The 57,671-nt window shown below is 54.7% G+C and carries 42 protein-coding genes (2 of these 42 only partly in view); 9 read left to right on the forward strand and 33 right to left on the reverse strand.

What is annotated here, in order from left to right; translation table 11 throughout:
* From SD425_RS26325 to SD425_RS26350, 6 genes are all read right to left on the reverse strand, one after another.
* Positions 1-580, reverse strand: the 5' portion of a protein-coding gene (locus SD425_RS26325; protein WP_324673969.1) for a polyprenyl synthetase family protein. 392 nt of this gene lie to the left of the window's left edge; 580 of the gene's 972 nt are visible here — the first part of the coding sequence; its start codon is at positions 578-580; its stop codon lies off the left edge, out of view.
* Between the two features lie 192 nt (positions 581-772).
* Positions 773-3,262 carry a ribonuclease R gene (rnr, locus tag SD425_RS26330; RefSeq protein WP_324673971.1) on the reverse strand — a complete coding sequence of 830 codons (2,490 nt, stop codon included), beginning with the start codon at positions 3,260-3,262 and terminating at the stop codon, positions 773-775.
* Between the two features lie 326 nt (positions 3,263-3,588).
* Positions 3,589-5,622 carry an ABC transporter ATP-binding protein gene (locus SD425_RS26335; RefSeq protein WP_324673973.1) on the reverse strand — a complete coding sequence of 678 codons (2,034 nt, stop codon included), beginning with the start codon at positions 5,620-5,622 and terminating at the stop codon, positions 3,589-3,591.
* 198 nt (positions 5,623-5,820) lie between these two features.
* A complete protein-coding gene (locus tag SD425_RS26340) occupies positions 5,821-6,474 on the reverse strand; it encodes a lipoprotein signal peptidase (protein ID WP_324673975.1) in 654 nt (217 codons plus the stop codon).
* 262 nt (positions 6,475-6,736) lie between these two features.
* Entirely contained in the window at positions 6,737-10,129 is a 3,393-nt protein-coding gene (gene ileS, locus SD425_RS26345; RefSeq protein ID WP_324673977.1) for an isoleucine--tRNA ligase, read from the reverse strand.
* A 122-nt stretch (positions 10,130-10,251) separates the two neighbouring features.
* Complete coding sequence (locus SD425_RS26350) at positions 10,252-12,684, reverse strand: efflux RND transporter permease subunit (protein WP_324673979.1); 2,433 nt, start codon at positions 12,682-12,684, stop codon at positions 10,252-10,254.
* 235 nt (positions 12,685-12,919) lie between these two features.
* Between SD425_RS26350 and SD425_RS26355 the strand changes: the two genes are divergently transcribed.
* Complete coding sequence (locus SD425_RS26355; protein ID WP_324673981.1) at positions 12,920-13,321, forward strand: hypothetical protein; 402 nt, start codon at positions 12,920-12,922, stop codon at positions 13,319-13,321.
* A gap of 120 nt (positions 13,322-13,441) precedes the next feature.
* Here SD425_RS26355 and SD425_RS26360 read toward each other — a convergent pair whose 3' ends face one another.
* Positions 13,442-16,909 (reverse strand): PKD domain-containing protein, encoded by a 3,468-nt coding sequence (locus SD425_RS26360; RefSeq protein WP_324673983.1) that lies wholly within the window; start codon positions 16,907-16,909, stop codon positions 13,442-13,444.
* Positions 16,910-17,171: 262 nt separating this feature from the next.
* A complete protein-coding gene (locus SD425_RS26365; RefSeq protein WP_324673985.1) occupies positions 17,172-18,689 on the reverse strand; it encodes a glycine--tRNA ligase in 1,518 nt (505 codons plus the stop codon).
* 225 nt (positions 18,690-18,914) lie between these two features.
* On the opposite strand from SD425_RS26365, the gene SD425_RS26370 reads away from it, so the two are divergent.
* Positions 18,915-20,315 (forward strand): inorganic phosphate transporter, encoded by a 1,401-nt coding sequence (locus tag SD425_RS26370; RefSeq protein WP_324673987.1) that lies wholly within the window; start codon positions 18,915-18,917, stop codon positions 20,313-20,315.
* 202 nt (positions 20,316-20,517) lie between these two features.
* Here the strand turns inward: SD425_RS26370 and SD425_RS26375 are convergent, their stop codons facing one another.
* Positions 20,518-21,003, reverse strand: coding sequence for a hypothetical protein (locus SD425_RS26375; protein ID WP_324673989.1), 486 nt, complete (start codon positions 21,001-21,003; stop codon positions 20,518-20,520).
* 48 nt (positions 21,004-21,051) lie between these two features.
* Positions 21,052-21,543: a DUF4385 domain-containing protein gene (locus SD425_RS26380; protein ID WP_324673991.1), complete on the reverse strand. Its 492-nt coding sequence runs from the start codon at positions 21,541-21,543 to the stop codon at positions 21,052-21,054.
* A gap of 1,360 nt (positions 21,544-22,903) precedes the next feature.
* On the opposite strand from SD425_RS26380, the gene SD425_RS26385 reads away from it, so the two are divergent.
* On the forward strand, positions 22,904-23,764 hold the full coding sequence (locus SD425_RS26385; protein ID WP_324673993.1) for an aldo/keto reductase: 861 nt from the start codon (positions 22,904-22,906) through the stop codon (positions 23,762-23,764).
* 147 nt (positions 23,765-23,911) lie between these two features.
* On the forward strand, positions 23,912-24,871 hold the full coding sequence (locus SD425_RS26390; protein ID WP_324673995.1) for a helix-turn-helix domain-containing protein: 960 nt from the start codon (positions 23,912-23,914) through the stop codon (positions 24,869-24,871).
* Between the two features lie 83 nt (positions 24,872-24,954).
* On the opposite strand, the gene SD425_RS26395 is transcribed toward SD425_RS26390, so the two are convergent.
* From SD425_RS26395 to SD425_RS26440, 10 genes are all read right to left on the reverse strand, one after another.
* The gene (locus tag SD425_RS26395; RefSeq protein ID WP_324673997.1) at positions 24,955-26,565 is read right to left on the reverse strand and encodes an Ig-like domain-containing protein; all 1,611 of its coding nucleotides are present in this window, start codon (positions 26,563-26,565) and stop codon (positions 24,955-24,957) included.
* Positions 26,566-26,697: 132 nt separating this feature from the next.
* Positions 26,698-27,594, reverse strand: a complete 897-nt coding sequence (locus SD425_RS26400; protein ID WP_324673999.1) for a methyltransferase domain-containing protein — start codon at positions 27,592-27,594, stop codon at positions 26,698-26,700.
* A gap of 137 nt (positions 27,595-27,731) precedes the next feature.
* Entirely contained in the window at positions 27,732-29,600 is a 1,869-nt protein-coding gene (gene mnmG / locus SD425_RS26405; protein WP_324674001.1) for a tRNA uridine-5-carboxymethylaminomethyl(34) synthesis enzyme MnmG, read from the reverse strand.
* A gap of 333 nt (positions 29,601-29,933) precedes the next feature.
* The gene (locus SD425_RS26410) at positions 29,934-30,671 is read right to left on the reverse strand and encodes a GNAT family N-acetyltransferase (protein ID WP_324674004.1); all 738 of its coding nucleotides are present in this window, start codon (positions 30,669-30,671) and stop codon (positions 29,934-29,936) included.
* 313 nt (positions 30,672-30,984) lie between these two features.
* Entirely contained in the window at positions 30,985-31,476 is a 492-nt protein-coding gene (gene ybeY, locus SD425_RS26415) for an rRNA maturation RNase YbeY (protein ID WP_324674006.1), read from the reverse strand.
* A complete protein-coding gene (locus SD425_RS26420) occupies positions 31,473-31,943 on the reverse strand; it encodes an ATP-binding protein (protein ID WP_324674008.1) in 471 nt (156 codons plus the stop codon). Before SD425_RS26420 ends, ybeY begins: the two co-directional genes overlap by 4 nt.
* A gap of 41 nt (positions 31,944-31,984) precedes the next feature.
* Complete coding sequence (locus SD425_RS26425) at positions 31,985-35,566, reverse strand: DUF4175 family protein (RefSeq protein WP_324674010.1); 3,582 nt, start codon at positions 35,564-35,566, stop codon at positions 31,985-31,987.
* Positions 35,567-35,817: 251 nt separating this feature from the next.
* Complete coding sequence (locus SD425_RS26430; protein ID WP_324674012.1) at positions 35,818-36,579, reverse strand: exodeoxyribonuclease III; 762 nt, start codon at positions 36,577-36,579, stop codon at positions 35,818-35,820.
* A 97-nt stretch (positions 36,580-36,676) separates the two neighbouring features.
* Positions 36,677-37,039: a hypothetical protein gene (locus SD425_RS26435; RefSeq protein ID WP_324674014.1), complete on the reverse strand. Its 363-nt coding sequence runs from the start codon at positions 37,037-37,039 to the stop codon at positions 36,677-36,679.
* Positions 37,036-37,413, reverse strand: coding sequence for a carboxymuconolactone decarboxylase family protein (locus SD425_RS26440; protein ID WP_324674016.1), 378 nt, complete (start codon positions 37,411-37,413; stop codon positions 37,036-37,038). Before SD425_RS26440 ends, SD425_RS26435 begins: the two co-directional genes overlap by 4 nt.
* A gap of 183 nt (positions 37,414-37,596) precedes the next feature.
* On the opposite strand from SD425_RS26440, the gene SD425_RS26445 reads away from it, so the two are divergent.
* Positions 37,597-38,301: a ComF family protein gene (locus SD425_RS26445; RefSeq protein WP_324674018.1), complete on the forward strand. Its 705-nt coding sequence runs from the start codon at positions 37,597-37,599 to the stop codon at positions 38,299-38,301.
* Positions 38,302-38,317: 16 nt separating this feature from the next.
* On the opposite strand, the gene SD425_RS26450 is transcribed toward SD425_RS26445, so the two are convergent.
* The 3 genes from SD425_RS26450 to SD425_RS26460 all read right to left on the reverse strand — a co-directional run bounded on the left by SD425_RS26450 (position 38,318) and on the right by SD425_RS26460 (position 41,374).
* The gene (locus tag SD425_RS26450; protein WP_324674020.1) at positions 38,318-38,749 is read right to left on the reverse strand and encodes a hypothetical protein; all 432 of its coding nucleotides are present in this window, start codon (positions 38,747-38,749) and stop codon (positions 38,318-38,320) included.
* 227 nt (positions 38,750-38,976) lie between these two features.
* The gene (locus SD425_RS26455; RefSeq protein WP_324674022.1) at positions 38,977-40,239 is read right to left on the reverse strand and encodes an SUMF1/EgtB/PvdO family nonheme iron enzyme; all 1,263 of its coding nucleotides are present in this window, start codon (positions 40,237-40,239) and stop codon (positions 38,977-38,979) included.
* Between the two features lie 67 nt (positions 40,240-40,306).
* Entirely contained in the window at positions 40,307-41,374 is a 1,068-nt protein-coding gene (locus SD425_RS26460; protein ID WP_324674025.1) for a PorP/SprF family type IX secretion system membrane protein, read from the reverse strand.
* Positions 41,375-41,677: 303 nt separating this feature from the next.
* Between SD425_RS26460 and SD425_RS26465 the strand changes: the two genes are divergently transcribed.
* Together SD425_RS26465 and SD425_RS26470 are read left to right on the forward strand one after the other, a co-directional pair.
* A complete protein-coding gene (locus SD425_RS26465; protein ID WP_324674027.1) occupies positions 41,678-44,722 on the forward strand; it encodes an AsmA-like C-terminal region-containing protein in 3,045 nt (1,014 codons plus the stop codon).
* Positions 44,723-44,820: 98 nt separating this feature from the next.
* Positions 44,821-45,645, forward strand: a complete 825-nt coding sequence (locus SD425_RS26470; RefSeq protein ID WP_324674029.1) for a DUF4382 domain-containing protein — start codon at positions 44,821-44,823, stop codon at positions 45,643-45,645.
* Positions 45,646-45,728: 83 nt separating this feature from the next.
* On the opposite strand, the gene SD425_RS26475 is transcribed toward SD425_RS26470, so the two are convergent.
* The 7 genes from SD425_RS26475 to fumC form a co-directional block, all read right to left on the reverse strand.
* A complete protein-coding gene (locus SD425_RS26475) occupies positions 45,729-46,355 on the reverse strand; it encodes a thioredoxin family protein (protein ID WP_324674032.1) in 627 nt (208 codons plus the stop codon).
* A gap of 164 nt (positions 46,356-46,519) precedes the next feature.
* Positions 46,520-47,020, reverse strand: coding sequence for a DinB family protein (locus SD425_RS26480; protein ID WP_324674034.1), 501 nt, complete (start codon positions 47,018-47,020; stop codon positions 46,520-46,522).
* A gap of 90 nt (positions 47,021-47,110) precedes the next feature.
* A complete protein-coding gene (locus SD425_RS26485) occupies positions 47,111-47,581 on the reverse strand; it encodes a DUF6970 domain-containing protein (protein ID WP_324674036.1) in 471 nt (156 codons plus the stop codon).
* Positions 47,582-47,721: 140 nt separating this feature from the next.
* Complete coding sequence (locus SD425_RS26490; RefSeq protein WP_324674038.1) at positions 47,722-48,114, reverse strand: diacylglycerol kinase family protein; 393 nt, start codon at positions 48,112-48,114, stop codon at positions 47,722-47,724.
* On the reverse strand, positions 48,107-48,703 hold the full coding sequence (locus SD425_RS26495) for a GNAT family protein (RefSeq protein ID WP_324674040.1): 597 nt from the start codon (positions 48,701-48,703) through the stop codon (positions 48,107-48,109). Before SD425_RS26495 ends, SD425_RS26490 begins: the two co-directional genes overlap by 8 nt.
* Before the next feature lie 78 nt (positions 48,704-48,781).
* Positions 48,782-49,852 carry a DHH family phosphoesterase gene (locus tag SD425_RS26500; protein WP_324674042.1) on the reverse strand — a complete coding sequence of 357 codons (1,071 nt, stop codon included), beginning with the start codon at positions 49,850-49,852 and terminating at the stop codon, positions 48,782-48,784.
* A gap of 111 nt (positions 49,853-49,963) precedes the next feature.
* On the reverse strand, positions 49,964-51,367 hold the full coding sequence (gene fumC, locus SD425_RS26505) for a class II fumarate hydratase (RefSeq protein WP_324674044.1): 1,404 nt from the start codon (positions 51,365-51,367) through the stop codon (positions 49,964-49,966).
* Positions 51,368-51,643: 276 nt separating this feature from the next.
* Here fumC and SD425_RS26510 point away from each other — a divergent pair, with 276 nt between their 5' ends.
* On the forward strand, positions 51,644-52,024 hold the full coding sequence (locus SD425_RS26510; protein WP_324674047.1) for a dodecin family protein: 381 nt from the start codon (positions 51,644-51,646) through the stop codon (positions 52,022-52,024).
* A 195-nt stretch (positions 52,025-52,219) separates the two neighbouring features.
* On the opposite strand, the gene SD425_RS26515 is transcribed toward SD425_RS26510, so the two are convergent.
* From SD425_RS26515 to SD425_RS26525, 3 genes are all read right to left on the reverse strand, one after another.
* A complete protein-coding gene (locus tag SD425_RS26515) occupies positions 52,220-53,635 on the reverse strand; it encodes a TonB family protein (RefSeq protein ID WP_324674049.1) in 1,416 nt (471 codons plus the stop codon).
* Positions 53,622-54,239: a sigma-70 family RNA polymerase sigma factor gene (locus SD425_RS26520; RefSeq protein WP_324674051.1), complete on the reverse strand. Its 618-nt coding sequence runs from the start codon at positions 54,237-54,239 to the stop codon at positions 53,622-53,624. Before SD425_RS26520 ends, SD425_RS26515 begins: the two co-directional genes overlap by 14 nt.
* A 215-nt stretch (positions 54,240-54,454) precedes the next feature.
* Positions 54,455-55,681, reverse strand: a complete 1,227-nt coding sequence (locus SD425_RS26525) for a kelch repeat-containing protein (protein WP_324674054.1) — start codon at positions 55,679-55,681, stop codon at positions 54,455-54,457.
* Positions 55,682-55,930: 249 nt separating this feature from the next.
* On the opposite strand from SD425_RS26525, the gene SD425_RS26530 reads away from it, so the two are divergent.
* Positions 55,931-57,671, forward strand: partial view of a vWA domain-containing protein gene (locus SD425_RS26530; RefSeq protein ID WP_324674056.1) — the 5' portion only. It continues 278 nt past the right edge of the window; only the first 1,741 of its 2,019 coding nucleotides appear in the window; its start codon is at positions 55,931-55,933; the stop codon falls past the right edge of the window.

Raw genomic sequence — 57,671 nt, forward strand, 5'->3', positions numbered from 1 at the left:
GCATTCGATCTGCATCAGTGGCGGAGGCACCACCAAGCAGGGCACCTAGCTCCAGGCAGAAGCCGAGCAACACAGCTGTCTTCAAGCGAATCATGTCGAGATACTGCGGGATGCTGACCGTGGTTTCCGTCTCAAAGTTCATGTCCCACTGCTGGCCCTCACACACCTCTGCGGCCGTCTGGCTGAACTTGCGCAACACGGTGGGCAGAAGTTCGGCCTGCACATCGAAGAACAGCTCGTAGGCCCGCACCAGCATCACGTCGCCGCTCAAGATGGCTACGTTAGGGTTCCACTTTTCGTGCACCGTTTGTTGTCCCCGCCGCAGGGGCGCTTGGTCCATGAGGTCGTCGTGGAGCAGGGTGAAGTTGTGAAACACTTCGGTAGCCAGCGCAGGGCGCACGATGGTAGCTAGGTCGTCGGTAAACAAGTGGGCACCTAGCAAAGTCAGCAACGGACGAATGCGCTTACCCCCCAAGGCCATGATGTAGCGGATGGGTTCGTAGAGGGATTCGGGTTCGGCGCCGTAGCGTAGTTCAGCTAGGCCGGCGGTGATTTTTTGGGTGAAGAAAGAGAGGTCCACAGGGGGCAAGAAGGGGTTGAACGGGCAAGGTACGGAGGAAACGATTGGGGGTTTAATAGCAGGGAAGCAGGGTGGTTAGTTGCCACAAAAAGCCCCAACGTCGACAGACGTTGGGGCTGTGCTGTAGCGCAGACTATGTAGTCTGCGGTGCCTCACTATTACTCGCGAACTACAAAGTTCGCGTTACCTAGCTTAGCGTCGACGGTTGCCTTTGCTTCCGCGGGATTCGCGTTCCGGGCGGCTGCTACGACCGCCACGACCACCGCGGCTTTCGCGCTCATCCTGCTCGCGACGCTTCACCGAATCAGGTCGGTTATCTACTAGTTCGAAGTCGATGGTGCGGTCGAGCAAGTTAGCGGCTTTCACAACGACCTGCATCTCGTCGCCGAACTGGATAATGCGCTTGGTGCGCTGCCCCACGATACGATAGTTGTCTTTGTCGAGCTCGTAAAAGTCGCCGGGAATCTCGCTCAGGCGTATCATGCCTTCACACTTGTTCTCCTCGATTTCCACGAACATGCCCCACTCGGTAAGGCCCGACACGACACCTTTGAACGTCTCGCCAATCACGTTCGACATGAACTCGACTTGCTTATACTTGATGCTCGCGCGCTCAGCGTTGGCTGCTACTTTCTCGCGCTCTGAGGAGTGCTTGCAGTCTTCTTCGATCGGCTCAACCTCTACATTCTTGCCACCTTCCAGGTAGTGTTCCAGCAGGCGGTGCGCCATCATATCGGGGTAGCGACGGATGGGCGACGTGAAGTGTGAGTAATGGTCGAAGGCTAGGCCAAAGTGACCTAGGGGCTCAGTGGTATACTTCGCCTTGGCCATCGTCCGCACGGCTAGGGTCTGGAGAACGTTCTGCTCCGGCTTGCCTATTACCTCTTCCGACAAGTCATTCAACTCGTGGCTCAGCTTCTTCGGGTTGCTCAGATCCAGGGTATGACCAAACTTCTTCGCGAAGAGAGCAAAGTTTTCCAAGCGGTCTGGGTCGGGCGCATCGTGGGTGCGGTACACCATCGTGAAGCGGGGCTTGCGAGCCTTCAGGCGGAACACAAACTCGGCCACCTTGCGGTTGGCGAGCAGCATAAATTCCTCGATCAGCTTATGCGCATCCTTCCGCTCCTTCACATATACACCAAGCGGCTTGCCCTCTGCATCAAGACGGAATTTCACCTCCTGTGTTTCGAAGCTGATAGCACCCTTCTTGAAGCGAGCAGCACAGATCTTCTTGGCAATGTCGTTGAGCAGATTGATCTCGGCGGCGTAGTCTCCTTCTTTGGTTTCGATACGCTCCTGGGCTTCTTCGTAGGAGAAGCGGCGGTCGGAGTGAATGATGGTTTTGCCGAACCAAGAGTCGTACAGTTTACCGTTTTCGTCGAGTTCAAACACGGCCGAGAAGGTGAGCTTGTCTTCGTTTGGGCGCAGCGAGCAGACCCCATTCGAGAGGCGCTCTGGCAGCATCGGAATCACCCGGTCGACTAGGTAGACCGAGGTAGCACGATGCTTAGCTTCGTGCTCTAGCTCGGTGCCAGGGCGCACGTAATGGGTCACATCGGCGATGTGCACGCCAATTTCCCAGTGGCCGTTTTCGAGCTGCTGAATAGACAGCGCATCGTCGAAATCCTTCGCGTCGGCGGGGTCAATGGTAAAGGTCGTAATGGACCGGAAGTCGCGGCGACGGGAAATCTCTGCTTCGCCAATCACATCCGGAATAGCTTCTGACTCTTCCTCGACCGCTGCCGGAAATTCGAAAGGCAAGCCAAACTCCGCCATGATGGCGTTGATCTCTGCCTCGTTCTCACCGGCAGGTCCGAAGCTGCGCACCACCTCACCTACTGGCGAGCGGCCGTGGTCATTCGGAAACTCCGTGATGCGCACCAACACCTTTTCACCTTGCTTGGCGTCGTGCAGGTTTTCTTCAGGCACAAACACATCGAAGTAGAGCTTGCGGTTGTCAGGCTTCACGAAGCCGATGCCGCCCTGTACATACAGCCGCCCTACAATCTCGGTGCGCTGGCGCTTGAGCACCTCCACCACATCACCCACCGGGCGACCATCGCGGGAGCCGCGCAGGCGAAGCCGAACGGTATCGCCTTGCATAGCAAACTTCAGACGGTCGGTGAAAACACGCACGTCTGTTTCGCTCTCCTCACTTACGACGAAAGCATACTTGTCAGTAGCCAAGGACACAATACCCGTGATGGTCTCACCTCCCGAATCGCGGCGGTGTGCCACTTCGGGCTGATCCGCATCGGGGAAGTCGAAGCCAGCCTCACGGCGACGGTGTACGACAGGGCCCTGGCCAAACTCTGTTTCTATTGGACGAGCACCACCACGTCGGGCGAGTGGTGCTTCGTTTTTGCGCGTTTTACGGCCACTGGCGGGCTCGGTAGCTTCGTGGAAGGCCGAGGCATCAGTCAAACGATAATCGTCGTTCTGAAGGTGCGTAAGCTGGCTGCTATTGCGGAGAGCCTTCAGATGGCTAAACAATTCCTCACGCTGCTCTTTGGTCGTCACACCTAGGCGGCGAGAGAGCTGACGGTAGGAGAATACTTTGCCGGGGTTATCGGCAAAAATCCGGAAGACCTGTGTTTTGGTCACCGGGGTACGTTCACCTTTGGGCGAACGAATGGCTTTCGCGGCGGCGCGGGGAGCCGATGATTCATCTTTTCTTTTCATGTAGAAAATGGGCGCCGCCGGTTTATTGTCGGTTTCTCAGGCGGCCAGAAAATGTAGAGTAGAGCATACGTGTTCGTATTGCTCTAGGATTAGAAATAGTCGGTGCGGCACCAGCCAACACACATACAGAACATCAGCTAATAGCCGTGTTCGATCAGATACTACGGAATATATCCGATAATAACTATTGGTAGCGCAAAATGCCGGGTCATGCGAGACATACCATAGCTCTATTTCCTAACGATAGTGGATCAAGATTCATTCACTAATAAGTGCAGGAATGTAGCACCTCGTTGTCACGTGTAGCGCGAAGCTCCCGCTGCGCGCTACATCCGGCGAGCTACAGCCGCACGGATATCAGCGGGCTCATCCTTCGGAATGGCGCTAAGCAGGGTGCGGGTGTACTCGTGCTGGGGGTGCGCATACACTTGCGCGGCCGGACCGCTCTCCACGATCTGCCCTTTGCTCATCACCAGTAATCGGTCCGACATAAACCTAGCTACCGACAGGTCGTGGGTGATAAACAGGTAAGTGATGCCGAAGTCACGCTTGAGGTCGTTGAGCAGATTCAGCACTTGAGCCTGTACCGACACGTCGAGGGCCGATACAGATTCGTCGCACACGATGCATTTGGGCTGCAAGGCCAAGGCGCGGGCAATACAGATACGCTGGCGCTGGCCACCGGAAAACTCGTGCGGGTAGCGGAGGTAATGATCTTCGCGCAGACCAACGGTAAGCAGCAATTCTTGCACCCGCGCCTTCTGTTCCGTGCGGGTCCCTCCTACGCCGTGCACACGCATCGGCTCTAGGATAGCTTCGCCGACTGTCATCATCGGGTTAAGCGCCGCGTACGGATCTTGGAAGACCATTTGAAACTCGCGACGGCGACGGCGCAGTTCACCCGTGGGCAGCGCTGCCAAGTCGGTTCCCTCGAACAGGATGCGACCAGCAGTCGGCTCCACTAGTCGCAGTATCGCCCGACCTAGGGTCGTCTTACCACACCCCGATTCCCCTACCAAGCCTACGGTCTCACCACGGTAGATATCGAAACTTACGCTATCCACAGCCTTTACGAACTCCGGGTTGCGATTGAAGAAGCCTTTGCGAATTGGGAAGTACACCTGGAGATTTTCGACTTGCAGGAGCGGTGTACCCTTGCTCGTAGCTGGATCATTGTTTAACGATCCGCCAGCCATGGTGGTGCTGCGACTTTGGGTTGTAGTGCTGCTATCGTTAAATGCCTCGGGCTCGGAGGCAACTGAAATATCTTCCAAATCAGCGATGACCGGTGTTGACAGGAAGCTAGGCAACGGCTGGCCCGACTCACTTGCAGGGGCAGTTTCGAAGCCGATAAGCGGTTCGTTTAGCTGTGAAACAGAATGTTCCACGGGGAACGTTTTGGTAGTTTCCCCACCGTTCTGAGAGGCTACTAGTGGCTGCACAGCTACTTTGCCATCAGCGCTTTGCGTGTTAGCAGTTTCAGTGGCAATAAAGCTCCCATCGGGTGCTTCACGCATGAAATCAGCTACTACAGGTAATCTTTTTTTGCCAACTGATAATTTTGGTCGGCAAGCTAGCAAGCCTTTCGTGTAAGGATGCTGCGGATTAGTAAAGATGTCGAGCACTCGACCCTGTTCTACTACCCGGCCGCGGTACATCACCATAATGCGGTCAGCTATTTCGGCCACTACCCCTAGGTCGTGGGTAATGAACAACACGGCCGTGTTATGCTCCCGGCGTAGGTCGTCGATGAGTTGAAGCATGCGCGCCTGCACCGTCACATCGAGGGCAGTAGTGGGCTCGTCGGCGATGAGGATGGCCGGATTGCAGGCCATAGCCATGGCTATCATCACGCGCTGTTTCTGACCGCCGCTGATTTCGTGCGGGTACGATTTAAAGATCTTCTCGGGGCGCGGCAGCTGCGCCATCGTGAACAGCTCCACCGTGCGAACTGCCGCTTCCTTTTCATTCAGCTTCGTATGCAGCCGCAGCGCTTCCACAACCTGACTGCCGCAGGTGTACACAGGGTTCAGCGAGGTCATCGGCTCCTGGAAGATCATGCTGATGTCGTTGCCGCGCACCTGCTGTAGCTGCTGGTCCGTGAGCTTCAGCAGATCGACTTCTCCAAACTGCGCCGACTGAAACCGCGTCTCCCCCGACACAATGCGGCCGGGTGGCATCGGAATCAGGCCCATCAACGCCAGCGAGGTCACCGATTTTCCCGAACCCGATTCACCCACAATAGCTAGGGTCTCCCCCTTATGCAACTCAAAGGAAATGTCGTTCACCGCCCGCGTGGCGCCACGGTGCGAATTGAAGTCAATAGTGAGGTTAGAAACAGAAAGAAGAGGCTGCGACACGAACGAAGGAAGCTAGGAGAAAGCAGTGGTTGTTATCAAAGCTACTTAAAAAACGACTGTCTTATTAACGAGAGAAGGACCTTATCCCGCTAGCAGTTTCTTGCTGTTTAGCGGAATAAGGTCCTTCAAGTAGCGCAGGCTTTGTAGTCCGCGCTTGTTCTTCATACTCATACGCGGACTACAAAGTCCACGCTACAGCTACACCGGCTGTACAGGCTCCGAAGTAGAAGGCGTTTCGGCATTGTGGTGCTGAACATCCACTTTTTGAACTGTCTCCTCGTGTTCAAAGAAACGTTTCTGATTGAAAAGGATCAGCACTACGCCGATGAAGATAGCCGAGTCGGCAATGTTGAAGATAGGATAGTCAGGAATCATCTTTCCCCCGATAAGCGGCCAGGCAGCTGGGAAGAAGCCATCTGGTGAATCGAAGAAAAGCATATCAATCACCTGGCCATGAAACCACGGCGTAGGCGCCCCGAAGGGAGCATTGTTGTAGATGACGCCGTAGAAGATAGAGTCAATCAAGTTGCCAATAGCGCCCCCTAGGATCAGGCCGACGCACACCAAAAAGCCAGGTGCCGCGTGCCGCTTCCAGTAATAGCGAATCAGGTACATGATGCCCACGACGGCAATCAGGCGGAAGCTAGTGAGGAGAATCTTACCATAGGGTGGCGGCAATTCCACGCCGAAAGCCATGCCAGGGTTCAGCGTGTAATGCAACTTGAACCATTCGCCGAACACCGAAATTTCGCCGGGCATGCCGGGCTGCATGTAGGTGTGCACGGCCCACTTCGAGAGTTGGTCAATGGCGATGACCAACAATGCCACCAAGTAATATTTCCAGTACTTCATTAGATAGAAAAGAGAGGATCAATATGCGAAGGGAGACCTAGCTCTGACGTCCTGTCAGTAGTTGCCTTCTCTCCTCTCGTAGTACAAAGTGACGAAGAATTTTGGACTTCGCGGCATGGTCAGGTCGCGCTGCCTCTACATCAATAGTATATGTCTTGAAGGGTCTTTTATGCCCTTTTTAACCGAATAACGAAGGCGACAAAACGCTTTGTGCGGCGGTGTACTCACCCGCCTTTTTTAGGAGCGGGTGAGTAGTTCAGCCTCAGCTCGTTGCGATTTCTAGTCGCACCGGCACGTTATACTCATCAAATTCGAGCACGGCACCACCGTTCACATCAGCCGCGAAATCGAGGGCTAGGGCCTGCGTTTCGGTGCGGATGTAGTCGCCAAACGACTGCACAGCGGCGGTCAGTTCGGGTTGCTGGTTGCCGAGCGTCACGCGGATTTTGTCCTGCACTTCTAGGCCGCTGTCTTTGCGGAGGTTCTGCAAGCGGTTTACCAGTTCGCGGGCCACACCTTCTTGGCGCAGCTCATCGGTTAGGGTCACGTCGAGGGCTACAGTCAAAGGACCATCAGTGGCTACGAGCCAGCCGGGCAGGTCATCCGTGCGGATTTCCACATCGTCGGGAGCCAGGGTGATGGGTTGACCTTCGACCTCTACAGCTAAGGTTCCCTCCTTCTCCAGCGTGCTGATTTCCTCTGGCGTCATCTGCTGGATACGGGCCGCTACCAGCTTCAGCTTCGGACCGTATTGCTGACCTAGGCGCTTGAAGTTAGGCTTCACCGACTTCACCAACACGCCGCTGGTATCGTCGAGAAACTCCACATGCTTCACGTTCACCTCGGCGCAGATCAGGTCTTCCACCTTGCCTACTTGCTCGCGCGTCGACTCGTTCAGCACTGGTACCAAGATGCGTTGCAACGGCTGACGCACCTTCAGCACCGACTTCTTCCGCAGCGAGTGCGTGAGCGACGAGATACGCTGGGCTAGCTCCATACGCTCTTCCAAGGCTGTGTCGATTAGCTCCGTCCGCGCTTCTTGCAGCAGCGTCAGGTGCACCGATTCTACCTTTTCGCCTGTCGTCTGCGCCTCCATCAGGTTCTGGTAGAGCCACTCGGCGAAGAACGGCGCGATAGGTGCCATCAGCTGACCTACGGCGTAGAGGCATTCGTAGAGCGTATCGAAGGCAGCACGCTTGTCGGCGGTCAATTCTCCTTTCCAGAAGCGGCGACGCGACAGACGCACGTACCAGTTGGAGAGCTGATCGGTCACGAAATCCTGGATAGCACGGGCCGCCTTCGTGGGCTCGTAGCTGTCGTAGTGGCCGCGCACTTCCAAGAGAAGCGACTGAAGCTTGCTTAGCACCCAACGATCTAGCTCGGTGCGCTCGGCCGCGGGCACGGCCGTGGTAGCGTCGTAGCTATAGCTGTCGAGGTTGGCGTAAAGCGCGTAGAACGAGTACGTGTTGAACAGCGTGCCGAAGAAACGGCGCTGTACTTCCGTTACGCCGGCCGGGTCGAACTTGAGGTTGTCCCACGGTGGTGCGTTCACAATCATGTACCAACGCGTAGCATCGGGGCCGAACTGAGCTAGGGTCGCGAACGGGTCGATGGCATTGCCGAGGCGCTTGCTCATCTTGTTGCCGTTCTTGTCGAGCACGAGGCCGTTGGCAATAACGTTCTTGAAGGCCACCGAATCTTCCAGCATCACGCCCAGAGCATGCAGCGTGAAGAACCAGCCACGGGTTTGGTCAACACCTTCAGCGATGTAGTCGGCAGGGAAATTCTTGCGGAATTTCTCGGCATTTTCGATGGGGTAATGCCACTGCGCGTAGGGCATGGCGCCGCTATCAAACCACACGTCGATGAGGTCGGTTTCGCGGTACATGGGCTGGCCGCTTGGCGACACCAGGAAGATGTCGTCTACGTAGGGTCGGTGCAGGTCTACCTTCTCCCCTTCTTTGAGCGGATTGTGGGTCATCACCTCGGCGGCAACGGCCTTATCAATCTCAGCGCGCAGCTCGGCGATGCTGCCGATGCAAAGCTCCTCCGTACCGTCTTGCGTGCGCCAGATGGGCAGCGGCGTGCCCCAGTAGCGCGAGCGGCTCAGGTTCCAGTCGACGAGGTTTTCCAGCCAGTTGCCGAAGCGGCCAGTACCGGTGCTTTCGGGCTTCCAGTTGATGGTTTTGTTTAGCTCGATGAGCCGATCCTTCACCGCCGTCGTTTTGATAAACCACGAGTCAAGCGGGTAGTACAGCACGGGCTTGTCCGTGCGCCAGCAGTGCGGGTAGGTGTGCTCGTACTTTTCGGTTTTGAACGCCGTACCCTCTTTACGCATCTTGATGGCGATGCTTTCATCCAGGGTTTTGTAGTCGGCGCCAGTCTGATCGTGGCCGTCGTAGTTCTTCACCCAACGGCCGCCGAACTCGCCCATTTCGGCCACGTAACGACCTGTGCGGTCTACGATAGGCACCTTCTTGTTAGGGTCGTCTTTGTCAGGCACTAACAACGCAGGAATATCGGCGAGTTGGGCAGCCCGGAAGTCATCAGCGCCGAACGTGGGCGAGATGTGCACGATACCAGTACCATCTTCCGTCGTCACGAAGTCGCCTACGATGACGCGGAACGCCCGTTCTTCGCCTTCGAAGGCTGGGAAGCCTTGATCTTGGCCAAACAAACGCTCATAATGAATGCCGACGAGGTCAGAACCCACGAACTCGCCTTCTAAGCGCCAAGGCAATACTTTGTCGCCAGCCTTGTACTCTTCCAGCGAAGCAGTAGCACCCTTCTCATTGAAATACCGACTCACCAAATCCTTCGCCAGCACCACATAGATGGGCGCGTGGGTGTACGGATTGAAGGTGCGCACCAACACGTAGCGGATGTTTTTGCCAACAGCTAGGCCCGTGTTAGCAGCTAGGGTCCACGGCGTGGTCGTCCAAGCCATGATGTACAGCGGAGCGTCGTCGGTAGCGGCAGCAAACAGCTTCTCCGAAGCTTCATCACGCGTCACCTTAAACTGCGCCACGATAGTCGTGTCCTTCACGTCTTTGTACGTGCCGGGCTGGTTCAGCTCGTGCGACGACAAGCCGGTGCCCGCCGCCGGCGAATACGGCTGGATCGTGTAGCCTTTGTAGAGCAGGCCTTTGTCGTAAAGCTTCTTCAGCAGGGCCCAGCAACTCTCGATGTACTCCGGCTCGAAGGTGATATAGGGGTCGTTGAGGTCGACCCAATAGCCCATTTTCTGGGTCAGATCATCCCACTGCGCTTTGAAGCGCATCACGGTTTCGCGGCACCGCTGGTTGTAGTCCTCGATGGTGATCTTCTTCCCGATGTCCTCCTTCGTGATGCCTAGCTCCTTCTCCACCTGTAGCTCGATGGGCAGGCCGTGGGTATCCCAGCCCCCTTTGCGCGGCACTTGCTTGCCGAGCAGGGTCTGGTAGCGGCAGAAGATGTCCTTTACCGTGCGGGCCATCACGTGGTGAATGCCGGGGGCACCGTTGGCCGAGGGCGGACCTTCATAAAACACGAACGTGGGCTGCCCCTCGCGGCTGCTCACGCTCTTTTCAAAGATGCCGTTCTCTTGCCACCACTTCAGGATGTCGGTGCCAACCTGAGCGTAGTTGAGCGGCTGTTTAAACTCGGGGTATTTCATCGTTGGAAGTTGAAAGCTAAACGGGTATCGATCAGGCTAGGTCTGCTGAGGCATTTCTACTACCTGCTGAAACAGCGATGCAGCAGACACGCTTCCGTTAGCGCAGCCCGACGGACGGGTACTTAGGCACTAGGGGCTTCGCCAAGACGCTTAACGGTCATCCGATCGAGATTCAGATCTTTATCATCGTCTTCTTCGTGGTAATCATCGTCGTAGTGGCGCAACATGGATTTGTCGATTTCCTCATCCTTGCCGTGCTCAAAAGTAACAAGCAAGCAAGGCAGCAGAATCAGGTTAGAAAAGTTCGTAATCAGCAAGCTAGCTGACATCAGCAAGCCCAAGGCTTTGGTGCCGCCAAACTCGGAAAAGGCGAATACGGCGAAGCCTAGAAACAACGTAATGCTTGTATAGAGCATACTGGTTCCCGCCTCGCTCAAGGTGGTGCGAATAGCGGCTTTTACCCGGCGTCCGTTCACGGCTAGTTCCTGCCGGAACTTGGCGAGCAAGTGGATCGAATTGTCGCCGTCGATACCCAGCGCAATGCTGAAAATGAGCGCCGTGCTAGGTTTTAAAGGAATACCAAAAAAGCCCATCAACCCACCCGTGAGCAACAGCGTCACAAGGTTAGGCAACAAGGTGAAGAACACTGCTCGAACGGAGCGAAAGAGGATCAGCACGACCAAACCAACTAGCCCGAATGCCCATAGCAAGCTTTCTTTCAACGTGTTGATCAAAAACTCATTCCCTTTGGTGAAGATGATGGTAGTGCCCGTCAGTTTCACGTCCATACCTGTGCCGTTGAAGATCTGCTTGATCTGCGGCTGAATTTGATGGGTGAGCAACGTATCTAGGTTGCGCGAACCGATATCGGCAATCTTCAGTGAGATGCGCGCCTTTTGCCCCGTCGAGTCGACGAACGAGCGGAGCAGTTTGGCATTACCAGCGCCCGTTGCCTGGGCCTTCGCTAGGTAGCTCAGCACGAAGTTCTTCTCGGAGTTGTCCGGCAGGCGGTAATACTCGGGGTTGTCGTTGTAGAATGCCTGCGTCGCTGCTTTCAGGAAGGTAACGATGCTGACCGGCGTGGTAAGCACCGGCTGGGTACGCAAAAACGCCTCAAACCGGTCGATGCGCTCTAGGTTCTTGAGCTTAAAAATACCGCGTTTCTTGCCCGTATCCACCACGATTTCGAGTGGCATAATGCCATTGAAATGCTGTTCAAAGAACTTCAAGTCGCTGTTCACGGAGCTGTCTTTGGGCAGGTCGTCTACCATATACGACACCGATTTTACCTTCGAAATCCCTAGTAGGGACAGGGCCACCATGGCAACGGCGGCCATGTACACCGTAGCTCGCTTATCAAGTACGAGGTGCTCGAAGAACTCCAGCAGCTTGGTCAGCGGCTTGGCATCGAGGTGTTCGAGCTGCTTGGGCGTGGGGGGCGGCAGATATGTAAATACCGCCGGAATCATGATAAAGGAGATGATGAAGGCAGCAAAAATATTGACCGTTGCCACCAGCCCGAATTGGTAGAGGATAGCAATATTGGTGAAGCAGAACACGAAAAATCCGATAGCCGACGTGGTATTGTTCATCAGGGTGACCAACCCAATCTTGCGGATCACGCGCGTCATGGCGAGCATCTGGTTGCCCGATTTGCGATAGTCGTAGTGGTAGCGCGAGAGCAGATACGTGCAGTTCGGGATACTGATAACAATCAGAATGCTAGGTATCAGGCCCGTGAGTAGGTTGATTTTAAACCCAAGTAGCACCATCGAACCCACGCACCAGATAACCACAACTAGCACCACCAATATGGGGAACAGTACAGCTGACCAGGTGCGGAAGAAGGTCAGTAGCGTGACACCCATCACCAAAATGGTCAGCATCACGAAAAACTTCAGCTCGCCCGCCACCTTCGAGGTCATCGTGGAGCGCACGTAGGGCAAGCCGGCGTAGTGCAGCCGGATACCCGTTTTCTTGGTGAACTGTTCGGCATGGCCCAAAATGTCGTTCATCACCGCTTGCCGGCGCGAAGAATTCAGGTAAGTCGGGTCCATGGTGAGAGCGAGCAGCGTGGCCCCCGTGGTCGGGCTGATCAGCTGACCTTTGTAGAACTCCAGCCGGTTCACCACCTTCATCAAGCTGTCGAGTTGCGCTTGCGTTTCAGGGAATTTCTGGAAGATGGGCTTGGCCACAAACTGTTGTCGGGCGGTATCCTTACCTAGGCCAATGAGCTTGGTGACGGAAAGCACCCCACTCACGCCTTTTACTTTGGCCAGCGTATCGGTGAGGGCGCGCAGCTCGGTGAAGTTGCCGAGGCGGAAGACGCTGCTATCCTGCAGACCTAGCACCAGCACGTTGCCGTCTTCGCCAAACGTTTTCTTAAAGCGTTGGAAGTAGACCATCTCCGGATCGTCGGGACTTACCACTTGGGCGAAATCGTAGGTCATTTCTACGTCCTTGGCCTTCCAGGCCATGAACACGGTGATGACCGCCAGTAGCAGCAGCAAAAAGCGCCGCTGCTTGATGACGAATAAGGCGAGTTTACTCCACATAGGCCGCTAAAATGGAGCAAAGGTACGCAATGCTAGGCAGCTAGGCAGTGTTCAATCTTCAACAGCCTGATACTATGACTTTTTGAAGAAAGTAGAATTTTTTTATACTAATAAGCGCAACCTCATAGTTAAGCCTTCTCGTATAAAGCGCTTGTTCTGCCTCCCTACCGCTCCCACCTAGCTTTTTACACACCGTTGCGCGAGCCGATTGGCTTTGCTCCCTTCTATTCTGCAAATGACTTTGTACCAAACTCCGAATGCATCGCTTACCTATCATTCGGATACGGCTACGCTACGCCTAAGTTATAATGCGCTGAGCTTGACAACAGACTTTGCGCAAGCTTACCAGCGTGCGCTGCAGACGATGCAGCAAGAGCACGTAGCAAAGCTCCTACTCGATCTGAAGCGCAACGCTCCTCCCTCCGACGACGCAGAACAATGGCTGTTGGACCCGCTAACCCAGCAGCTGCGTACGCCGCTACACTATCCGATCTTTATTGCGGCGGTGGTTTCGGAAGGCCAGTACCAATATCAAATCGGGAACCTACTGGCGATGAAAGCCCTACCGCCTAAGCAAGTAGAGTTCAACTACTTCACGTGCCGGCGCGAAGCCACTGCTTGGCTCAGCACGAACTAATCTAAAAATTCCCACGTCGCCCACCCAGCGGAAAGCCCCGGCAAGTGCCGGGGCTTTTTTGTGCTTTGATATAAGAGCCCAACCGGTAAGCTTCAGGCTTGTGTTCGGAAGCTAGGTTGGCTAGCGGTTTACTTGCAACCAGCCCTTCCACGACTCGCCCGTTTTGGTTAGGATCTGGTAGTAATAGGTGCCTACTGGCGTTGTAGAATCGCCCCAGCCGCCGGTGTAGTTTGCGCTTTCAAACACTTGCTTTCCCCACCGATTGTACAGCTTCAGCAGAACGGGTTGGGTACTTACCTGCGGCACAAAGTGATCATTTAGCCCGTCGTCATTGGGCGTGATAATATTCGTGACGGACACGTCACGGATGGTAATGGATTGAGTTAGCTCTTTCTGGCAGCCGCTCCCATAAAAGGCTGTCATCCTAATAGTATACTTGCCAGGGTTTGCATAGCGGTGGGTTGGCGAAGCATCGGAGCTACTTTGACCGTCGCCAAAGTCCCAGAGGTAGCTGGTAGCGCCCTGCGACGTGTTCGGAAAGCTCACATCCCGGTTGATGTACTCAAGAGGTAGGTTGGTAAAAGCTAGGTTGGGTTGGGCATAAATCTGTACCTGCACTCTCGCTTCGTTGGTGCAGCCGTTGGTGGCATTGGCCCGCACGGTATACAGTGTCGGCACTTTAGGCGAAGCAATAACACTAGGCCCTGATGTCGTATTCAGGCCCGTCGCCGGCGACCAGGTAAACGTGCCAGCAATAGTTGGCGACACCGAAAGCGTGACAGAGGCATCGGGACAAATGGTACGAGTAGGACCGAGGGAGATTTGCGCAGTAGGGTCTAGGCTTACCACCACGGTGTCTTTGTTCACGCAGCCGTTGGGCACCGTTGCCGTTACGATGTACGTAGTAGTAGCACTAGGAGAGGCTATTACGGTGCGGCCCGTGGTGGTATTGAGCCCGGTAGCTGGTGCCCACGAGTAGGTCACGCCCGGCCCAGCATTGGCAACAGTAAGTGTAGTAGAGCTACCAGCGCAGATCAGCTGATCGGGGCCGGCGGCGGAACGCGGCAAGCCGTACACTTTGATCGTATCGACAATGGTGGCGCTTCGCAAGCACCCATTCGGATCCGTGACGGTCAGGCGCACGGGGTAGCTGCCCGGCGTCGTGTACACGGTAGATACTGTGCCAGTCGCAGTTGACGTCTGGCCATTGCCAAAATCCCAGTTTAAACCGCTAGTAGCGGAGCTAGGTCGAAAATACATGCGCAGCGGCGCGCAGCCGCTCGTTGCACGTGGACCTGTAGGGGTAAGAGAAGACTCAAAATCGGCGCTTAGCTGTGAAACATCCAGCTTGAACGCTACGGCATTGCGCCCAGCCCCATTACCGTACGTAGTAGCCCAGGCGTTCGGCGTGACAGGCACTAGCGGGTAGAATGTTCCTGTACCGGAACAAACAGTTTGGTAAATCACGCCCCGCTTATCGAAGCGAGAAGCGCCTCCATCGACGTGGAGCGTGCCGTTGCCAAAGTAAGTGCCGTAGAGCAGCTGCTTCACGTCGGCCGAGAGCTGCATGAGGTAAAAGTCGCCGTTGACACTGGAGCTTCCCGCAGGATTCGTTGGTTTCAGCTGAATAGCATCGGGCGTGGTGGGCATATCGGCAATGTAGGCGCCGTAGCCCGAGAGAAGAATCTGCCCACAGTCATTGACTAAGAAGGCCGTAGGCGAAATGTTCGTGGGCGAGCCTGACGTAGCACCATTACCAATAACCGTGGAAAAACGCGAGGTAGTGAGCTCCGGATTGAGCTTGTGAATAAATTGCCGGCTGTTCGGATTGACGTACAGACCCTGCGTAACGGGGTAAGCACCGTTGGTTTGTCCGTACACGTACACCTCGCCTTGCCGGTCGAGTTGCACAAAGTACGCCTGGTCATAGTCGTTGGTACCTAGGTAGGTGGCCTGGGTGAGCGTACGACCGTTGGCCGTAATGCGCGCTACAAAACCATCGGTGACACCTCCCTGATAGGCAGCATTATAGCCGTTCGTTACGCCGGGGAAATCGGTGCTGTTCGTACCGCCGCTTACAAATGCGTTGTTGTTAGCATCCAACTGAATGGAGTATGCGGCGTCTTGGTTTGTTCCTCCTAGGAAGGTGCTCCATTCGATAGCACCTAGGCTGCTGGCTAGCTTCAGCACAATGGCATCGCGCGAACCTTGCAAAGTGGTTTGAAAACCGCCAACGATCGGAAAGTCAGTAGATGTGGTGGAAGAAGCTAGATAGATATTGTCCTGGCTATCGGTGGTAATATCGCCGCGGAATGAGTCGCCGAAGTTGCGCGACAGCACGTTGCCGAAGGAATAATCTGGCAGCTGGCCGTCGGTGGAGGTGCCCCCTAGGTACGTGGAAGCCAGCAGGGCTGTACCCGTGGGGTTCAGCTTACTAACGATAATGTCGGCGTCACCTTTGAGGCTGCGGCTGTAGGCACCGCTGGTGGTCGGAAAGTTGGCGGAGTTAGTAGAACCGTAGATGAGCAGGTTGCCGGCGTGGTCGACTAGCAAGCTGTGCGGGTGTTCTTCGCTGCTGCCACCTAGGTAGGTAGAGTATATGCGACTCGCCTCGCCCGAGGCTTTGGGGTCAAACTTCGTGATGGTAATGTCGCGCTGGCCGCCAAACGTGACGCTGTAGGCCCCTAGGGTAGTCGGGTAGCCAATACCGAAAGCTACGCTGCCACAATAGAGGTTGCCCTGATCGTCGTACGTGGCTGAGTAGCCCCAGTTGGTAGCAACCGAGCCGGAGTAAGTTGAATACACCAGCACCGGATCGATAACGAGTGGCAGGGCCGTGTTGTAGCCCTTCGGCAACCGAAACGAAACGGTGCTGCCGTTCGGGTCTAGCGCGTAGTCGCATGCCACTGCCATCTTTTGGTTACCGATTTTCTGGTAAGCGTAGGGCCGCTGCTCGACCACTTCTCCTACCGAGGTGATGATGTGCAGAGCCCCCGCCACGACACGCACTTGTTGCTGCCCATCGTAGCGTAACCGAATCATGCGCGGATCTGCTTCGGGAGCTAGCTCGAAGTCGTACTCCAGCGCTTTGTCGTGGGTGTAGAAGCGCAGGTTGGTGCCTTTATATAATTCCTGGTAACGCACTTCGCCGTAGGAAGGTACTTGGCTGGCCCAGTGCTGCGGGTCGTTGCCCAGGAAATAGTTCGTAACCTCGCCAGTTGGCACCCCTCCTTGTACCAAAGCCGCTTGGTTGGCGCCTTCAAACGTGACGGAGTAAGCGTGCGCCTTGATGCGCTGCTCGGGGTGCCCGGCGGCCTTTTCATGGTGCGCGACCACTGCCTTGGTGTCGTAGAGAACTTGTGTAAGACGTCCTTGCTCCAGGAACAAGCGCCCGCCCGGCACATCGGTGGCAAACAGGACCGGCTTGACCCACTGGTTCCGATTGGCCACGAATTGGAGTGGCCGACTCGGTGGCGGCCCAACTACTTTCGTGGTGGTCTGGGCTAGCGCAGGCGCTATCTGGAATAAACTCGTAAGTATTAACCCAACCAGCCAGCCAGCGCGGCCAGCGAGTGTAGAAATGCGCATAAAAAGCAATAAGGCTGAGTGGAAAACCAAGGCAAATAGCCGCTGAGTAAAGCTAGCAATTCCTTGCATCCAACTTCTCTTTTTTCCAGACTAGATAGCATCTTTTAAGGGCAAGCTAAGCGAGAATCGCTATGCAGCTCAAAAGCTAGGTCCTTGATCGAGAAACTACTTACATCTCCGGATGCCCTTTAATCAAGAAAGCGCCTGCACTGCTAGGTTTGACTTAGCAGTACAGGCGCTTACCTAGCTTTTCAGCAGAGTTCTACAAGTGTTCAAAGATGCGACGGAAGCTCACGGCCTCGCCGATGTAGCTGCGCAGCTCCGAAATCGGCATCCGCGTTTGCTCGCGCGAATCGCGGTGGCGTACCGTCACGGTGTTGTCTTCCATGGTTTGCCCGTCGACCACGATGCAGAAGGGCGTACCGATAAGGTCCTGGCGGGTGTAGCGCTTACCGATGGCGTCTTTGTCTTCAATCACCAGACGGAAATCGTGGCGCAACTCGTCGAAGATGGCTTGTGCCTTCTCTGGCATCCCATCTTTCTTCACGAGCGGGAAGATGGCAGCCTTCACCGGCGACAAAGCTGGGTGCAGCTTCAAGAAGGTGCGCGTCTTGGTTTGTTCCTTCTCGCCTTCCCCCTCCGTAATCGTTTCTTCCGTGTAGGCTTGGCATAGCGTAGCCAGAAATAAGCGGTCGGCTCCTACTGATGTTTCTACCACGTAGGGCACGTAGTTGCCGTAGGGCTTGCCCGTCTCGGGGTCGAGGTCATTGTCGAAGTACTGCTGTTTTTTCTTCGACAAGGCTTGGTGCTGCGTCAGGTCAAAGTCGGTGCGGGAGTGAATACCTTCGATTTCTTTGAAGCCAAAGGGGAATTCATACTCGATATCTACAGCCGCATTAGCGTAGTGGGCTAGCTTGTCGTGGTCGTGGAAGCGAAGCTTGTCGGTGGGCAGACCCACAGCTTGGTGCCAGCGATGACGCGTTTCCTTCCACTTGTTGTACCACTCCATCTCTGTCCCAGGCCGGATGAAGAACTGCATTTCCATTTGTTCGAACTCCCGCATGCGGAAGATGAACTGCCGCGCTACAATCTCGTTGCGGAACGCTTTGCCGATTTGCGCAATCCCGAATGGAATCTTCATGCGTGCTGATTTCTGCACGTTCAGGAAGTTTACGAAGATACCCTGCGCCGTTTCCGGCCGCAGGTAGATCTGCGCGGCGTCGCCTTCCACGGCGCTGCCCTGCGTCGAATACATCAGGTTGAACTGCCGTACGTCGGTCCAGTTCGAAGTGCCCGATACGGGGCACGTAATTTTGTAGTCGATGATCAGTTGGCGCACGCCGGCTAGGTCCTCGGCGGTGAGCAAGCGGCCCATATCAGCCAATAAGATGTCCGCGCCTGCTTGGTCACCTTGCTTGGCTAGCTCAGCGGCCTTGTCTTCAATGAGCACGTCGGCGCGGTAGCGCTTCTTCGAGTCGAGGTTATCAATCAGCGGGTCGTTGAAGCCGTCGACGTGGCCGCTTGCTTTCCACGTGAGCGGGTGCATGAAGATAGCGGCATCAATACCCACTACGTTGGCGTTCAACTGCGTCATGGCGCGCCACCACAGCTGCTTCAAGTTATTCTTCAACTCTACGCCGTTGGGACCGTAGTCGTACACGGCCGCGAGGCCATCGTAAATCTCGGACGACGGGAACACGAAACCGTATTCTTTGGCGTGCGCCACGATGTCCTTGAGTTGGGTATTTTCGAGGGAAGGTTTTTGCGTCGGATTGCTCATAGGGGCAAAGATAGTCTGAAGCGCAAATGGAAAAGATTTTCCGTCATTAACAAGCGTTGTTTGTTGACTTGCTTTTGCGGCCTTGTGGCAGTCATTTACCATAATTCAATGTTGAATCTTTCCGTCAGCAGCTTGCATGCCTTAACAATTTCATAATCTTGCCGCCTTTGCTGGTCAACCTACCTTTGACTGCCCAACATTTGATTTTACTTTAACGCACCCCTTATGCTTGGCTTAGAGCCTCATGTGCTGCTGTTGCTGCTAGCCTGTTTGCTGGCAGCCTGCGCCTTCGAATTTGTCAACGGCTTTCACGACACGGCCAACGCCGTAGCGACGGTCATTTACACCAACACCCTCCGGCCCTGGGTAGCCGTTATCTGGTCGGCCTTCTGGAATTTTATCGGCGTGTTTGCCGGTGGTATCGGGGTTGCGATGGGCATCGTGTACCTGTTGCCCGTCGAGAGCCTCGTCGACCAGAACGTGTACCACGGCATTGCCATGGTTGGGGCGCTCATTGTGGCGGCCATCATCTGGAACGTGGGTACGTGGTACTACGGCCTGCCATCGTCTAGCTCCCACGCCCTCATTGGATCTATTTTAGGAGTGGGCATTGCCTTTTCCTTCCTGCCCGACTCCCGCGGAGCAGCCGTGAATTGGGGCAAAGCCGGCGAAACAGGCCTAGCCCTGCTCATCAGCCCAATCTTCGGTTTCTCGCTCACCATTGTAATGATGTTTTTGCTCAAACGCTTCGTGCGTAGCAAAGCCATCTTTAAGGAGCCCCACAAGCGCAAGCCCCCACCCCTCTGGATTCGCCTGATCCTGATTGTGACGTGTACGCTGGTAAGCTTCTTCCATGGTTCCAACGACGGACAGAAGGGCGTAGGCTTGGTCATGCTGATCCTGATTGGTATCGTGCCCACTTTCTATGCGCTCAACAAGGACCTAAACCCCCTTGATATGCGCGAGTCGCTGACCAAGGTGGAACAGGTACTGGGAAAAGTAAACGCCGCGGGCTTAAGCGAAGCCGACCAGAAGCTGCTAGCTGAATCACGGGCCCAAACAGCCGACCTCGACCGCATCTTTGCCGGTAAAACCAGCGTGAATGATTTGCCCCAAAACGCTCGCTTCGAGATTCGCCGCGACATTCTGCTGCTCAACAACCGTGCGTCTAAGCTGGTAGCCAGCAAGCAACTGCCCATCAGCACCGTCGACCGCGAGCAATACGATACGGCCATCAAGAACATGCGCACCTTCACCGACTACGCGCCCAAGTGGGTGCTGATTATCGTGTCGATATCGCTGGGCCTAGGTACCATGATCGGCTGGCAGCGCATCGTGAAAACTATCGGGGAGCGGATCGGTAAAGAGCACCTCACCTACGCGCAAGGTGCCTCTTCCGAACTGGTAGCGGCCAGCATGATTGGGGTGACCACGGCGTTCGGCCTGCCCACCAGCACCACGCACGTATTATCATCGGCCATCGCCGGCTCCATGGTCGCCAACCGGGGCATCAAGAACTTGAATCCGCAGATGGTGCGCAACATCGCTCTAGCTTGGGTTCTCACGCTACCCGTGACAATGTTCTTAGCAGGCGGTATCTTTTTACTGTTCCGCGCTATCCTGTAAGCCGCTGAGCTTCCTTGGAATAGCAACAAAAAAGCCACTCCTATAGGAGTGGCTTTTTTGTTGCTCAATTACTAAAATGTTACGCAGGCATGAATTCTGATTTTATATTAATCCTAGAATTCATTTGCAAAAACCAAGTAACAATGGTGAGTTATCCACTTATCCACAGCCTAAAACGACTGTTTTGTGGATAACTACCTGACTAGCTCGGCCATTGCACTTCTAGGTCATCGTTGATGAAGACACCAAAGTTGACAAACTGAAGCTCGTCTTCATCAAAGTAAAGGTCAATCATTTCCTTTTCGTAGGAGAGGCGTACTTCGCCGGTATCCATCTTTTCTATTTCGCTGGTTTCGTGGCCATGCTGGCGCATTAGGTTCTGAATTTCCTGCTGCGACTTGCCATGAATCAGCTCGCCATAGAGACGCATCTCGGGATGGTCGGTTTCGATGCAGCTCAGGCGGTAGTCGTCTTCACGGTCGAAGTAGAGCGAGTATCCTTCGTCGAGGTAGTTCCAGGCTTGGTGCTCGAATTCATCGTCGTCGTCTGATTCTTCGACTTCTTCCGGCTCGCCCATGAGGGCACGTACGTCGTCCATGGAAGCACCAAAGCGGAGTGAGCCCATGCCGGTGCCCAGCACGATTTCGGCATCGGAGGTACCAGATGGTTTGATTTGGGGCGTTTGCATAATGGTAAGCAACTAGTGAATGCTAGGTTAAAGGTAGGTATTCATGGGTCAGCGGCCGTACTGGGCCTCGAAAGAAGCCCGCTGCTGCACGTAGTCGGGGTGGTGCTTGGCCTCGTCCCACTTCAGCTTGAAGATGGCAGCAGCGGCCGCTTTATCCGGATCTTCCGGTGCGCGGGGTAGCTCGGCTCGACCGTGGGCACCGCTTTGGCCTTTCTTGTCAGCCGGCACGGGCCCATCGTACTTCTTGCCGCCACGATGATTAGCGTAGCGTCTCGCTCGCGTGAAGCCCATCTGCAGGAACTTGCGTGCCATATCGGCGCCGATGAAGTCATTGGCCTGGAGGTAGGCGAGAAACAACGTGTAGATATGCTCCGACGATTCACGGGCCACTTCGGGCGTGCGGAATCGCCAATGCGGCAGTATTTCCGATTTATACGGCTCGACAAGTAACACGCCCTGCTCGCCTTTGCCCACCCGGTAAAGCTCTGGGTGCTGCCGAAAGTCGACGGTGTGGAAATCTAGGTCGTAGTTGAACGGCATACAGACGCGAGGGTGGTGTCTGGTATGTATACGCCACTAGCCGGTTGAGTAGCTAGTTTCCACAAAGTTTTCCACAGAAGCCTATGTGGAAAAGTGGATAACTCTACAGTCAATTGGTTAATGCTTAGCTTTTTAGTTGCTCTCCGATGGCTTTTAGCTCAAACCCGCTAGTGGAAGGTTTACTTATCCACTTTTCCACACGATATAGGTTGATAAAGGCCCTTTTTCAATAGGCTAGCTTATTGGCTGTGCAGATGGGTTCCGCGCAGAAGAGCCGCAAAGGGCGCAGTGTGTGGATAATACTGTGAGTTCGGCGCACGGCTGTGTACTTGACTGTCGAGCTAGGCCGACGCTTGAAGTATTCTTTTCCGGATTGCGCTACGCTTGGTTTAGTGTTGTGCACTGCTCCGTGTCACAACATGAAGCCTAGCTTTTTCAAAAATGCGAAAGGCAGGTTCAATTCACTTTTCCACACCGTTAATAACTTTTGAAAAAATCTTTTTTAAATAAATCTTTTTAATCCCCTGTCATTAGGGGTGTGCATAAGTGGATAAAAAATAAACGTTATCCACAGCGGGGAAAACTTGTGTACAAGTTCGACTTTATGCACCGTCTATCAACAGGGTGTGTGGATAATAAATTGTTTATTATTAGCGGTTTATATGAATTATTAACAATCCACAGAGTTATCCACTAATCCACAATCCACAGGAAATGCACAGTGTGGATTAGGTCCTTTTTCCCACGAAGTTTTCCACGCTTATCCACAAGTGAAATTGACTGTGCTGGATTTGTGAACAACAAAAAAACTTATCCGCTTTTTCTCCACCAGTTATCCCCACATTTCCCCAACGTTATCCACAGTTTACGCTTTGTGTGCATTCGTAAGTGGAAAACTATGTGGAATACGTGTGGAAACAGCCCTAGCTAATCGGGAGTGCACCTTTTAATGTGGATAAGCTTGCGTGCTGCTCAACCGCCTATGAAGTTTCGGGCGAAAACTGGCGCGGCGTATCCCAGCAGCTATTGATGACTATCACCGCGCTCTGCCGTGCTTTTGCCATCCTAGTAGCAAGGTAATGGACAACGTAGTGGAGGCATAACCGGTGCCTTGGACTTAGGTGAACAGCTTCAGGGGCAACATCAGGTATTGAGAGTATAATAGAAAGGACAACAGAGTAACGCAACAGGCTCCGCCCTATGAAAGAGGGCTGGTAGCATCCATAATTTGTAGCATACAAACCGGAATTTGGATAGCTCGGCCAGCAGCCTAGCTCCGGACCTTTGTATTGCACACTCAAGGGCAGTGAAGCGACTACCTGCTAAGACAGGGGCTCACGCCTTACTTCTAGTTTACTCCATGAACAACGTATTGTCCACAGAACCTACCTTTTTGTTAGGAGGTGATTTTCCCGTAAACAGGCTCGGCTTTGGCGCGATGCGTACCCCTGGCCCAGGTCTCTGGGGCCCACCGGCCGATCGGCCAGCTATGCTCGCGCTGCTACGGCGGGTGGTAGAGCTCGGCGTAACCTTTATTGATACGGCCGATATGTATGGTCCCTTCGTGTCGGAAGAGCTGCTAGCCGAAGCGCTACACCCCTACGCGGCTGGGGTGGTTATCGGCACGAAAGGTGGCTGCGTGCGCTTCGCTCCTGGTGTAGATGGCGTACTGCTGGATGGCACGCCGCAGCACCTGCACGATGCCCTCACCGGTAGCTTGCGCCGCCTCAAGCTAGAGCGCATCGACCTCTACCAGCTGCACCGCATTGATCCGAGGGTGCCCTCTGAGCGCACCTTTGCCTTCTTGGCCGATGCCCAACGCCAGGGCTTGGTACGGCACCTAGGTTTGTCGGAAGTATCTGTCGACGACATCAAGCTGGCTCAGCAGCACTTTCCGGTAGTCTCAGTCCAGAACCGCTACAGCCTATTCGATCGGGCAGCGGAACCCGTGCTGACGTATTGCCGTGAACAGGGCATTGCCTTTATTCCATGGTTTCCCATCGGCGGAGGGCAGGTGCAGGAAACCGAACTGGTGCAGCAAGTAGCCGCGCGGCACCAGGTTTCGGTGCGGCAGCTCGCTTTGAGCTGGCTATTACACCACGCACCAAACATTCTGCCCATCCCCGGCACTACCAGCATCGCGCACCTGGAAGAGAACATGCGGGCAGCCTCCGTGCAACTGACTGCGCAGGATATGCAAGATTTAGAGACGCTCCGCTAGGCATTCGTCAACGAATAAGCTGTTCGCGACAAGCCAGTAGCGGTTGGTTTTTGTTTTGCTTACAAGAAATTGTAGCAGAACGAAAGCTGGCTGCTACTGACTAGTCGCGAACAGCTTATTCCTTCTTCGTAGCTTCCTCTCGCACTCATGAGACCTTCCGTGGCCCGCTTCGCCGTCCTGAACACGGTAGCCGACTTTACGCAGCATTACGGCTTTGCCCCGCCCAGTCACCCGCTCCTGACGGTAATTGACCTAGCGCAGTATCCGATACCCGAGTTATTCGCCGAACCTGCTCTGCGCCACCTCTACCTGGTCGTCTTGAAGCGGCACTTCCATGGGCAGCTTCCCTATGGGCAGCAGGTGTACGACTATCGACAAGGAGAGCTAGGTTTTTACGCGCCCGGCCAGCCCGTACAGTTTTGCCCCACTGACGGTGCTCCCGCGCCAGCAACGGCGCAGGGCTGGATGGTGGTGTTTCACCCCGACTTACTGGCTCGCCGCCCGGCTGGTCCTTTTCCGGGTAGCTACCCATTTTTCGCGTACCGGGTGCAGCAAGCCCTAGCCCTGTCGGCTACTGAGGAACAGTTGCTGAACTATACCGTCCAGGGGTTGCGACAGGAAAGCGAGCAGCCTATTGATGCTTTCAGCCAGGAGTTGCTGAGTACGCAACTCGACGTACTGCTGCAATATGCCAGTCGGGCTTACCACCGGCAATTCCCCGTACAGCCAGCTAATGGGCCCGACTTGCTGAGCCGCTTCGAAGCTTTGCTGGCCACCTACCTAGATGGTGCTGCCGAGCAGCCCCTGCCCACCGTGCAGCACTTTGCCGACGCCCTGCACGTATCGCCTGCCCACCTGGGCGACGTGCTGCGCACGCATACCGGGCAGAATGCGCAGCAGCATCTGCACGCTGCCCTCCTCGAAAAAGCCAAGCACCTGCTGCTAGGTACTTCCTGGAGCATTCGCGAAATCGCTTTTTCGCTGGGCTTCGAGAATCCTTCGTACTTCAGCCGCTTGTTCAAGCAGAAAATGGGCCTTACGCCTGCCGAGTTTAGACAGTCTGCTTACCTAGGTATTCCGGCAGTGGATGTTGAGAAATATGACTAGCTCTAAAAGCAAGAACCTCATCCAGCAGCCTGCTTGTAGCGAGGATGGCGGATGAGGTTCGGGAGGGATACCTAGCTTTCAGGTTAGAATTTTAATTTAATGTCCTCTTGCTCCCAATTGGCACGTACGGGAGCAAGAGGAAGGCCTGTATAAAAATAAACAGGCTCTGCGGGTATCTTCAGGTTTGGGTCGCCGGCGCTCCATTTACCATCGCCGTTGAGATCCACGAGTACACGCAGGCGGTAGGCACCCGGAGCTAGGTTGTCGAAACGGAAGGTGCCTTTCGGATTGTTCAGCACCGCAATGGGCTGAAATTCGTTGTTGATAACTTGAAGCTGAAACTTCGGATACTTCGTCTCGATGGTGCCGGAAAGAGTACCCGTATTCGACTGCTCAGTGATGCGCAGACGGATGGGTTTGAGCCGTAGCGGCCGATCCGTGACGGATGCAAGCACGGTACTATCCAGCCGAATCGTGACGGTATTCTTCGCCTTCGTATTAAGCGTAATCGTGAGCTGCTCACGCTCTGTGTTGAGTACAGCATCGGTGGGAATACGCAAGGAGCGCTGTTTGGTGGAGTCTTCTACGAGCGTGGCGAAAGGCTTGTCCGAGAGAAGACGAATAGGATCCGCGAACTGAATGCGCAATTGCCCCTGGGCATTTATTTCTTTGGGGTTGCCTTCTACGGTGTAGGCCGCGCCGCGCCGAGGTGGTGGCGTGCCCGGAAAGCGTACATTGATGGTATCGCGCGAGTTGTTGCCCACGCTGTCGGTGGCGGCTAGCACATAGCGGCCTTCCGTCAGCACGTTGGTGCGGTATAGGTTTACCGTGCGGCCTCGTTCGGCGAGTTGCACGGCGTCGTTTAGGGCTGAGTTGGGCGCAGTAGAAGCAGCGAGCGGAGCTAGGTTGACTTGCGTCACACCCTCGTTGAACCCAATTTTAAATTGCACCGGGCCGGGCGTCTGACTTACTACCAGCGGCTTGCGCGCATCGGGGCGGGTCAGCACCAGCGGGATAGAGTCAAGGCCTGCTTTCACCGTAATAAGGTCGGGCAGGTAGGCAATCTTCTCGCCCTCGTTGTAGCGGTTGTTTTGGTTTTTATCGGCCAGCGCAAACAAGCGGTAATTACCTTCCTTGATGTAGCGAAACGAGTAAGTGCCTTTCTTGTCGGTGTGGGTGAGGTAGTAAGGCCGGCCCCGCCGGATGTTAGCAGTGTCTTGCTGCGGGTACAGCATGACGGCCACATCGGGTACCACTCTGGCCGTGAGCAGATCCGTCACGCGTCCATCCACCCGCCCCGAGTCCAGCTCGGCGCCCGTGCTGAAGGCCACGATGGGATTAAGCACGACGTTACTCTCCGTAATGTCCGTGATGGCATTCCCGAAGTTGAAGGAATAGGTTGTATTCTTTGCTAGTGGCTTCTCGTAGGTCAGGGTGATGGCTGTGCGCTCTTGCTTAATCTTATAGCGGTTGGAATCAGAAATAACTGGCGCTACTACCAAGTTTTTCTGCAGATCCTTTAGCTGTACCGTTTCCGAAAACTCCAGCCGGATCGACTGGTTCGTTACGTTACGGGCGCCATTGGCCGGTATGCTTCTGGTCATCTTTGGCGGCTCTTTGTCGCGCGGCCCACCCTGGGGTGAGCTAATGGCGGCGCAGCCAGTGAGCAGCATCGACCCAAAAAGTACAGACAACAGATGACGAAGGAACATGCAAGAAGTACTAGAAGCGCGTGGGTAGGCGCCCGACGTTAAAAGAAGTTGATTGTGAACGAATGCAGCCGCCAAATTAGCATAAGCTCCGCCGCTCCTAGCCCCTCCCCTACCCTACTGCTTGCGCTTAGCGACATAGGTTAGGCTCGAATAATTGCCGTCGCGCCGCGCCGCTTGCAGGTTCGACTGGTAGCCCGTGCGCAACACCGTCAGGATTCCTTCACCCCGCTCGGCGCGGTTTTTTTCGCTGAGCATGCTCACGTAGTACGCGTCTAGCGTCATGGGCAGGGTTTCTTGCACCTGCATTTTGTGCTTTTTGAGCAGTTGCGCGAGGGTTTTGGGGCTGAAATGGTACAGATGCCGGGGTACATCGTAAGCCGCCCAATCTTGGCGGTAATGCTGGGCATCGGGGCTGTCGACGTTAGGCACGGCGATGATGAGCGTACCTTCGGGCTTCAACAAACTAATGAGCTGGCGCAAGGTATCATTCAGGTCGTGAACGTGTTCCAGGACGTGCCAGAGCGTAATAGCATCGAAGGAACCCGCCTCGAAAGGACCTAGGTTGTCAGCTTCAATAGGTTTGCCGACGCGCTTCGTTGCTTCGGCGCGGGCGCGGGGGCTAGGTTCTAGGCCCTGCACCTGCCAGCCGTTGGCTTTGCAGGCGGCCAAAAAGTGCCCGGTGCCACAGCCATAATCTAGCACTTTGCCTTTGCGCGCTGCTACTTTGTTGAGCAAGGCTACTTTGCGCCGCATCGTGAAAAAGCGCGCTACTTTGTACGCCTGGTTGATAAGCCCCGCCGCCGCGCTGTTGTGCGATACGTACTCGTCCGACTCGTAATAGCGCCCAATGCTAACGGCATCTGGCCGCGGGTTGGTAAACTGAAAACCGCACGCAGTGCACTGCACAATGGCAAAGCTTTCTTTGCTAACTGACTTATCTTCCACTACCAACTTGTTGCGGAAATCGGTTTTTCCGCACACAGGGCACTTTTCGAGACGCTCGTAAGACACAAAAGAGAATGTTGAATGCTAAATGTTGAATGCTGGATAGTAAGTGCCGGATGTTAAGTATTGAATGAAAAGCTAGGTCCAATGACAGCTCATCATTCAATAGTTAACATCTAGCACTTACTATCCAGCCCTCAACATTACTTGCCAAGGTACACCATCAGTACCGAAATATCGGCTGGCGACACACCGCTGATGCGGGCAGCCTGGCCAATGGTTTCGGGCTGTACGCGTAGTAGCTTCTCGCGGGCTTCGTGCGACAGAGCCGGCATCTGCTTGTAGTCGAGGCGGCCTTGAATAACGAAGTTTTCTAGCTCGGTGAGGCGCGCGGCTTGTTGATGTTCCTTCTGAATGTAGGTTTCGTACTTGATGGTAATAACCGCCTGCTCCAAGCTGTCCGCCAAATACGGCGCGAGCTCCAGCGCCATCGTTGGCAGGGTACGCGTGAGGTCGGCCAGCTCTATGTTGGGGCGACGCAGCAAGTTAATGGCGCGGGTTTTCTCGCTGATAGTAGCCGAACCTAGCTCCTCTAGCAAGCCGTTGATTTCGGCTGGCTCCACCGTTTTGTTTTTGAGGTACTCCAGCACGTCGGCAGTTTCGCTTTCTTTTTGGCGTACCAGTTCCATGCGCTCTTCCGAAGCTAGGCCCAGGGCGTAGCCAAGCGGCGTGAGACGCAAGTCGGCGTTGTCTTGGCGAAGCAGGATGCGGTGCTCGGCGCGGCTCGTGAACATGCGGTACGGCTCGTCGGTGCCCTTGTTCACCAAGTCGTCGATGAGCACACCGATGTAAGCCTCGCTCCTCTTCAGGATGAAAGGCTCCTTGCCGTGCACGCGGTTATGGGCATTGATGCCCGCCATGAGGCCCTGGCAAGCGGCTTCTTCATAGCCCGTCGTACCGTTGATCTGGCCAGCGAAGTACAGGTTCTTAATACGCTTGGTTTCGAGCGTCAGGCTGAGCTGCGTCGGCGGGAAGAAGTCGTACTCAATGGCGTAGCCAGGCCGGAACATCTTCGCCTTCTCGAAACCGGCAATTTTGCGCAAAGCGCGGTATTGTACGTCTTCGGGTAGCGAAGAGCTAAAGCCGTTCACGTATACTTCTACGGTGCTCCAACCTTCGGGCTCCACGAAAATCTGGTGGCGGTCCTTATCGGCAAAGCGGTTGATTTTGTCTTCCACCGACGGGCAGTAGCGCGGGCCTAGGCCTTTGATGCGGCCTTGGAACATAGGCGATTTCTCAAAACCCTCGCGCAGGATTTCGTGCACCTCCGAGTTGGTGTAGGTGATATAGCACGGCCGCTGTTTCACCAACGCAGGCGTGTTCAGGTAGCTGAATTTGCTAGGTACCTCGTCGCCGGGCTGCTCCTCCATTTTTGAGTAGTCTAGGCTACGGCCATCCACGCGGGGCGGCGTACCGGTCTTCATGCGGCCGGCTTCAAAACCTAGCTCCTTTAGCTGCTCCGTAATGCCCGTGCTGCCTCGTTCGGCCGCCCGACCACCGCCGAAGTTCTTCTCGCCGATGTGAATCAAGCCGTTCAGGAAAGTGCCGTTGGTAAGCACGACGGACTTACCCCGAAACTCGATGCCGAGCTGGGTACGCACACCGACGACGGTATCGTTCTCCACGACCAAACCCATCACAGCTTCCTGCCAGAAGTCTACGTTCAGTGTTTGCTCCAGCGTCAGGCGCCATTCTTCGGCAAAGCGCATCCGGTCGCTCTGAGCACGCGGGCTCCACATAGCTGGTCCTTTCGAGCGGTTCAGCATGCGGAACTGAATCATGGTCTTGTCAGTCACGATGCCGCTTTGCCCACCCAGCGCATCTACTTCGCGCAGGATCTGGCCTTTGGCCACGCCACCCATCGCCGGGTTGCACGACATCTGGGCGATGGTGTTCATATTCATCGTAACCAGCAGCACCTTAGAGCCTAGGTTGGCAGCGGCCGCAGCCGCTTCGCAACCAGCGTGGCCGGCACCTACTACAATGACATCGTATTCTTCTTGCTGAAACATAGCGGGATGCTGTAGCGCGAAGCTCCAGCTTCGCGTATCGTTGAACTTAGCTAACGATTGTTGTTGAAGATAAACACCATAAGTGGTTCTAGTCGTTCAACGATGCACGAAGCTGGAGCTTCGCACTACATACGTTTTACCGAGGCTAGCCTGCCTGCTGCATCAAAACAGAAAACGCCCGCGTTTCGGCGGGCGTTTGGATTATAAGTAAGCCTTAAAAGCTTGACGCAACACGTTCAAAACGTGCGCAAAGATAAGCAGTCGTCTGCTCTTTTACGCATGGCTATTTGGCTCCGTAAATTCCTGTTGGCGCCGCAAAGCAGGCGGCGTGAGCTAGTCACCAGCAGAAGCTAGGTCGTCGCTGTCTGCTTCCTCATTTTGCCAACCAGCCATCAACTCCGCCGACTGCCGCGCTACTTCGGGCCAGGAAAACGGTAACCAGTACCGATTGACACAATCGAAAACCTCCGTTGCCTCTCGGCAGGCAAACAGCTTGTAGTCGAACTTAGGGTAATCGTGCACCAAATAGCCAGGGTAATAATAATCCAGCTGTTGGCTCAAGGCATACTCAATTTTCAGCAGCATCAGGTACTTGCCCAAGCTATGACGACGGTAAGCTGGGTCATAGAAGTTCATAATGCCTGCCAGCGTGCGTCGCCCACTATCGAAAATCCCGCCGGCAATAAGCCGTGCCCCATCCCGAACTTCGATGATGCTGGTAGTGAATATGTTTTGCTTCGCGCCATCAAATAAAAACGACTCAATGGTGCTCGGCGCATCGAAGTTGGTGGAGGCACGGTAATGCGCGTACAATGCTTCGTATTCTTCTGTAAGCTGGAAGGGCCGGATGCTAACGACAAATGGCTGGTTCAGGCGAAATAAGCGCCGTTGTTCTGCCCCAAACTGCACCTGCGGTAGCACTAAGCGTAACCAGTGCACCGTGTATAACTCACCCTCGACGGGTAAAAACTGGCAGGTAAATAAATCCTGCTGCATGCGGTAATAGCCCTGGCCGAGGTAATGGTCTAAGGCATCGCCCCAAAGCACCGGATACTGCGGAATAGCAGACATGAAGAAAGAGGAAAGTTTTTAGCACTAAGAACACCGTTTTTTGAGCCAGCCCAGCTAGGTTCCTTTCGAAGCGCAGGAGAAATTCTAACACAGACGGACAAACTAGTAGAACGAATGTAGCGCGAAGCTCCCGCTTCGCGTCTCGTTGAACGTCGCATCTGCTATGACCTAGGTTTAGCCAACGAGTATCGTTCAACAAGGTGCGAAGCGGAAGATTCGCACTACATACCACTCAGATTACTTAGGTCGAGCTCCTGCACGAAAAACGCCCACCGAAAAGGCGGGCGTTTTTAATATTCAGAACCTAGTAAGGCTAAAAAGCGCGCAACGACAAGCAGTCGTCTTCTTTTTTGCGCATGGCCGTTTGGCTCAGTAAATCTTTGTCGGCGTAGCCTAGTAAGTGCAGTACGCCATGAATCATTACCCGGTGCAATTCATCGTGAAACGAGACACCAAGCTGCTGGGCATTCTCACGTACCCGCTCCACGCTGATGAAGATGTCACCTTCTATTACATCCGACGTGTCGGCGTTATCGAAGGTGATAACATCAGTGTAGGTATCATGATCGAGGTATTCCACGTTCACCCGGTGCAGATACTCGTCGGAGCAGAAAATATAGGTCAGCTGCACGATTTCGTGTTCGTGCACTTCTGAAACCCGTTCAATCCACGAGGTGAGTTCCTCCGCATCGGCTAGCTCAAAGTCCACGTCTTCCACGAGGAACTCGATACCGTGCAACTCGTGCGATTCTTCGGGGAGGCCAGGGTTCATTTCTCCTTCGGTTCCGGGTGGATGCGAGTTCATGCGTTGGCGTGATCTGAAGAGGTAGATGGCTCAGAAGTAGAAGCCTCGGCCGTTTCGGCGGTAGGTTGCGTGAGGTAAAACGTGAGCGACACCTGACGACCATCGTTGTTGAACTCCACTTCGTCGGCTAGGTGCCGAATTAGGAAGATGCCGCGACCACCAGGGTTTTCCAGGTTTTCGGGGGCCGTGGGGTCGATCAGATTGGTGTAGTCGAAACCTTCGCCTTCGTCTTCAACCTCAAACCGCACCCGATCCTTCTCAACGTACAGCGACAAGTTTACGTGCTTGTCCTTGTCGAACTTGTTGCCGTGGCGAATGGCATTGTTCACAGCCTCCGTCACGGCGACCATGATGTTGCCATAAATGTCATCCTCAATGTGAAAAGTATCCTTCGAGTTGTCGATGAAACTTTCTACTACGCGGATGTTCTCAACAAGCGATGGAACCTGAATTTTGACCTGCTTCATAAAGATAATAGAGGGGCGAGGGCGGTAAAAGTAGCAGAAGGCTATTTCATTTTTTGAAAATATTCGCTCACCTCCCGCTGGTAATACGGGGTAAGTGCCGGGGGTACTGTGCGTAGCAGCTCTGTCTGCCGTTCTTTCGCTTGTTTGTACTTGTTGAAAGCAGGCGGAAAAACCGGCGGCAAATTCTTAGCAGTCTGCGCTTCACGCTTGTCATCCTGGTCTCGCTCGCGGGCCGATTTCTCAGCTTCGAGCAAGCGAGTCATGATTTGGCGTTGACGCATGATGGTCTGCTCCGTCAGCCGCTTGTTTACGAGGTCGGTTTCGGTTTGTTCCATCATTTTTCTAATATCTCCAATGCCGCCCATTCCATCTTGGCCTTTGCCGTCTTTATTCATGCCTTTTTGCTGACCTTTCTGACCCTGCTGCATCTTTTCGAGCTGACCCATAGCGTCGCGTAGCATCTGTTGTTGACCAGCTAATTTGGCTAGCTCTTCGCTGAGCGCCCGACCCGATTTGCCACTTTGCTGTAACTGCTGAATCTGCTGGTTAAGCTGCTGCTGCATCTTACCTAGCTGCCCTTCGCCGGCGGCACTGCCTCTCTTCTTCTTTTTGCCCGATTTGCCACCGCCTTGCTGCTGAGCTTGCTGGGCGTCGCGCTGGGCTTGTTGCATATCCTTCAGGGCATCGTTGAGCATGAGGGCTAGGTTGTTCATGCTGGTCATGGCGAGCTGCTCGCTGTTGGTTGCCCGGCCCACGTTGCGCTGGCGGATGTAATTCAGCGACTCGTTCATACGGCCGTTCATCTCCCCTACTTCGCGCGTTACGAAGCTCTGAATCTGTGGTACCTTCTTGGCCAAGGCATAGAGCGAATCTTGAATAACAGCCGCGTCGTCCTTGAGCTTGCGTTGGGTCTGGCCTAGCTGCACAAAGCGCGGGTCGGTCTGGTCAACCTGGCGGAACTGCTTCATGAGGCTTTCCTGGTCGAAGCTGAGGGTAAGCAGATTTTCCAGAATGTCGCGCAGGTTATCGATGTTCTGCTGCTGCTGGTCGCTTTCTTCCTGATCCTGCTGCTCGCGCATCTGCTGGGCCATTTTCTGCATCTGCTGGGCAGCGTTGCGTTGGCTCTGGCTAGCTTTCTGGTTCTGGTTTTTGGAAAGCTGCTCCTGGCTCTCCTGCATTTCCTGGTCAACCTGCTCCTGCTGGTCCTTCATCTCGTCGGCGCCATTTTCACCGTCGAGCTGCTGGTCCATCTTCTTTAGGTCTTCCAGTTCCTTCTTTACTTCCTCAAACTCCTGTTGCTTTTCGGCCTGCTGCTGCTTCAGCTCTTGTTGCTTTTGCTGCTGGTCAGCCTTCGAGCTGTTCTTCTGGTCTTTATTTTCTTGGTTACTCTTGTCCTGATTGCCTTTGTCGTTCTTTTCGCCAGGCATATCACCTTTGTCCGACTTGTTCTTGTCGTCGGCTTTATCCTTGTTTTTATCAGCTGTCGACTTGTCGTTCTTGTCCGACTTATTGTTTTTATCGGCCTGTTCGGTTTGCTCAGCTAGCTTTTCTTGCTCCTTCGCTAGCTCTTCCAGCTTTTGCGTGGCGGCTTCCTGCTTCTGCTCAAATTGCAGCTGCTTGAACATTTCCAGCGCCCGATCCAGCTCTTTCTGCAGGGTGTTTTCCTTGTTTTCGAGCTTTTGCAATAGCTGCTGCATCTCCATCTGGTTCGCATCCTTCTGGTTTTCCAGCAGCTTCTGTAGCTCTTCGTATAGCTTCTTCGTCTCCGGGTCGAGCAATGATTCCATCAGCTTTTGCAGCTCCTGAGCCTTCTCCGCTAGCTCCTGGTTCTTGGGGTTGAGCTGATCCTGCTGCTGGGTCATCTGCTCAAACATCTTCTTCATGTCCGCCATCTGCTGGTCGAACTGCTGCTTTTCGTTGAGCATGTCTTGCAGCTGCTTGCGGTCTTGGAAGCTCAGGTCACGCTTGGTCTTGAGCTTGTCTTCCGACTTAGCTAGCTCGCGCTCCAGCTGCTTCGACTGCTGTGAGGCACGGCTCAGCTGGTTCTGCACCGACTGCGACTGAGCATTCAGCTGCTTCTGCATTTCGTTGCGGCTCGGCAGGCGGAATTCTGCCGAACGGGTGCGGGCACTCTTAGGGCCGTGCACACCGTCATTGTCCCACACTTCCACAAAGTACTCTAAGCGGCTGCCTGGCTGCAGGTTGAGCGGCCGCAAATCCCACTGATACGCATAACTCTGCGTTGGGCCGCTTTGGAGCGGTAGCGCTTTGGCTTTGTAAGCAGCGTTCGGGTTTTGTGTGGAGGTAACGCGATAGCGCAACTCCAAACGCGACAGGCCATAATCGTCGCGTACAGAGCCACCTAGCGCTAGGTAGTTACGCGAGGTGGTGTCGGCAAATGCTTCTACCGTCACCTCCGGCACCTGATCAGGAATGGCGGTGAGCTGATACAGAATCGGGTCCCGGTTGAGGCTAGCGGTATTTTGCAGTCGCACGGCGTATTCTTGGCTGCGCATCACGCGGCGCGTAGCCTGAAACTGGTCGTTGGCTTCGGTAGCCGTTACGGTCTCATCCGGGCTTTTGAAAAGTAATTGCAGCTGATCGGTAGCAGTAGTAGCAAATTCCCAACGCACCGTGCTGCCCTCGGGCACCGTTAGGTTACCAGTGTTGCGGATGGTTTCGGCTGGTTTTCCAATGTACGTTGGGTACGTCACGTGAACGGCAAAATCACGCAGGTTCGGCCGCTCGCGCACGGCTAGGTTATAGTCATCAGAAGTAAAGCCCGCCGCCGACAGCTGAAACTCCGTATCGCGCTGCAACTGCTTGAACTCGTAGCTGTAGCGGTTCCCGCTTTCCTTCGTAAGGTGCCGCTCACGGCCACCGTAGAGAATGCTGATTTCATTCGGCAACGCCTCGCCTTGCACCGCCACTTCCAGCTTGAAATCTTCGCCGCGGAAAGCTTTGAGATCTTTGTTCGCAACAACAAAATGGAAAGGCGCTGGCGGAGAGTAAGCCCGCCGGTAGTTCAGAATTCGCTCAGTACCCTGCACGAACAGAGCCGGGTATACCAGCAGCAGCAAGACAATAACACCCGCCGGCACGGCCACGTACTTCCACAGCGGCCGAGACTGATCCTTGATCTTGATTCCTTCGGCAAACTCCAGCCCCGTAAACTGCGCGGCGCGTTGCTCCAGGCTAGCAGCAATTAGAGCATTCTCACGAGCTTGACCTTGGAGCTGCAAGGCATTCAGGAGCTTATCCTGCACCTGCGGAAACAGCTCCCCCACCCGCTGGGCCGCTTGCTCATCGGTGAGCAAACGTCGCAAGTTCGTAAGGGCCGCCAGTGGCTGCCAGATCCAATGCACGAAAGCATAGACACCTAGCCCTAAAAAGCCAAATAGTAACCCGCCCCGAACCCATGTGGGCAGGTACAGAAAGTATTCGAGCAGATTAAAAACCACAAAAAGGGTAAGCAGTAAGCCGCCCGCTACCAGTGCGCCACGCACCAGCAGGTTGAGGTAAAACTTACGCTTAAAGGCATCCAGCTGGCCTAGCACCTGTTGCAGGGCGGAGGATGCGGTAGTTGTCTGAGAAGTTGTAGCAGCCACGGGTTCTTTCTCCACCAGCATGAAAACAGCCCACTAGCAGGCTATAGCAAGATACGTTTTATCTGGAAGGTGCGCCAAGTGTTTGTTTGGCTGTGAGTATAACTACGGCTCGGCTGGAAAAAGTGCCGAGTAAAACGGCGGCCCTTGGTTTCGCTGTCATCCGGAGCTAGCAAAGGACCTTTGTCACGTGAAAACAAATCGTTGTTACACGGCTCATCCTCATGTGAGAAGGTCCTTTGCCAGCTCCAAATGACAGAAGAAGTTGATTACAGCTTCACCCAAGCCGGGCAATGGTCCGAATGCACGGCATCCGGTAATAAGCCGGCGTCGGCAATCCTAGGTTTCAGTGCGTTATCTACCAACAAATGATCTAGCCGCCACCCTACGTTCCGCTTGCGGGCACCGGCCCGGAAAGTCCACCACGAGTAATGACCGGTAGCATCGCCGTGCTGATGACGGAAGGAATCTGTGAAACCATCCTGCATAAAGTCAGCGAACCACTGACGCTCTTCGGGCGTGAAGCCGGGGCTGTTCTGATTGGCTTTGGGGTTGTGCAAGTCGATGTCCGTTTGGCAGCAGTTGTAGTCGCCAGCAATAACAAGCGGCGGCACGCTAGCTTTTAGCTGCGCCACATACCGGCGGAAAAAGTGCAGCCAAGCCACCTTGAACGTCTGACGCTCAGGGCCGCTGGTACCGGAAGGCATGTACACGTTCAGCACCGAAACATCATCAAAGTCCAACCGCAGAACGCGGCCTTCGCTGTCGTAATCGGCCGTGCCGCAGCCAATTTCCACAGCGTTCGGCTTCTGCTTCGTGAAGGTGGCCACGCCACTATACCCGGGTTTTTCCGCCGGATGCAGATACGCGTGATACCCTAGCTCCTCAAATCCAGAAACATCGAGCGGCTCCCGGCCAGCTTTAATTTCCTGTAAGCAAAGTACGTCGGGGTCGGCTTGTTTCACCCAGTCCAATAAGCCTTTGCTCAGTGCCGAGCGCAGTCCGTTGACGTTGTAAGAAATAATTTTCAAGAGGCTTGATTGCTAAACAGTAGAGTGGCTAAATAGCTGATTATTCTAGAACCTAGGTCTGAAGAATAGCCATTTTTCCACTCAGCCAGTCAACTAATTAATCGTTATCAATTGTGTCAAAGTACTCCAGGATATGCCACTTCAGCATGCGCTCCTGCTCTTTCAAATTAGCGAAAGGCACCGGCCGAACCAGCTTGTAGTGTGGCCAACCATCCTCATCGATATTCTCCAACTCGTAGTGGCCCGAGATACTGAAAAGCCGGCAAGTCGCAATGTGCATCAGGTCCTGCTTCTGCTCCTTCGTGAACGGTCCCGCGCCCTGACCTAGCTCCTGCACGCCGATGAGCAAAAGCAAAGCGTTCAGATCCGGCTTCTTACCGAAGCGGGCGCGCATCTCGTTCATGAGCTGCCACCAACGCGCTTCAAACTCAGCTTCGGTTTCCTGCGGGTCTAAGCTCATGCTTCGTGCGAGTGAGGAGCCGTGGGCGTAACGGCCTCGACTTTCAGTTCCTCCCAGTACTCCACCGCGCGGCGGAAGTGCGGAATCACGATGCTGCCGCCGATGAGGTTAGCAATGGCAAACACCTCATAAATTTCTTCATCTGTGAGATTTTGCTCGTGGCACTTACCTAGGTGATACTTGATGCAGTCGTCGCAGCGGAGCACCATGGAGCAGGCTAGGCCGAGCATCTCCTTGGTTTTTATGTCCAAAGCGCCTTCCTGGTAAGCGTTAGTGTCAAGGTTGAAAAAGCGCTTAATGACTTTATTATCAGCCGCCATGATCTTCTCGTTCATGCGGGCGCGGTAATCGTTGAATTCGGTAACTAAGCTCATTGGGTGAGGTAGTAAATGTGGGTTGGAATACAGCAAAGCTTGGCTAGATAATGGCTTTGCGAATACAAAGGTTTAGAAAGTATCGATAATTAAGCACCTAGCCCACTTGTCCCCTTGCACGCAAAGCAAGGACTGATTGCATAACTGCTGGATAACGGCTGCTATAACTCACTATCTTACTACATGCTACTGCGCAGGGCACTATCCGATTTCGTTGGTCTGATTTTCCCGCAGGTGTGCCTAGCTTGTGAGGAGCCGCTGGCTCGTGGCGAAGAACACTTGTGCACCTTGTGCCGCGCACAACTGCCTTACACCGATTACCATAAACTACCCGCAAACGATAACCCGTTGGCTCGTCGCTTCTGGGGGAAATTGCCAATGCGCCACGCACTGAGCTATGTGCGTTTTTTGCGCCGTGGCCGCGTGCAGCACTTGTTGCACCAGCTAAAGTATCAGGGCCAGCGCGACATTGGAATCATGCTAGGTCGTTGGTATGGTGCGGAATTGACCGAGTGCAGCCTAGCTGCCGATTTCGACCTTATTGTGCCCGTACCACTGCACCCGCGTAAGCTCGCCAAACGCGGCTATAATCAGTCCGATACGTTCGCCGAAGGCTTGTCCCTGGGTATGACTGTGCCGTGGAGTGCTACCGCCTTGTGTCGCACCGAGCATACCGATTCACAAACCCGTAAAAACCGTACGGAGCGCTGGCAAAACGTAGCGGAAGTGTTCGAAGTAGCGGAGCCGCTCTCCGTTCTCGGCAAGCGCATCTTGGTGGTCGATGATGTCCTGACTACGGGAGCTACCCTGGAAGCTTGCGCCGCTGCCTTGCTAGCGGCTGGTGCTGCAGAGGTGAGTGTAGCCACCATTGCCTGCGCGGAACACTAACGCTGCCTAACGCACTTCAAAGTCGATAGCATACGTTTGCGGGTACCTGCCCTACCACTTCGTTGTTCTGCACAATATCGATGGTCGTTGTGAAGGCTGTACGATATTTCCCAACAGGCAATAGTTGCTGCTGATTATGACCACAGAAGAAACCAACGGTTGGAATGGTCTTGTCGTCCGCCCACAAGATTTCGTTTGTCAAGGTGCTATTCGCTAGCAGCAGATTAGCACCCTGGTAGGTGCAGAAAATGCCTTGGTATGGTACCCCTAAAGAGGTAGCTGCATTGTCGTTTTTATCGCGCTGATACACCTCGCAGAAGTGCTCCGTATTGAAGATAGGGTTTCTCAACGCAATATCTTGGCCTGATTTGTTGCGGAGCTGAAAGCTGAAAATAACGTTGTCGCCGGCTGCGAATACTGTCGTCTCCTGCCGTCTTTCATTCAGCAATATGAAGCGCGCTGTTAGCTGGTCTTGCGGTTTCGCTTCTTCCTTTCCACAACCAGAGACTAGCAGGGAAGTAGTCAAACTAACGAGTAGCAGCACTTTGCGCATTATAGTAGTAGCCTAGGGTAATGTTCTCCTTTATAGAGTTCTAGTTAACCCTATCGGGTTGCATAGACAACAAAAAAGCCCGAACCATCTGGTCCGGGCTTTTTTGTTGAAGTGAGGCTAGCTTACTTGTTCGAGCCAGCGTTGATCATCGCGCAGCGGAAGCCGATAGTAGCCGTAGCCGAGTCTTCTGCCATGAAGCGGCGCGTACCAGGCGAGAGCCAATACGCTACGTCGCGCCAAGAACCGCCTTTGTACACCCGTACGTGGTCGTCGATGAGCGACTGGTAACCTTTCTTGTCGTACTTCTCAGCGGGGTCGAGGAAGCCGTTACGACGGAAGGGGTTCAGGTCTTCCACATCTTCGAACGACAGCGGACGGTAGATGTCCTGTACCCATTCGTTTACGTTGCCCGCCATGTTGTACAGGCCGTAGTCGTTAGGTGGGTAGTTGTAGATGTACTCCGTGATCATAGCGCCGTCGTTCAGCGAACCTGCGATACCGGCGTAGTCACCACGGCCGCGCTTGAAGTTAGCTAGGAACTGGCCCATTTTCTGACCGTAGGAATTCCGCACTTGGCGACCATCCCAAGGGTAAATGCGCTTGTTCTCTTGGTTCTCGTTGCCAGTCTCCTGGGTGCCGATAAGAGCTTGTGCTGCATATTCCCATTCTGCCTCGGTGGGCAGACGATAGTTTGGTAGGGTGTTACCGTTTTCGATCGAAATCTTTGGTTTGCCCGAGTCGTCGGTGCCTTCAGCAGCTTCGCCGCCACCGTCACCACCTTTTTTCTTTTTCTTGAAGAGGCCACCGCCACCCCCGCCGCTGCCGCTTTCATCCGCGTTGCCGGCTAGGGTTTCGTTTACCTTGCTCGTACGCCACGTGCAGTAGTCGTTAGCTTGGAGCCAGCTTACGCCTACTACTGGGAAGTAGCGGAAGCCGGGGTAACGTAGGTAGTAATCAACGTAAGGATCGTTGAACGACAGCTCGCGGGCCCATACCGTCGTGTCGGGCAGTGCCGACTGGTAGAACTCTTCCGAAGAGTCTTTGCGAACGAAGTGGAGATACTCGAGCCAGTGAATGTTGGCAACTTCGGCTTCGTCCATGTAGAACGAGGCGATGGTAACCGTACGCTCTAGGTTGTCGTGGGTCATAGCCACGTCTTCCTCAGCAGAGCCGAGCACGGTACGACCACCTTCAATAAACACGAGACCTGGACCTTCAGGAATGCCTTTGTAATCAGCAACCTTCATACCTTCCTCGGTATTGTATTCCATGCCCGTGGTGGAACTATACTTACCGGGCTTCGTGGCTGTTGGCGGACCGTGTTTGCAAGATGCCAGCGCAAAGGCTCCGACAACAGCATACTGCAAGTACTTGGAAAAATTCATGATCGAGTTGAAACTACCTGAGAGAAAAGGTTTTATATAAGGCAATTGCGTACAATATTACAACAAACTAAAAGGCCGGACAAGGAATGACGGGGTAATTCCGCCGTTTCAGCCGGCGCCATGCAGCTTCAAGCATATCGAAGTTGCGCACGGCTAAGGAAATCTCGTGAGCCCCCCCGTAATCGGCGCTAAACTGACTCAGGCTAACGTCATAGCTATAACCGAGCCGAAATGCGCCGAAGCTCAACCCTGCTACGGTGGTTAGCACTTGTTGGGGGTGGTTTGCACCCGGTAAAGGTAAGCCACGGTACACAACTCCGAGCGTTAGAGGGGTCACAGTACCGTATAATCCTACTTCCGCGCGTTGCGAACCACCTTGGGTGGCATAATTCACAACCGGCGAAAGGCTAATTTCACGGTACTCTTGCTTAACGGTCGATTTCAAAAAATAATATTTGTACCCCGCATTAATATTCAAGCGAATAGGCAAGGTGGTCTGCGTCGCGAAACCTAGGTCGGGTTGGTTGAGGTGATGTCCGGCCACCCCTAGCCAGAACTGATCGGAGTACAGCAGTACCCCCGTACCTACGGTGAAGTAGCTGGTAGGTTTGTAATCAAAAGCCTCCGATGATTGGTTTAAAACGAGGCCATCATCCGAAAGTTGGTCGCCAAACACGAGGTTAGCGTAGCTGATGCGCTGGTTACCATAGCTCAGATTGATACCACCACTCAAGCTTAAGCCTTCGGTTAGGCGCGTGTGATACGCGTACACGCCACCCGCTTGGAAACGCGTGTAGCCAATGCTGCCCGTGCGGTCATAATCGATGAGTAGACCAACGGAACTGCGCTGGGTGGGAAATCGGTAATCGGCGGCAAGTTGGCCAGTTTGGAAAGAACCAGCTAGGGTCGGAAACTGATTGCGGTAGTTGAAGGTGACCCCATAATCATCGAGCAGGCCCGCAAAAGCCGGATTGGTGTGGAGGCGGGAAGCAAAAGGTTGAGCAAAGTATAGATCCTGCGCCGTAGCAGTGGCGCAAAAGCCGGCACTAAGTCCTACTGTTAACGCAGTTGCAGCTAGCTTCTGCCCAGCTAAGCGCCGCTGCTGTGTTAGAAAAGAAAGGCAATATCCGCGCATAACCAGACCTTTTAACGCGTTAGCTAGTTGGTTTCGTACAAAGCACCGAACAAAAGCCGGAACTATAATGCTTATTTCCATTGCTTGAATTGTAGCAGCCGAGTTCGGAACGTTTTATGTGGTGCCGCAAAAAGAAAGCTTACGGGCAATTTGCACCCCGTGCTTAGCGTAGCATGACACATTACGAGCAGGCGCTTAGCTTGCAACCCCGAACGCCCTTGCGGACTCTGTGCTGAACTTTTCTGTTGACTGCGGCGCAAGCTCCGAATGAGTAGAGCATTCCGCGGCATAAACTTCTTTTCTATGCGTAAATTTTTTGTTGGTCTCGTAATCTTTCTGGTCCTGCTGGTCGCAGCGCTGGCCTTGGCGCCGGTGTTGTTTAAGGACAAAATCCACCAGGCAATAGACAAGCAGATCGCCGAACGCGTGAATGCCAAGGTGGAGTACAACCCGAGCAATATCGACCTGAGTTTGCTGCGTGATTTCCCAAACCTAGCTCTGAGCGTGAAAGAGCTGCGTATCATCGGCAAAGATTCTTTTGCTCGTGACACGCTCGCCTACTTGCCGGCCTTCCGTCTCGGTATGGACCTGATGAGCGTGGTACGGGGCGAACAGATCAAAATCAAATCGATTGAGCTTGATGAGCCCGATATCAGCATTAAAGTGCTGAAGAGTGGCCGCGCCAACTGGGACATTTTTTTGTCTGACTCCACCATGGCGGAGCAAGGCAAGGATACGACCGCTAACAACATGAGCCTAGCTATCAAGGGCTGGGAGATTAAGAACGGCAAGCTGCGCTACGAGGACCTGAGCATCCCGTTTGCGATGCGCGCCGCGAATGTGAACCATACCGGTTCTGGCGACTTCGAGCAAGACGTGTTCGATATGACCTCCAAAACCACGGCCGACAACTTCACGATGAACTACGCCGGTGTGGATTACCTCTCGAAAACCAAGCTCGATGCCGACGTAACGATGTCGATGAACCTAGCGAAGATGTTGTTCACCTTCAAGGATAACAACGTGCGGGTAAATGACTTCCCGGCTAGCTTCGCTGGCACCATTGCGATGCCAGGCAAGGCCATGGATTTTGATCTGAAGTTCAAGGCACTCGAAACTGACTTCAAGAACATTCTGAGCCTAGTGCCAGGCGTGTTTACCGAGAAGTTTAAGAACATCGAGACGAGCGGCAAAATGGCCTTTGATGGCTACTTCAAGGGTACGATGGATGACGTGCGCATGCCCGGCTACGGCGTGAACTTGCAAGTGAAAAACGGCATGTTCAAGTATCCTGACCTACCGCAAGCGGCTCGCAACATCAACGTAGATATGATGGTGGATAACCCTTCGGGTTTCACCAACAACGTGAAGGTCAACGTGAAGCAATTTCACTTGGACCTAGGTAAGAACCCCATCGATGGCAACGTTGCCATCGATGGTCTGGAGCCAATGAACGTGAATGGCCGCGTGAAAGCCAACGTAGACCTAGCCGAAATGATGAAGGTGTACCCGGTGCAAGACCTACTTTTGCGCGGTTTGTTGTTCGTAGATGCTACGGCCAAAGGCACTTATTCAAAGACGCAGATGCCGGTGGTGAATGCAGCCATGCGCCTGACCAACGGCTACGTGAAGAGCAAGCAGTTTCCGGCCCCGATTGAAAATTTAACCTTAAACGGCACGGTGGTGAACACCACTGGTCAGGTGAATGATACCCGCATCGACATTCCGCAGTTCCGAATGCTACTGGATGGCGAGCCTCTGGAAGGCCGCGTGGCTGCTCAGAACATCGACAAGCCGGTATTCGATGCAGACGTAAAAGGGGTAATTGACCTAACCAAGATCACCAAGATCTTCCCGCTAGAGGGCATGACGGTGACTGGTCGTCTTAGTGGTAACGTGGCCGCTAAGGGGAAGATGGCCGATATTGAAGCCGGTCGTTATCAGAGTGTAGTAGCATCGGGCACGGTAAACGCGCAGAATGTGACCTACAAGAGCACTGACCTGCCCCAAGGCATGAAGGTGACGAAAGCCACGGCTACCTTCAACAACGATAAGATTGTGCTGCAAAACATGACCGGCTTTGTAGGCTCGTCGGATATTGCAGCGAACGGTACCATCAGCAACTATATGGGCTATCTGTTCACGCCTGGCCAACCCCTCCGCGGCAACTTGACGGTGAACAGCAACCGCTTCAATGTGAACGAGTGGATGGTCGATGAGGTATCGGCTAAGCCGACGACTACCGCTGCTAGCAAAGCGCCTGCGAAAGCCGAAGGCGTGCTGGAAATTCCGAAGTACTTCGACCTGACGCTGAACAGCAATGTGAACCAGGTGGTATACGACAACCTGAACCTGAGCAACGTGAAAGGGATAGTGACGGTACGCGACCAGACGGCTACGCTCAGCAACCTGAATTTTAATACCCTAGGTGGTGCTTTTGCTACCAACGGTAGCTACAGCAGCAAGGACCTAGCTCACCCCAAGTTCAACTTTGGCCTGAACATCAAGGATCTGAACTTCCAGAACGCTTTCCAGGCTTTCAACTCCATTAAAACGCTGGTGCCGATGGCGGGGCTAGTGCAGGGTGTGTTCTCCACCAACTTCAACGTGAGCGGCGAGATGGGTCCGGATATGATGCCGAACTACAATACGCTCAATGGCAAAGGCTTATTCGAAATCGTGAAGGCGGCTGTTGGCAATTCGGAGGTGCTAAACAAAATCAGCAGCCTTACGCAGTTGCAGGAGTTGAAGAACTTTGCCGTAGCTAATAAAGACGTGTCGGCGGAGATTGTGAACGGCAACTTCATTGTGAAGCCATTCGACCTGAATGTTGGGCAGATCAAAATGACTATCGGCGGCTCCAACTCAGTAGCGGGTGCTCTGGCTTACGTGACGGCGCTGAACGTACCTACTGGGAAGCTAGGTAATCAACTCAATAGCAAGGTTTCGCAATTGGCAGGCGTATCGAACCTACAAGGTACTGACCGTGTGACCCTAGGTCTGAACATTGGTGGCACGGTGACAAATCCGCAGGTGAAGCTCACCACCAGCAGTGTGAAAGATCAGGCGAAAGCATTGGTAAGCAATGTTGTACAAGCTAAAGTAGATGACGCCAAGCTCAAGCTACAAGCTAGGGCCCAGGTAGCGCAGGATAGCGTTCAACGGGAGCTAGCGCGCAAGCAGCAGGAACTGCAAGCCAAAGCGCAAGCTGAAATCGAGAAGAAGCGCCTAGAATTGCAAGCCAAGGCAAAGGACAAGCTCAACGGTTTACTCTTCGGCAAACCTAAGAAGGCGGCTTCAACCAGCACAGCACCCGCTGCTTCGGATAGTGTTAAAACAGGAGAATAGTAATATTTGAATCTTTTTGGTGAAGTTATTGCAAGTAAGAGCGGAGTGTCCCCAACGGGCACTCCGCTTTCTGTTTTAGTTCTATCCTCCTCCCACACATGAAAATATCCTACGCACTTCTCCCCTGCCTAACGGTAGTCGCAATGGCTTTCCTAGCTAGCTGTGGCAAAGACAATGATTCGAACATGGCCAAAATGGAAGTTCGTCTCACCGATGCTCCCGGCGACTACAAAGCTGTAACGCTTGACGTGCGGCAAGTGGAAGTCAACGTGAAAGGCGACGATATAGACCCCAAGGGCTGGCAGACGCTAACGTTGCTTAAGCCGGGCGCCTACGATGTGATGTCGTTTACCAACGGCAACTCGGCCTTATTGACCAGCGCTGATTTCCCGGCTGGCCGCATCTCGCAGATTCGCCTAGTCCTAGGTACAAACAACTACGTGACTACCAAAGATGGGCAGGTTTATGACCTCAAAACTCCCAGCGGCCAGACGGCCGGTGTGAAGCTGAAAGTAGATGCCGACTTATCTAAGAACGTTACCTACGCACTTGTGCTCGACTTCGACGTAGCCAAGTCGGTGGTGGAGCGTGGTAGCTGGAAGCCAGGCCAAGATAAAAAGGAGCGCTTCCTGCTGAAGCCAGTTATCCGCACGGTGGCTAATGCCGTGGCGGGTGGCATTAAAGGCATGGTGACGCCTGCGGCAGCTCAGCCCACCATCCTAGCTATTCGCACTTCTGTAACTCCTAACGATACAGTGAGCACCACTTCCGATGCTATGGGCGGCTTCCTGATGCGCGGCTTACCGGCAGGTGCGTACCGTGTAGAGTTCAAAACGGTGTCGCCCTACAAGAATGCAGTTGCTACTCCCATCACGGTAACCAACAGCCAGATTTCAGATATAGGCTCAGTGAAGCTCGATTAATTGACTTTTTCTCTCTCCCAATGAGAAGCCCTGTCATCAGCACGATGGCAGGGCTTTTTCATGGAGTTTATTTACTCTAAGACCTAGCTCAAGCCGCTAACTAGCTGCACTAGCTCTTGCTGCGTCGACTGGGTTTTGTCTTTTGCATACCAGCCGTGCACTTGGGTCACAAATTCATCGTGCGATAAGCCTTCTGCTTTCAACCGCATGAACATTTCCTGGGCTGCGGCTGGCCGCGGACCCCAGTTGGTAGCTTCCATGAGCGTGTCAGCATGCAGCACTACGAGTTTTGGAATAGAGCGGCCACCGTTGGTAAGGTACCGATCCATAAGATCCAAATGTTCGTCGCGCAGCAGGTAACGCGTCTCGATCTGCCCATTAGAGGCTTGCGCTACGGCTTCCAGCACGGGTACGATTTGCGCTGCATCGCCGCACCAGCCTTCTGTAATGATGGCCCACACGTAGCGATTTTGCAGGTTGCCAACCGCTTCGCGTAGCTCGGGTACAAGCTCCACAGTTTTATCGATGCGGCTCATGCGCTGCACGTTCAGGCGAGTATACTTGGTCAGCTCCTCAGATTGATTAGGACCGGTAGTGCGGTCTTGCTCGAGTAAACCATCAATAAGCTGACGGTAAGCGCTATAGGAATACCCCGTAGCTAGCTGCTCAGCAGTGAGGACGGGAGTGGTATAGACAGACGATTCAGACATAAGTCAGAAAACTAGTTTGATAGTGTATAACAAGGAAATTGCTTTTTTGGCTAAGCGAAACAGCAAGAATTTGTAGAAAATACCCTTGTTAGGTTATTGCTTTAAATGCAAAAGCCCTTCCGCTATCATACAACGGAAGGGCTTCAAACCTAGCTAAGCGGCTCTTACAAGCTCATATGGTCTTTGCCTTGGGCGTCCATCTCGCGGCAATAGGTGATGAAGTCTGTATTGATCGGCGTCAGACCTGCATCTCGCATCTTGATGGCTACCTGGCCACGGTGATAGTTGGCGTGCACGGGCATATGGGTAAAAATATCAGATACCACGCTTGTGAAGGCATCGCCGGCGGAGTTGGTGTACGTAATGGTGCGGTTTAGCTCAGCCTCATCGGCGGCGCGCACGATACCCACCCACTTTGCCGAAGTTTCTGTGTGCATGCGGTGCAGTTCTTCTAGTGCGTGCTCCTGCCACACTTTAACGGGGCTAGGCGTGTTGGTGAGCCGACCAATCCAGATGTACTGGGCATTGAGAACGTGGCTGAACAACCGCAGAATGTTGGCTGGAATTAGCTGACCCGTTTCGGTTGCGGTTTTATCCAGATGCCGCAACAGCGTTTCGTTGGCCCACACGTTGTAAATGGCGAGCTTTTCGTTGGTATTAACCATGATATTCGTGCTTGGTATTTGGTGCTTAGTTATTCCTACTTGGTGCGCAAAGGTGAATAAACCTTTAATTAAAAACCAAGCACGAAAGAATCAACGTGGGTCCTGCCAGACCAGTCTTTCTTCGGTACGCTCCTTTACAAAATCAGGACAGTTGCCGTCGCCTTTTCCGGTGAGGCCCCCATCGGGTTTGCATAGCACGCGGCCGCGGCTATCGTAGAGCGTAGTGAATTGGTCGCAGCACGGTGCCGTTTCGTAGTACACCACCTGATTACGGTAGCGGTAGCGCAAAATCTGAACCGGGGGGCTGAGCTTTTCCTGCGCCGACAGCTTCTGAATGCGCGCCTCCAGCCACTGTGGCCGGGCCGTGGTGTCGAAAGTAGCTACTGCCGCGTCGGGCACAGGAATGTTGGTGGCCGTGCTGGTGGGAGCCGGCGTTAGCGTGGTGGAAGGGTTCGTCATGCCCGTATTGGGCGGGTCGTTGGGCGTTTGCACAGCTAGCTTTTGCTGGCAAGCTGTCGAGAGCAACACAGCCGCAGTGGCAACGAATGTAAAGAGCTTCATCTCGCAGGGTATTAGGTTAGAACGGAGGATGCAGAACGCAGAGCACAGAAAACGCGAGAAAGTTGCGTTAGCAGGAGCTACCTAGGTGTGCGGCGTTAGCCTCTCCGCTCTGAACCTCTAACGAGTCGGCTCAACAATAGTTAGTGCAGGAGCGCGAGCAGACGAGGCCCGAAAATGAACAAGCCAACCAACATTGCCGCAATAGCAGCTACCAGCACCGCTCCCGCCGCTACGTCTTTAGCCTTACCCGCCAAAGGATGATACTCCGGCGATACCAAATCGGTCAGTGCTTCAATGGCCGTATTCACCAACTCCGCCGACCAAACGGTGCCCACGGCCAGGGCCACCATCATCCACTCGGTAGCGGTAAGCTCAAAGTAAAAACCTAGGCCAATGACCACCACAGTCGCCACCGCGTGAAACTGCAAGTGCAGCTCCGACCGCAGCGCCATCCAGATGCCCCGAAACGCGTGTCCGAAGCTGGCAATTCGCCGCTGGAGCAAGTTGCGTTTGTCGAGGTTTGGTTTAGCCACGGGCGTCGTACTCGCGGAACACGGTGAGCCGCAGCTCGTCCCATTCCGGCTTTAAGATGCTGAAATAGACCGTGTCGCGCCGCATTCCGCCTTGCGTAAACATGTGACTACGCAGGGTACCTTCCTCTACGGCACCCATACGGCGCATGGCTTCTCTGGACTGCCAGTTGCGGGCGTCCGTTTTCAGCTCTACCCGGTCGCAGGCTAGCTCCCCAAACGCGTACTTAAGCAGCAGGTGCTTGGCCGCACGGTTCACGCCCGTGCGCTGAAACGGCTTGCCCAGCCACGTGCCCCCAATTTCCACGCGCTTTTCCTCCGGCACAATGTTCATGTAGCTCGTGCTACCCACTACTTGGTTTGTCTCCCGATCAATAATGGCAAATGGGTAGCGCTTGCCGCTGTTTCGCTCTTTGAGTGCGTGAGCGACATAGGTTGCCAGCTCCACGCTGTTTCTGGGCATGGCCGTCGGCATAAAACGCCATACTTCCGGCTCAAAAGCAATGGCTTTCAGGGCTTCAAAATCGGTGGCTTCGAGGGGGCGGAGCCGAACGCGGGCATTTTCGAGCGTGATACAGCGGGAGCAGTCCATGGAGGGGTGGAATTGGGCCGCAAAGATAGAATTTCGAAAAATGAAAAGCTGCTTCAGGGCAAGAATGATAACCTAGCTCTAGACTTCATACCCCAGTCCGCGCAGCAAGTGTTCAAAGTCGGCCGCTGACAGATGTCCCCCGCTGGCCTGCGGGTGACCGTGGGCAAAGTTGGTGGGCGGCACGGCGCCAGTGCGGGCAAAAGCCGCTCGTAGCAGGTCCGGAATGTGTAGCCCACGGTTTGCTGTGCGCCCCGCTACGGCTATCTGGCCGTCGGGCAAATACCCTAGGTTGGCGCACAGCACGACCCGGTCGGGCAATCGTTGGATCCACTGCTGCGCAATAAGCGGATGAATCTGACAGGGCGAATCTAAGGTGATAAGTGCCACTGGCGCTGCATCGGGGCTAGCTTTCGGGAAGCGCGGTGGCAGACGGCGGGCGGCTTGCAGAGCGGCGCTTACCTCGGCTCGGTACTCGGCCAACACGGTATCCTGCGCCAACGGCCGCGGGTTGTCGTCGGCCATCAGGTGTTGCAAAGGTCGGTCGAGGTCGAACTCGCCGGCTCGGCGGGCGGCATTGCAAAGCGCTACTGCTTCCTTCAGCCATTTGGCCGTGTACTGCTTTTTGGTTTGGGCCAGCGGTGGCCAGGGCGCCGAATCACCTAGGTCGGAGATGATACCAATGGCAGCTACCCATTGTAAATCATTGATTTCAACTTCGGCGGCGATTAGCTCATAGGCTAGCCAAGCGGAGCACGGCACAGGGTCAAGACCATAGCCCGTTAGCATGGTGCTGCCAACAGGCGGGTAGCCTTCTGGAATGTGGTGGTCGACATAGAGCACGGGGACGCCATCAGCTTCCAGCGTGCCGTGGGCGTGTACCCCTAGGTCCGTGACAATCAGTGCGTCGGGCTTCAGTGCCAGCAGCTTTTCGCGGACGGACGGTGTTAGAAATGCATTTTCACCTTTGCCAGAAGGCAGTACTTCCACCTGCCACTCAGCATTTATTCGTTGCAGCCCGCGGCCAAACACGGCACCAGCACCTAGCCCATCTGCATCGAAGTGGCAGAACACAACTACGCGGCCAGTAGGCGGAATTTTATCCAAAAAAGCGCGGAATGGCGCTACGAACTGAGGGAAAGCAGCAGGCATAAAAAACGGGCTGCCAGCATGGTAGCCAGCAGCCCGTTGTTCGTAAAGCCTAACGCTAAGGTTATGGTGTCGTGTAGCGCCGACTCGGTAGTTTGCTTATTGTCGAACGAATTACTTCGGCAAGTCGCCCACCATATCCTCTGGCTTCAGCCACTCGTCGAATTGCTCTTCGGTTAGGTAACCTAGCTTTAGTGCGGTTGCCTTCAAGGTACTGCCTTCGCGGTGGGCGGTTTGCGCAATTTCGGCGGCTTTGTAGTAGCCGATGTGCGGGTTCAGGGCCGTTACCAGCATCAAGGACGAATCGACGTGCTTCTTAATGTTGTCTTCCAAGGGGCGGATGCCCACGGCGCACTTGTCGTTGAACGACACGCATACGTCGCCAATCAGGCGGGCCGAGTGCAGGAAGTTGTAGATCATCAAGGGTTTGAACACGTTCAGCTCGAAGTGGCCGTTCATACCGCCAATGTTGATAGCGACGTCGTTGCCCATTACCTGCGCCGCTACCATCGTCATGGCTTCCGACTGGGTGGGGTTCACCTTGCCGGGCATGATGCTGGAGCCGGGCTCGTTGTCGGGGATGTACAGCTCACCGATGCCGGCGCGCGGACCTGAAGCCAGCAAGCGGATATCGTTGGCAATCTTCATTAGGCTAGCTGCTACCGTTTTGAGCGCACCGTGGGCTTCCACGATGGCGTCGTGGGCGGCCAGGGCCTCAAACTTGTTTTCGGCCGTCACGAAGGGCAGGCCAGTCAGGTTAGCAATGTGCTTGGCCACGTTCTCCGAATAGCCAGGAGGCGTGTTAATGCCCGTGCCTACAGCCGTACCGCCGAGCGCTAGCTCCGAAAGGTGAGCTAGGGTGTTTTTAATGGCGCGCAGACCGTGGTCGAGCTGCGACGCGTAACCCGAAAACTCCTGCCCTACCGTGAGCGGCGTGGCATCCATGAGGTGGGTGCGGCCGATCTTCACGATGTTCATGTACTCCTTCGACTTCTGGGCTAGCGTGTCGCGCAGCTTCTCGATGCCGGGAATGGTCACCTCCACCAGAATCTTGTAGGCGGCAATGTGCATGGCCGTCGGGAAAGTGTCGTTGCTGCTCTGCGACTTATTCACGTCGTCGTTCGGAGCTAGGGCCTTCTTCTCGTCGAGGAGGTCGCCGCCTTGCAGCACGTGGCCGCGGTAGGCCACTACCTCGTTCACGTTCATGTTGCTCTGGGTGCCCGAGCCGGTTTGCCACACCACTAGCGGAAACTGGTCGTCGAGCTTGCCTTCCAAAATCTCGTCGCACACGCGGCCGATCAGGTCGGATTTCTCCTGCGGCAAGATGCCCGCATCGAGGTTGGTAAGGGCCGCAGCCTTCTTGAGGTAGGCAAACGCGCGGATAATTTCCTTGGGCATCTTGTTGATGTCCTGCGCGATTTGGAAGTTCTCAATAGAGCGTTGCGTTTGGGCGCCCCAGTAGGCGTCGGCGGGCACCTGCACGGGGCCCATAGTGTCTTTTTCGGTCCGGAATTGCATGAACGGGAAAGCTGATGAAGGAAATCCGACTTGGTGCGGCAAAAGTAAGGAACTGCCGCATAGTACGGGTTCCAATATTGTGGTCAACTGTAGGAACGCGCCACGGCGCATTCCTCGCCTGCCTGCTAGTGCGTTTGAGGGCTGCATTCTCTATCGAAACTGCACCCAAAATTATTCAACGATTAGGCGCGCTGTGGTGCGTTCCTACAGTCTTATCTATACCCTTGTCGGCCAAGCTTGCGTACAGGAGAGCCTACCAATTCGCCTTCTACCCCGATGAGCACCATCAAAAAAGTAATCGAAGTATTAGCTAGCTCGCCCAAAAGCTTCGAGGATGCCCTGCAGCAAGCCCTCACGGAAGCTAGCACCACCGTGCGCGGCATCACCTCCATCTATGTCAAGGACCAGAGCTGCAAGGTGAAAGACAACAAGATTGTGGAGTATCGCATCACGGCCAAAGTCACCTTCGAAGTGATGCACAAGTGGAACCCCAACGCTATCAGCGCGGAAGAGCCTGCTGCTGAAGATGTACCCGACGGCGGCGGTGCCCCCGACTACAGCCACATCGAAATCAAAACCCAGCCCGATTTACCCTGCGAAGTAGAGCCCGGCGGCAGCGCCACCGAACCCGAAAGCGGCGGCGGCTACAGCGGCTAGAGCGACTGAGTAGCTGAGTGACTGAGTGACTGAGTGAATCCTTTTTTGCTCCCTCGCTCCTCTCATTCTGCTCCCCTCCTGTCATCCTGAGCTTGCGAAGGACCTTATCACGCGAGAACGACCAGTACACTAGTGGTTCGTTCTCACGTGGTAAGGTCCTTCCTACGTTAGGTAGCGAAGAAAGTGTAGCAGAAGCTACCGTTCGGACAAGCTAAAAGGCACCGCTACTTTGACTTTTTGCGCAGCCGGTCGGCCTTTGATAATGGCGGGTCGCCAAGCAGGACCATCTTGCACGAGGCGCATGGCTTCGGCGTCGCACTCTTTGCTCAGGCCACGCACTACCTTCAGGTTTTCGATAGTGCCTCCAGCGCCCACGGTAAACTCTAGCTTCACCGTGCCTTCTAGACGCTTGCTCTCTGCTTCTTCTGGGTATTTCAGCTCTTTTTTCAAATATTCCTCAAATGCTGAAAAGCCACCAACGGGTGTGGGCGCGATGGGCGGCGGCGCAGGCATTTGGCCTTTCCTCTTGCTGCCGTAGCCCACCGTTACTACCTCGTTTAGGGATTTTGTGTCATTGGCCAAGGCTAGGGTGAGGGTGGTGTCATTCGCTAGCTTTCTTTCTTGCGTTTCGTAGCCAATAGAGCTGACCGTCAACGCCTTTTTATCTTTCGGGACAGCTAGGGAGAAGGTGCCATCAGGGCCAGTGCTGGTACCGATCTTGGTGTCTTTCACCGCAACTGTAACGCCTGGCAATGCCTGGCCTTGCTGGTCGGTGATGCGGCCGGTAATAATGCGGGCATTTGACAGCGCCGACGGGGCTGCTTGCCGGAACCTAGCTACTGCTGAATTGCGCGTTACCACTGTTGTTACGACCGTTCCGGGTACCGAGCCAGTAAGTCGACCGGCTGCCGCTGCCACAGTATCGGAAGTGCTGGCGGAGCTAGCTATGCGGGCTTGCGCCACCACATCTTTGGGCTCTGTGCTGATGCTATCAGCCAATACTTGCAGCTGGCTTGCTCGCTTCGTTGCAACGGGTGCTGTGTTTGCACGTCTGGCCTGTTTGGCAAACGACTCCGACTGCTGCCTTGCAAGCGGGCTAGGTGCCATGGCTACTTCGGGCGGTAGCACTTGGGCGGCGCTGGGTGCCGTTGCGGCTGGGGCTGACTGCTGCGCGGTGAGTGGCGCATCGGTCGGCTGGGTGCTGGGCCGCACCATCACGGTAGCTACTTCTCGGGTTCTGTGTCGCGACTTAATTTGCTGACGACCTAGCCACCCAACTGTACCCACTAACACAAACAGCAAAACTGCCGCCGCAATGGTCGAAAGCCGTTGCCAGGCAATAGGTGCTTGGCGCGGTTCCTCCTCTTCAATGCGAGTGCGCAGCCGTTGCTGCAACTGGCTCAGGGCTTGATCAGTAGTAGCTAGGTCGGTCATCGACAACCCTTCCAGTACTTCGGCGCAATACGGGCAAGCTAGGGTATGGGCTTCCACTTGGTGCTGACTGGCCGGCGTGAGCGTACCGGCCACGTACTGCCGCAGCAACGCCAGCGGCAGGTGCCCACCCGATTGAGCGGGTAGCGAGGAGGACGGTGACGGATTAGCGGGCCGCATTGGCAGAGGATTCGAGCGAGCGTTTGAGGTTGCGTTTGCCGTTTTGCAAGTGGCTTTTCACAAGACCTAGGTCAAAGCCGGTTTCGTCGGCTATTTCCCGGTAACATTTCTTTTGGAGGTAAAACAGTTCCAAGCAGCGACGCTGCCCGTCTGGTAACTCGGCCAGGGCGTGTTCCATGGCTTGGAGGCGTTCTTCGGTGAGAGCTAGGTCGTCGGCTTCATCCCCTAGATGCGCGGCGGGTGCCGATTCCACAGCCGCCGCGTCGGGAAAGTGTAACACCAGCGGTCCGCTCTCGGGGCCGGCCCGCTGGCGGGCGCGTAGCTGCATAAGGCAATGGTTGCGCGCCGTGGTGTGCAGCCAAGCGGAAAAGTTGCTTACCTCGTGCTGCCGCAGCGTGACAACGAGCTTCTCAAACAACTGCATTACAGCGTCTTGGGCGTCTTCATCGGGGCGCAGATAACGGCGGCAGATGGCAAACACCGCGGGCATGTGCCGCTCATAGAGCGCACCTAGGTCGGCCACGTCGCCTTGGCGACGGTAGCGAACGAGCAGCTCCTCATCGGATAGCTCGGCGGGCGACTTCGGGCGGCGCTTGAAAAACATGCAGAAAGGCAATCAGCAGAACCGAAAACTACGATTTTAACGCCAGCCCGCTGATAGGAAGCAAAAGATAGATCTTTCATCCTGACCCAAGCAACGAACTCAGGTTCCTCGCTTTGCTCGAGATAGTAGACGTTTCTATAAAGCAACGTGCCTCTCGCATCGGCTTCGGGAGAAAAGCCAACGCGAAAGGCACGAAAATATTCCAAGTCTGGCCGCTAATTGCGCATTAGTCGGCAAGTAGCCACTGGCTGCCCTGCCACTTGAGCGCGCACCAAGTAGAGGCCCGCAGCTTCCTGACCTAGGTCGAGCTCGTAAGTCGAGCTGTTGCGAGCTAGGTTCAGCTCGCGTATTAGTCGACCTTGGGCGTCGCTTACGACCAGTTGCACGTCGGCCCGGCTAGGCAGCGTGATGATAAACCGCCCCGACGCCGACGGGTTGGGATAAGCGTCGAGCACAGGTAGGTTCTTCGCCATCGTGTTTGCCGTCACGACAAAGCTCACGTCGGCTCGCCACATATCGTTGAGAGCCGAAGAGTTAGCGGAAGCGGTGTTACCGCCCCATATGTACAGCTGGTTGTTCACGACGGCGGCTCCGGCGTTGCGGCGTGGTGGCAAGTTGGACGTGAACGTACGCAGCTGCTTTGTTTGGGTATTGTAGGCAGCTAGGTAGCTTTGGTTTGTAAAGTCGCCTACCAGCCAGATCCAGTCGCCCTGCACAGCTACGGCTTGGTTGGAAACAGTCGTTGGCAACGTGCCCAAGGGCTGCCATTGGTTGCTGGCAATGTCGTATGCGTCGACGCGGTTGGAGTTGACTACGCCGTTGTAACCGCCAAAGACATAGATTTTCCCGTTCACCACCGCTCCCACCGTCGACTTACTTTCGGGCATCGGCGCCAGGTTTGTCCAGCTGTTAGTCAGACGGTTGTAAGACCGCAGGTTATTGTAGTAGGTGGTCCCGACGGAGCCGCCGTAGCAGTAAAGTATTCCGTTCCAAACCGCTGAGCCCGCCGAGGTAGTAGGCAGCGGATTGCCAAAGCTAGGTCCGCTGGTGCCGTCGGCCACCCGCACCGATTCTACCAATGGCACCGCGCCGCCGCTGGCGTTCTGCCCGTTCAGCACGTAAATCAGCCCGGCGCTGAGGCTAGGGTCAAGAATGGCCGCCGAGCTGAAGCGTTGGGGCGTCAAGGAGGCGGTGCCAATTCCCCATAGGTTACCAGCTATGTCGTAGCGGTAGACATCGGCGGTGTAGGCAGCTGTGGCGCTACCACCCGCTACGCTATAAATGGCCAGCTGGTCGTTGCAATAGCCCATGCCGTAGTGCGCTGTGGGCAGCGGAGACCGGGCAACAAAGGTGAGCGAACCTTGCGCCAGGGCAACGCTTGTCGCGAAGGTTAGCGCAGTGGTCAACACTGCGTGGCAGGTAAAGGGTAGCGCTGCTTTCATAGCATCTTATTTACGCGGTAAAAGATGCTGAAAGTAAAGTAAGAAGTTGAAAGAGAGATATTAAGACGCATCACATAAATATGTGGTAGTGGCTTCTTTCGCCAAATAGTACTTGGTTACAAGCAAGATCTTAGCGAGCCAGAACTAGGCTTGCCGGTAGGCTTTCAAAAATATTTTCGGGCAAGCGTGTGCAATCTGCGGAGCGGTGGCATCAGGTTATTGAAATTTCACCTCAAACGCCTGGCTACCATGAACAAGCTCTTTTTCGCCGTTCTCGCCATCATGCTAGCCGCCGTGCTGCTAGCTCGCGGCCAACAGTCAAATCCTACGAAAGCAAACCCTCTTGTAGCTAAGTCTGTGGCCGATACGCTCATGGTTCACGGGCGCGTCACGGACAAAACCGGCCAAGGAATACCCAGCGTGATGGTGCTGGCGAAGGACTCTAAAACGAGTGGTTTGACTGATGTCAATGGTAACTACCGCTTAATCCTTTCGAAAAGTAGTAAGACGTTAGTGTTTAGCCAGATTGGGTACATCACGATCGAAAAAGCTATTGACAAACAGCATACTATCAACGTAACCCTCAAAGAAGACGCAAGGCAGCTGAATGAAACCGTCGTGGTGGCTTATGGTACCAAAAGAGTACTAACAGGCAGAGTTAGCGGCGTGGCCGTTACAAAAAGACGTGCAAATGCACCTAGCAAATCAGGTAAGTACGAAGCAGTGCCTGACCTAAGTGGGCTTGAAGGTGGAACTGGTACCGAGCCTGCGCAAAACATTGTTAAAAACAAGGTATTTACCTACGTAGAGCGAATTCCGGTATTTCGTGCACCGGAAAACCGCGAGTCGTATTCTAAAATTCAAGAGAACAGCTTCCACTCCGCCCGGCAAGAACCCTTAAGCACCTTCTCCATCGACGTTGATGCGGCGAGCTACGCCAACGTGCGGCGATTCCTCAACCAAGGCCAGCGCCCACCGCGCGACGCTGTGCGCATCGAGGAAATGGTGAACTACTTCACTTACGACTACCCGCAGTCCACCGGCACCGAGCCCTTCTCCGTCACCACGGAGCTAGCTGCCTGCCCTTGGAACCCGCAACACCAGCTGGTGCACATAGGCTTGCAAGGCCGCAAGGTGGAGACTCAGAACTTACCGCCAGCCAATCTGGTGTTCCTCATCGACGTATCGGGTTCGATGATGAACGCCGACAAGCTGCCGTTGGTGCAAGCTAGCTTACGGTTGCTAGTGAAGGAGTTGCGCCCGCAGGACAAGGTAGCAATGGTAGTGTATGCCGGCGCAGCAGGCTTGGTACTGCCCCCAACTTCTGGTGCGCAGCGGGAGAAAATCCTAGGTGCCATCGACCAATTGCAGGCGGGTGGCTCCACGGCTGGCGGCGCGGGCTTGCGCCTAGCGTATCGTGTCGCTCGTGAGCAGTTCCAGAAAGGCGGCAACAACCGCGTGATTCTCGCCACCGACGGCGACTTCAACGTGGGCGAGCAAAGCAACGACGCTATGGAACAGCTCGTTACGCAAGAGCGTGAGTCAGGCGTGTTCCTCACGGTGCTTGGCGTAGGCGAAGGCAACTTGCAGGACAGTAAAATGGAGTTGCTCGCCGACAAAGGCAACGGCAACTACGCATACCTCGACAACCTCGACGAAGCGCACCGGGTGCTGGTGCGGCAGTTTGGCGGCACGCTGTTCACTATTGCCAAAGACGTGAAGCTACAACTCGAATTCAACCCGGCCCGCGTGCAGCAATATCGCCTGATCGGCTACGAGAATCGCACCCTCGCCGCCGAGGACTTCAATAACGACCGCAAAGATGCCGGCGAGCTAGGCTCCGGCCACACCGTCACGGCTCTCTACGAAGTTGTGCCCGTGGGTGCGCCGCCAGTAGTAGATAAGCTTAAGTATCAGCCTACTGCGACCGTCACGTCGGGAGCTAACTCTGCCGATGTAATGACGGTGAAGTTGCGCTACAAAGAGCCAC

The sequence above is a fragment of the Hymenobacter sp. GOD-10R genome (genome assembly GCF_035609205.1).
Classification (GTDB): domain Bacteria; phylum Bacteroidota; class Bacteroidia; order Cytophagales; family Hymenobacteraceae; genus Hymenobacter.

Excerpts from the sequence above, each read along its gene's own strand:
- rnr (WP_324673971.1), bottom strand. The coding sequence starts at position 3,262 with ATGAAAAGAAAAGATGAATCATCGGCTCCCCGCGCCGCCGCGAAAGCC.
- SD425_RS26340 (WP_324673975.1), bottom strand. The coding sequence starts at position 6,474 with ATGAAGTACTGGAAATATTACTTGGTGGCATTGTTGGTCATCGCCATT.
- ileS (WP_324673977.1), bottom strand. The coding sequence starts at position 10,129 with ATGAAATACCCCGAGTTTAAACAGCCGCTCAACTACGCTCAGGTTGGC.
- SD425_RS26350 (WP_324673979.1), bottom strand. The coding sequence starts at position 12,684 with ATGTGGAGTAAACTCGCCTTATTCGTCATCAAGCAGCGGCGCTTTTTG.
- SD425_RS26355 (WP_324673981.1), top strand. The coding sequence starts at position 12,920 with ATGACTTTGTACCAAACTCCGAATGCATCGCTTACCTATCATTCGGAT.
- SD425_RS26360 (WP_324673983.1), bottom strand. The coding sequence starts at position 16,909 with ATGCGCATTTCTACACTCGCTGGCCGCGCTGGCTGGCTGGTTGGGTTA.
- SD425_RS26365 (WP_324673985.1), bottom strand. The coding sequence starts at position 18,689 with ATGAGCAATCCGACGCAAAAACCTTCCCTCGAAAATACCCAACTCAAG.
- SD425_RS26370 (WP_324673987.1), top strand. The coding sequence starts at position 18,915 with ATGCTTGGCTTAGAGCCTCATGTGCTGCTGTTGCTGCTAGCCTGTTTG.
- SD425_RS26375 (WP_324673989.1), bottom strand. The coding sequence starts at position 21,003 with ATGCAAACGCCCCAAATCAAACCATCTGGTACCTCCGATGCCGAAATC.
- SD425_RS26380 (WP_324673991.1), bottom strand. The coding sequence starts at position 21,543 with ATGCCGTTCAACTACGACCTAGATTTCCACACCGTCGACTTTCGGCAG.
- SD425_RS26385 (WP_324673993.1), top strand. The coding sequence starts at position 22,904 with ATGAACAACGTATTGTCCACAGAACCTACCTTTTTGTTAGGAGGTGAT.
- SD425_RS26390 (WP_324673995.1), top strand. The coding sequence starts at position 23,912 with ATGAGACCTTCCGTGGCCCGCTTCGCCGTCCTGAACACGGTAGCCGAC.
- mnmG (WP_324674001.1), bottom strand. The coding sequence starts at position 29,600 with ATGTTTCAGCAAGAAGAATACGATGTCATTGTAGTAGGTGCCGGCCAC.
- SD425_RS26410 (WP_324674004.1), bottom strand. The coding sequence starts at position 30,671 with ATGTCTGCTATTCCGCAGTATCCGGTGCTTTGGGGCGATGCCTTAGAC.
- ybeY (WP_324674006.1), bottom strand. The coding sequence starts at position 31,476 with ATGAACTCGCATCCACCCGGAACCGAAGGAGAAATGAACCCTGGCCTC.
- SD425_RS26420 (WP_324674008.1), bottom strand. The coding sequence starts at position 31,943 with ATGAAGCAGGTCAAAATTCAGGTTCCATCGCTTGTTGAGAACATCCGC.
- SD425_RS26435 (WP_324674014.1), bottom strand. The coding sequence starts at position 37,039 with ATGAGCTTAGACCCGCAGGAAACCGAAGCTGAGTTTGAAGCGCGTTGG.
- SD425_RS26440 (WP_324674016.1), bottom strand. The coding sequence starts at position 37,413 with ATGAGCTTAGTTACCGAATTCAACGATTACCGCGCCCGCATGAACGAG.
- SD425_RS26445 (WP_324674018.1), top strand. The coding sequence starts at position 37,597 with ATGCTACTGCGCAGGGCACTATCCGATTTCGTTGGTCTGATTTTCCCG.
- SD425_RS26455 (WP_324674022.1), bottom strand. The coding sequence starts at position 40,239 with ATGAATTTTTCCAAGTACTTGCAGTATGCTGTTGTCGGAGCCTTTGCG.
- SD425_RS26460 (WP_324674025.1), bottom strand. The coding sequence starts at position 41,374 with ATGCGCGGATATTGCCTTTCTTTTCTAACACAGCAGCGGCGCTTAGCT.
- SD425_RS26465 (WP_324674027.1), top strand. The coding sequence starts at position 41,678 with ATGCGTAAATTTTTTGTTGGTCTCGTAATCTTTCTGGTCCTGCTGGTC.
- SD425_RS26470 (WP_324674029.1), top strand. The coding sequence starts at position 44,821 with ATGAAAATATCCTACGCACTTCTCCCCTGCCTAACGGTAGTCGCAATG.
- SD425_RS26475 (WP_324674032.1), bottom strand. The coding sequence starts at position 46,355 with ATGTCTGAATCGTCTGTCTATACCACTCCCGTCCTCACTGCTGAGCAG.
- SD425_RS26480 (WP_324674034.1), bottom strand. The coding sequence starts at position 47,020 with ATGGTTAATACCAACGAAAAGCTCGCCATTTACAACGTGTGGGCCAAC.
- SD425_RS26485 (WP_324674036.1), bottom strand. The coding sequence starts at position 47,581 with ATGAAGCTCTTTACATTCGTTGCCACTGCGGCTGTGTTGCTCTCGACA.
- SD425_RS26495 (WP_324674040.1), bottom strand. The coding sequence starts at position 48,703 with ATGGACTGCTCCCGCTGTATCACGCTCGAAAATGCCCGCGTTCGGCTC.
- SD425_RS26500 (WP_324674042.1), bottom strand. The coding sequence starts at position 49,852 with ATGCCTGCTGCTTTCCCTCAGTTCGTAGCGCCATTCCGCGCTTTTTTG.
- fumC (WP_324674044.1), bottom strand. The coding sequence starts at position 51,367 with ATGCAATTCCGGACCGAAAAAGACACTATGGGCCCCGTGCAGGTGCCC.
- SD425_RS26510 (WP_324674047.1), top strand. The coding sequence starts at position 51,644 with ATGAGCACCATCAAAAAAGTAATCGAAGTATTAGCTAGCTCGCCCAAA.
- SD425_RS26515 (WP_324674049.1), bottom strand. The coding sequence starts at position 53,635 with ATGCGGCCCGCTAATCCGTCACCGTCCTCCTCGCTACCCGCTCAATCG.
- SD425_RS26520 (WP_324674051.1), bottom strand. The coding sequence starts at position 54,239 with ATGTTTTTCAAGCGCCGCCCGAAGTCGCCCGCCGAGCTATCCGATGAG.
- SD425_RS26525 (WP_324674054.1), bottom strand. The coding sequence starts at position 55,681 with ATGAAAGCAGCGCTACCCTTTACCTGCCACGCAGTGTTGACCACTGCG.